45 protein-coding genes, 1 tRNA gene and 1 riboswitch are annotated in these 52,332 nt (G+C 45.6%); of the genes, 21 read left to right on the top strand and 25 right to left on the bottom strand.

From position 1 onward, the window contains the following. The first annotated feature begins 369 nt into the window (after positions 1–369). Complete coding sequence (locus F7D47_RS07325; protein WP_153084856.1) at positions 370–1,230, top strand: tRNA threonylcarbamoyladenosine dehydratase; 861 nt, start codon at positions 370–372, stop codon at positions 1,228–1,230. 319 nt (positions 1,231–1,549) lie between these two features. After that, entirely contained in the window at positions 1,550–3,541 is a 1,992-nt protein-coding gene (locus tag F7D47_RS07320; protein WP_153084855.1) for a KUP/HAK/KT family potassium transporter, read from the top strand. Between the two features lie 142 nt (positions 3,542–3,683). Here F7D47_RS07320 and F7D47_RS07315 read toward each other — a convergent pair whose 3' ends face one another. Beyond that, on the bottom strand, positions 3,684–5,165 hold the full coding sequence (locus tag F7D47_RS07315; protein ID WP_022121862.1) for a tagaturonate reductase: 1,482 nt from the start codon (positions 5,163–5,165) through the stop codon (positions 3,684–3,686). Between the two features lie 319 nt (positions 5,166–5,484). Here F7D47_RS07315 and F7D47_RS07310 point away from each other — a divergent pair, with 319 nt between their 5' ends. After that, on the top strand, positions 5,485–6,480 hold the full coding sequence (locus tag F7D47_RS07310; protein WP_153084854.1) for a hypothetical protein: 996 nt from the start codon (positions 5,485–5,487) through the stop codon (positions 6,478–6,480). Positions 6,481–6,648: 168 nt separating this feature from the next. On the opposite strand, the gene rsxA is transcribed toward F7D47_RS07310, so the two are convergent. The 7 genes from rsxA to F7D47_RS07275 form a co-directional block, all read right to left on the bottom strand. Then, positions 6,649–7,251 carry an electron transport complex subunit RsxA gene (rsxA, locus tag F7D47_RS07305; RefSeq protein WP_006848658.1) on the bottom strand — a complete coding sequence of 201 codons (603 nt, stop codon included), beginning with the start codon at positions 7,249–7,251 and terminating at the stop codon, positions 6,649–6,651. Between the two features lie 41 nt (positions 7,252–7,292). After that, entirely contained in the window at positions 7,293–7,877 is a 585-nt protein-coding gene (gene rsxE / locus F7D47_RS07300; protein WP_022121864.1) for an electron transport complex subunit RsxE, read from the bottom strand. A 6-nt stretch (positions 7,878–7,883) separates the two neighbouring features. Further along, positions 7,884–8,588, bottom strand: coding sequence for an RnfABCDGE type electron transport complex subunit G (locus tag F7D47_RS07295; RefSeq protein ID WP_153084853.1), 705 nt, complete (start codon positions 8,586–8,588; stop codon positions 7,884–7,886). Between the two features lie 13 nt (positions 8,589–8,601). Continuing rightward, positions 8,602–9,603 carry an RnfABCDGE type electron transport complex subunit D gene (locus F7D47_RS07290; protein WP_153084852.1) on the bottom strand — a complete coding sequence of 334 codons (1,002 nt, stop codon included), beginning with the start codon at positions 9,601–9,603 and terminating at the stop codon, positions 8,602–8,604. 50 nt (positions 9,604–9,653) lie between these two features. Further along, entirely contained in the window at positions 9,654–11,006 is a 1,353-nt protein-coding gene (gene rsxC, locus F7D47_RS07285) for an electron transport complex subunit RsxC (RefSeq protein ID WP_153084851.1), read from the bottom strand. A gap of 2 nt (positions 11,007–11,008) precedes the next feature. Next, positions 11,009–11,851, bottom strand: a complete 843-nt coding sequence (locus F7D47_RS07280; protein ID WP_117692396.1) for a Fe-S cluster domain-containing protein — start codon at positions 11,849–11,851, stop codon at positions 11,009–11,011. A gap of 84 nt (positions 11,852–11,935) precedes the next feature. Beyond that, positions 11,936–12,349: a SoxR reducing system RseC family protein gene (locus F7D47_RS07275; protein WP_118064879.1), complete on the bottom strand. Its 414-nt coding sequence runs from the start codon at positions 12,347–12,349 to the stop codon at positions 11,936–11,938. A 230-nt stretch (positions 12,350–12,579) separates the two neighbouring features. On the opposite strand from F7D47_RS07275, the gene F7D47_RS07270 reads away from it, so the two are divergent. Beyond that, the gene (locus F7D47_RS07270; RefSeq protein WP_022121870.1) at positions 12,580–13,029 is read left to right on the top strand and encodes a hypothetical protein; all 450 of its coding nucleotides are present in this window, start codon (positions 12,580–12,582) and stop codon (positions 13,027–13,029) included. Between the two features lie 130 nt (positions 13,030–13,159). On the opposite strand, the gene F7D47_RS07265 is transcribed toward F7D47_RS07270, so the two are convergent. From F7D47_RS07265 to F7D47_RS07255, 3 genes are read right to left on the bottom strand one after another with little or no spacing between them, the layout of a single operon-like run. Then, positions 13,160–14,668 carry a glycoside hydrolase family 10 protein gene (locus F7D47_RS07265; RefSeq protein ID WP_117585987.1) on the bottom strand — a complete coding sequence of 503 codons (1,509 nt, stop codon included), beginning with the start codon at positions 14,666–14,668 and terminating at the stop codon, positions 13,160–13,162. A gap of 37 nt (positions 14,669–14,705) precedes the next feature. Beyond that, positions 14,706–15,353: a trimeric intracellular cation channel family protein gene (locus tag F7D47_RS07260; protein WP_117585997.1), complete on the bottom strand. Its 648-nt coding sequence runs from the start codon at positions 15,351–15,353 to the stop codon at positions 14,706–14,708. 59 nt (positions 15,354–15,412) lie between these two features. Beyond that, positions 15,413–16,687, bottom strand: a complete 1,275-nt coding sequence (locus F7D47_RS07255; RefSeq protein ID WP_006848668.1) for a replication-associated recombination protein A — start codon at positions 16,685–16,687, stop codon at positions 15,413–15,415. 130 nt (positions 16,688–16,817) lie between these two features. Between F7D47_RS07255 and F7D47_RS07250 the strand changes: the two genes are divergently transcribed. The 3 genes from F7D47_RS07250 (at position 16,818) to F7D47_RS07240 (ending at position 18,372) form a co-directional block, all read left to right on the top strand. Then, positions 16,818–17,630 carry a hypothetical protein gene (locus tag F7D47_RS07250; RefSeq protein WP_006848669.1) on the top strand — a complete coding sequence of 271 codons (813 nt, stop codon included), beginning with the start codon at positions 16,818–16,820 and terminating at the stop codon, positions 17,628–17,630. Positions 17,631–17,663: 33 nt separating this feature from the next. Beyond that, on the top strand, positions 17,664–17,885 hold the full coding sequence (locus tag F7D47_RS07245) for a hypothetical protein (protein ID WP_022121874.1): 222 nt from the start codon (positions 17,664–17,666) through the stop codon (positions 17,883–17,885). Between the two features lie 416 nt (positions 17,886–18,301). Next, positions 18,302–18,372: transfer RNA gene (locus tag F7D47_RS07240), tRNA-Cys, on the top strand. Positions 18,373–18,817: 445 nt separating this feature from the next. Here the strand turns inward: F7D47_RS07240 and F7D47_RS07235 are convergent. The 7 genes from F7D47_RS07235 to F7D47_RS07205 all read right to left on the bottom strand — a co-directional run bounded on the left by F7D47_RS07235 (position 18,818) and on the right by F7D47_RS07205 (position 25,307). Then, positions 18,818–19,810 carry a rhamnogalacturonan acetylesterase gene (locus F7D47_RS07235; RefSeq protein ID WP_153080183.1) on the bottom strand — a complete coding sequence of 331 codons (993 nt, stop codon included), beginning with the start codon at positions 19,808–19,810 and terminating at the stop codon, positions 18,818–18,820. Positions 19,811–19,934: 124 nt separating this feature from the next. Further along, the gene (gene hisS, locus F7D47_RS07230; RefSeq protein WP_022121877.1) at positions 19,935–21,299 is read right to left on the bottom strand and encodes a histidine--tRNA ligase; all 1,365 of its coding nucleotides are present in this window, start codon (positions 21,297–21,299) and stop codon (positions 19,935–19,937) included. Positions 21,300–21,397: 98 nt separating this feature from the next. Continuing rightward, positions 21,398–22,672: an adenylosuccinate synthase gene (locus F7D47_RS07225; protein ID WP_153084850.1), complete on the bottom strand. Its 1,275-nt coding sequence runs from the start codon at positions 22,670–22,672 to the stop codon at positions 21,398–21,400. A gap of 23 nt (positions 22,673–22,695) precedes the next feature. Then, on the bottom strand, positions 22,696–23,160 hold the full coding sequence (locus F7D47_RS07220) for a Fur family transcriptional regulator (RefSeq protein WP_022121879.1): 465 nt from the start codon (positions 23,158–23,160) through the stop codon (positions 22,696–22,698). A gap of 76 nt (positions 23,161–23,236) precedes the next feature. Beyond that, positions 23,237–23,866 (bottom strand): Maf-like protein, encoded by a 630-nt coding sequence (locus F7D47_RS07215; RefSeq protein WP_153084849.1) that lies wholly within the window; start codon positions 23,864–23,866, stop codon positions 23,237–23,239. Positions 23,867–23,959: 93 nt separating this feature from the next. Further along, complete coding sequence (locus tag F7D47_RS07210) at positions 23,960–24,478, bottom strand: KdsC family phosphatase (RefSeq protein WP_022121881.1); 519 nt, start codon at positions 24,476–24,478, stop codon at positions 23,960–23,962. A 58-nt stretch (positions 24,479–24,536) separates the two neighbouring features. Next, positions 24,537–25,307 carry a Rossmann-like and DUF2520 domain-containing protein gene (locus tag F7D47_RS07205; RefSeq protein ID WP_153084848.1) on the bottom strand — a complete coding sequence of 257 codons (771 nt, stop codon included), beginning with the start codon at positions 25,305–25,307 and terminating at the stop codon, positions 24,537–24,539. A gap of 233 nt (positions 25,308–25,540) precedes the next feature. On the opposite strand from F7D47_RS07205, the gene F7D47_RS07200 reads away from it, so the two are divergent. Further along, on the top strand, positions 25,541–26,389 hold the full coding sequence (locus F7D47_RS07200; RefSeq protein ID WP_228113324.1) for a GNAT family N-acetyltransferase: 849 nt from the start codon (positions 25,541–25,543) through the stop codon (positions 26,387–26,389). 113 nt (positions 26,390–26,502) lie between these two features. On the opposite strand, the gene F7D47_RS07195 is transcribed toward F7D47_RS07200, so the two are convergent. Further along, positions 26,503–27,120 (bottom strand): TetR/AcrR family transcriptional regulator, encoded by a 618-nt coding sequence (locus tag F7D47_RS07195; RefSeq protein WP_117692418.1) that lies wholly within the window; start codon positions 27,118–27,120, stop codon positions 26,503–26,505. 159 nt (positions 27,121–27,279) lie between these two features. Between F7D47_RS07195 and F7D47_RS07190 the strand changes: the two genes are divergently transcribed. The 5 genes from F7D47_RS07190 (at position 27,280) to F7D47_RS07170 (ending at position 35,288) form a co-directional block, all read left to right on the top strand. Next, positions 27,280–29,568 carry an NADP-dependent malic enzyme gene (locus tag F7D47_RS07190; RefSeq protein ID WP_153084846.1) on the top strand — a complete coding sequence of 763 codons (2,289 nt, stop codon included), beginning with the start codon at positions 27,280–27,282 and terminating at the stop codon, positions 29,566–29,568. 987 nt (positions 29,569–30,555) lie between these two features. After that, a complete protein-coding gene (gene rplU / locus F7D47_RS07185) occupies positions 30,556–30,873 on the top strand; it encodes a 50S ribosomal protein L21 (protein ID WP_006848683.1) in 318 nt (105 codons plus the stop codon). A gap of 19 nt (positions 30,874–30,892) precedes the next feature. Then, positions 30,893–31,183, top strand: coding sequence for a 50S ribosomal protein L27 (gene rpmA / locus F7D47_RS07180; protein ID WP_006848684.1), 291 nt, complete (start codon positions 30,893–30,895; stop codon positions 31,181–31,183). A 263-nt stretch (positions 31,184–31,446) separates the two neighbouring features. Beyond that, complete coding sequence (serS, locus tag F7D47_RS07175; protein WP_006848685.1) at positions 31,447–32,739, top strand: serine--tRNA ligase; 1,293 nt, start codon at positions 31,447–31,449, stop codon at positions 32,737–32,739. 203 nt (positions 32,740–32,942) lie between these two features. Further along, positions 32,943–35,288, top strand: a complete 2,346-nt coding sequence (locus tag F7D47_RS07170; protein ID WP_153084845.1) for a bifunctional dihydroorotate dehydrogenase B NAD binding subunit/NADPH-dependent glutamate synthase — start codon at positions 32,943–32,945, stop codon at positions 35,286–35,288. Between the two features lie 125 nt (positions 35,289–35,413). On the opposite strand, the gene F7D47_RS07165 is transcribed toward F7D47_RS07170, so the two are convergent. From F7D47_RS07165 to mazG, 5 genes are all read right to left on the bottom strand, one after another. After that, a complete protein-coding gene (locus tag F7D47_RS07165; RefSeq protein ID WP_194252562.1) occupies positions 35,414–36,772 on the bottom strand; it encodes a hypothetical protein in 1,359 nt (452 codons plus the stop codon). Then, positions 36,765–37,358, bottom strand: a complete 594-nt coding sequence (locus tag F7D47_RS07160) for an RNA polymerase sigma factor (protein WP_194252563.1) — start codon at positions 37,356–37,358, stop codon at positions 36,765–36,767. The genes F7D47_RS07165 and F7D47_RS07160 overlap by 8 nt, the downstream gene beginning before the upstream one ends. Before the next feature lie 93 nt (positions 37,359–37,451). Beyond that, entirely contained in the window at positions 37,452–38,369 is a 918-nt protein-coding gene (locus F7D47_RS07155; protein ID WP_153084843.1) for a ribonuclease Z, read from the bottom strand. Between the two features lie 36 nt (positions 38,370–38,405). Then, entirely contained in the window at positions 38,406–38,966 is a 561-nt protein-coding gene (locus tag F7D47_RS07150) for a hypothetical protein (protein ID WP_022121891.1), read from the bottom strand. Between the two features lie 56 nt (positions 38,967–39,022). After that, the gene (mazG, locus tag F7D47_RS07145; RefSeq protein ID WP_153084842.1) at positions 39,023–39,979 is read right to left on the bottom strand and encodes a nucleoside triphosphate pyrophosphohydrolase; all 957 of its coding nucleotides are present in this window, start codon (positions 39,977–39,979) and stop codon (positions 39,023–39,025) included. A 120-nt stretch (positions 39,980–40,099) separates the two neighbouring features. Between mazG and F7D47_RS07140 the strand changes: the two genes are divergently transcribed. The 8 genes from F7D47_RS07140 (at position 40,100) to thiH (ending at position 50,679) form a co-directional block, all read left to right on the top strand. Beyond that, entirely contained in the window at positions 40,100–42,781 is a 2,682-nt protein-coding gene (locus tag F7D47_RS07140; RefSeq protein WP_153084841.1) for a valine--tRNA ligase, read from the top strand. Positions 42,782–42,893: 112 nt separating this feature from the next. Then, on the top strand, positions 42,894–44,180 hold the full coding sequence (locus F7D47_RS07135; protein WP_153084840.1) for a clostripain-related cysteine peptidase: 1,287 nt from the start codon (positions 42,894–42,896) through the stop codon (positions 44,178–44,180). 65 nt (positions 44,181–44,245) lie between these two features. Next, positions 44,246–45,256 (top strand): GYF domain-containing protein, encoded by a 1,011-nt coding sequence (locus F7D47_RS07130; RefSeq protein WP_153084839.1) that lies wholly within the window; start codon positions 44,246–44,248, stop codon positions 45,254–45,256. A 700-nt stretch (positions 45,257–45,956) separates the two neighbouring features. Next, complete coding sequence (locus tag F7D47_RS07125) at positions 45,957–46,382, top strand: Fur family transcriptional regulator (protein ID WP_153084838.1); 426 nt, start codon at positions 45,957–45,959, stop codon at positions 46,380–46,382. A gap of 82 nt (positions 46,383–46,464) precedes the next feature. After that, positions 46,465–46,559, top strand: a riboswitch (TPP riboswitch). Positions 46,560–46,682: 123 nt separating this feature from the next. Beyond that, positions 46,683–46,880: a sulfur carrier protein ThiS gene (gene thiS / locus F7D47_RS07120; RefSeq protein ID WP_153084837.1), complete on the top strand. Its 198-nt coding sequence runs from the start codon at positions 46,683–46,685 to the stop codon at positions 46,878–46,880. A gap of 87 nt (positions 46,881–46,967) precedes the next feature. Further along, entirely contained in the window at positions 46,968–47,741 is a 774-nt protein-coding gene (locus F7D47_RS07115; RefSeq protein WP_153084836.1) for a thiazole synthase, read from the top strand. Positions 47,742–47,840: 99 nt separating this feature from the next. Beyond that, complete coding sequence (gene thiC, locus F7D47_RS07110) at positions 47,841–49,535, top strand: phosphomethylpyrimidine synthase ThiC (protein WP_022121899.1); 1,695 nt, start codon at positions 47,841–47,843, stop codon at positions 49,533–49,535. A 4-nt stretch (positions 49,536–49,539) separates the two neighbouring features. Beyond that, complete coding sequence (thiH, locus tag F7D47_RS07105; RefSeq protein ID WP_153084835.1) at positions 49,540–50,679, top strand: 2-iminoacetate synthase ThiH; 1,140 nt, start codon at positions 49,540–49,542, stop codon at positions 50,677–50,679. A gap of 97 nt (positions 50,680–50,776) precedes the next feature. Here thiH and F7D47_RS07100 read toward each other — a convergent pair. Beyond that, a partial coding sequence (locus tag F7D47_RS07100; protein ID WP_194253065.1) for a helicase-related protein occupies positions 50,777–52,332 on the bottom strand: 1,556 nt, incomplete at its 5' end.

The raw sequence follows: 52,332 nt of genomic DNA, 5'->3' as shown, positions 1-52,332 counted from the left end.
ATTTGCCGAACGTTCACAAAGACTGTCCGTCGTTTGATGTCAAGCGATGGCTGAAACTGGTAGATTTCCACATCTAGCCGAATTTCGGAAAGGAGTTCATCATATTTATTTTTTAAGTTGATTCAAGCCCGACAGGAAGCAGCAACGCTCTCCTATCGGGCTTTAATTATTGTGTAAAGAAGAGAAATTCAAAAAAAATATGGAAAAGGATTTCATCATATTTATTTTTTAAAGTTGATTCAAGTTTCGCAAGTTCAGAAGTTAAATGAGTTAAAGAATTATAAACATTTATTCATATCAGCCGACATCGGATTTTATTCACTAACTTTGCATCAGATATATACATTAGAATTCTTTACAAACAATAAAATGGAGAATAAAATAACGAAAATGGAGCGGGGAATGCAGCGACGCACCGAACTGCTCCTGGGAAAGGATAATCTTGAGAAAATTCAGAAGGCAAGAGTGCTCATCTTCGGTATCGGAGGAGTAGGATCATGGTGCGCAGAAGGACTCCTGAGAAGCGGCGTGAGAAACATCACTATCGTAGACAGCGACAGGGTATGCGTAACCAACTGCAACCGCCAGCTGATGGCTACAAGCCGAACCTTAGGCGAAGTGAAGGTAGAGGCGCTGCGCAACCGACTGCTCGAAATCAACCCCGATGCCAACATCACAGCCTATCAGAAAATATATCAGGCAGAAACTGCCGATGAATTCCACATGGAGCAATACGACTTCATCATCGATGCCATCGACTCGCTCAAGGATAAGGCTGACCTCATTCTGCGTGCCACTGCCCTGCCTAAGGAAATCACCTTTATATCTTCTATGGGAGCTGCCCTGCGCACCGACCCATTCATGGTAAGAAAATCTGAATTCTGGAAGGTGGATGGAGACCCGCTGGCAAGAGCACTGCGAAAGAAATTCAAGAAGAACAAAACCTTCCCACGACGAAAATTCCAGTGCGTATACAGTGAAGAAAAACCGATGCAGAACCAGGGGGTAAACAAAGCCTGCGGCACGGGCGGATGCCTATGCCCGAAAGCCAAACTCATTAGCGGAGAGAGGGGTACCGATACTGCCGTATATGATGCTCCGGGCGACCAGCAACTGGTAGAACACGAATGGTGCTCTACTAAGGCACAGATCAATGGTTCGCTCTGCCACATCACCGCAACCTTCGGAATGGCTATCGCAGGAATGGTCATCAACCACATCATTGAATAACTGTTTTTCTTTACAACAGTCACTTGAAAAGGAACTTACAAAACATACGCAAAAGGCGAGGCGCTTTCACAAGCTCCCCGCCTTTATTAATTATTCAAGTTTCACAAGGTTCAGAAGTTTCTCGGGAGTAGTCTTATCGGCATTCGCCTCTATTCGGCTCTTCATATCTTCAAAAGAATAAAGGTTAAATCCGATAAATCTTGTTAAACAAATTCTATCTTACCTCTTATGTTTATACCTTTGCACGCAAATTTATAATCACAAAGGACATTTTCGTGTCCCAAAAAGGATAATATTTAATTTAAATAAGAGAAGAAAAATGAAAGAAAAAGCAGAAAGTTCAGTAGCCTGCAATCATCACAAAGTAGGCTTCCTGGGATTGCTCGTTACATTAGGCATTGTATTCGGAGACATCGGAACATCACCTCTCTATGTGATGAAGGCTATCCTGCATACAGGCGAAAGCATCAGCGAGAGCACCATCCTGGGCGCACTGTCATGCATCATCTGGACACTCACCCTCCAGACCACCATCAAATATGTATGCGTGGCGCTGCGTGCCGACAACAATGGCGAGGGAGGCATCCTCGCCCTCTATGCCTTGCTGCGCCGACTCAAGTACAAGTGGATTTACCTACTGGCCATCATTGGCGCAAGCACCCTGCTGGCAGACGGAATCATCACCCCTGCCATCACCGTGACCACAGCCATCGAAGGACTCGAAAGCATCAGTCCCAACCTGCCAGTTATCCCCATCACCCTTGCCATCATTACCATTATCTTCTTCGTGCAGCGGTTTGGCACAGAGAGTATTGGCAAATCGTTTGGCGTATTTATGCTGCTATGGTTCCTGCTGCTGGGCGTGGTGGGAGCTTTCAGCATCACGTCTTACCCATTGATACTGAAGGCTTTCAACCCCTATTATGCAGCCATGCTGCTGGCAAAATCGCCTGAATGGTTTCTGATTCTGGGTGCCGTATTTCTCTGTACTACCGGTGCAGAGGCTCTCTATTCCGACCTGGGACATTGCGGCAGAAAGAACATCGCCATCAGCTGGGGCTTCGTAAAGACCATGCTCATTCTCAACTATCTGGGACAGGGAGCATGGGTGCTGAATCATGCAGATACGGCACTGGCAGCGAATCCGTTCTTTGCCATCATGCCGCAGAGCATGCTGTTCTTCGCCATCATCATGGCCACGGGTGCAGCAATCGTTGCGAGCCAGGCACTCATCAGCGGAACCTTCTCCATATTGAGCGAAGCCATGAACCTGCACTTCTGGCCGCGCATGCGAATCAAGCATCCTACCCATGTTAAGGGGCAGCTCTATATCCCGATGATCAACCTCGCCATGTACATCGGCGTGGTTCTCATCATCCTGCTCTTCCGCGACTCCTCGCACATGGAGGCAGCCTACGGACTCGCCATCACCATCACCATGCTGATGACTACCCTGCTGCTCGGTTTCTACCTGCACAGCAAGGGAGTGGCACGGATTTTCACGATGCTGTTTATGGGCGCATACTGCATCATCGAAGCCATCTTCCTGACTGCCAATCTGTCAAAGTTTCTTGCAGGTGGATGGTGTACGATGCTCATTGGAGGAATCCTGTTCCTGATGATGTACGTGTGGGTGAAAGCCATGAAGATACGCCGCCATTATATCAGCACCAAACCGCTGGATGATTATTATCAGATTATCTCCGACATCAAGGCCGACGAGAGCATCCCTAAGTACGCTTCCAACCTGGTTTATGTGAACCACGCCGACAAGGAAGGTGCCGTAGATGACAAGTTGCTCTACTCCATCATCAACAAGCAGCCGAAACGTGCTGACCATTACTGGCTTATCAACATGGAGTTTGTTGACACTCCTGACACGCTGGAGTACAACTGCGAGACCCTGATTCCCGACACCCTCTACAGCGTAACCATGCACATTGGTTTCCGCATAGAGCCTAGGGTGAGTCTCTATCTGCGACAAGTAGTGGAAGATCTGGTAGCAGACGGAAAGGTAGATTTGCAAAGCACCTATCCTTCGCTGCGCAAATACGGAATTCCGGGCGATTTCCGATTCATCATCATTCACCGCGTATATTACCCGGAGAGTTCAGATAATCGCCAACAGAACCTGCTGATGAGTATCTACGCTCTTATCAGCAAGATAGGTATTGACGAGCCTAAGGCATTGGGCCTCGACACTTCCATGGTAGTGGTAGAAAGAGTGCCGCTCATCATCAACCATCCGGTCATTAAGGACAAGGTCATTAAGGTCATTAAGGATTCTGAAACATCACAAAGCAGACAATAAACAAAAAGGCGAGGCGCTTTCTCAAGCTCCCCGCCTTTAACCTATTAGCTAGAAGATTTTAGCTAACAACTAACACAAAACCTTATAACTGTTTTTCAAATCTTAATCGTTATTTGAACCTATGAACGAACATTTTTTTTAATTAGAGGATAGTCTTAACAGCCTCCAGCATGCCCTTCTCCTGAATAAGGTCAAGATCCTTCTTAACCAACTCGGTAAGACCAGGAACTGTCTTGTTCAAATCCTCGTGCCAGATATAGTCGAAGCCCAATACGCCCTCAGCTACCTTCTGGGTATCGCCGGTAGCCCAAAGCTCGGTGAGCTTGTCCATAATCTTCTGGTCATCGTTTGGCTGGATAGGAGCACCATCCTCGCGAACACCACCCTTATAGTAAGTGATGATAGCAGCGAGACCGAATACCAAACCCTGTGGCAACTCGCCCTTACGCTCAAGATAAATCTTGACACCAGGCAGGTCGCGAGTTTCAAACTTAGGGAATGAGTTGAGCATGATGCTGGTTACCTGATGATCTACGAATGGATTCTCGAAACGCTCCAATACGTCAGAAGCAAACTTCTGCAACTCATCCATTGGGAGGTTCAGCGTCTGCATCAACTCCTCAAACTGTACCTTGTGGATGTACTTGCCCAATACCGGGTGCTCGCAGGCATCGCGAACAATGTTTACACCGCTGAGGTATGTAACAGGGCTCAATACGGTGTGAGGACCATTCAGCAGGGTAACCTTACGCTCGTGGTATGGCTTCTCATTATCCGTGATAAGCACGTGGAGACCTGCCTTATGAGCTGGGAACTCCTCCTGCATCTGCTCTACTGTCATATTTTCTGCCTTCTCGATAACCCAGAGGTGGAAGCTTTCTGCCTTAACTACGAGGTTGTCCTTGTAGCAAATCTTCTGCTGAATCTCCTTGATGGTATCGCGTGGGAAACCAGGAACGATGCGGTCTACCAATGTAGCGCAAACGTAGCAGTGGTTTGTGAACCACTCCTTGAAGCCCTCGTAATCAGCACCCATATCGCCCTTCCAGAGCTCGATATACTGATAGATACACTCCTTGAGGTGGTGACCGTTCAGGAAGATCAGCTCACATGGCATCAGGATCATACCCTTGGTTGGGTCGCCCTCGAAGAACTTGTAGCGGTGGAACAAGAGCTGAACCAACTTGCCTGGATAAGAAGCTGCAGGAGCATCTGTAAACTTGCAAGAGTCATCGAATGCGATACCAGCCTCTGTAGTGTTAGAGATGATGAAACGCATCTCTGGCTGCTCAGCCAAAGCCATGAAAGCCTGGTTCTGAGAATATGGATTCAGTGCACGGCTGATAACGTCGATACGCTCCAATGTGTTGATAGCCTGGCCGTTCTCCTTACCCTGAAGGTTTACGTGATAGAGGCAGTCCTGACCGTTCAGCCAGTCAACCATACCACCAGCCAATGGCTGAACTACAACGACAGAACCGTTGAAGTCGGTCTTCTTGTTCATATTCCATACAATCCAATCTACGAATGCACGGAGGAAGTTACCTTCACCAAACTGAATGATTTTCTCTGGAGCGACGCTCTTAGGAGCAGTGCGCTTGTTTAATGCTTTTAGCTCTTTCATGATTTGTTTATTTTGTCTTTATTATTTTTACTTTCCGTTTTAAATTCCAATCTATTCATCAGATTGTTTTTTTCTGAGTGCAAAGGTAGTAAATATTTCGTTTGATTGTTCCAAAAACAGCGAAAAACTTCACGCAAACCTTTACGCTCCACTCCGGTTCTATACCTTATTATATATAGAACTGCGCAGGCACAAAATAAAGAAGTAGGGATTTTCCCCCACCCCTTTAGGGGAAATCCCGACCGTGGAAGCAAAAAACATCGTATCTTTGCACCAGAAAAAAGAAACATGAAGTATAACAATTTAAAGATATACGATTATGAAACGAATGATAATAGCTCTGGTAGCCATGTTCATGATGACATTCACTACCGCTTCAGCAATGAGTTATGAGCAGGCAAGACAGCAGGCTCTCTTCCTGACAGACAAGATGGCTTACGAGCTCAATCTTACGGAAGACCAGTATGAGGCAGCTTACGAGGTGAACCTCGACTACCTGATGAGTGTAGATACATACGATGACCTGTATGGTGCTTACTGGCGCCAGCGCAATATGGATTTGAGCTATATCCTGCTCGACTGGCAGTATAGAACATATCTCAATGCCACCTATTTCTACCGTCCGCTCTACTGGAATGCGGGCTACTGGCACTTCGGCATCTACGCCCGCTATCCGCGCCGCGACTATTTCTACTTCGGTCGCCCTCACTTCTACGTATCTTACCGTGGAGGTCATAGCTGGCGAGTAAACGGAAACAGAAGCTGGTATCACGGAAGAAGATTTGGCGGCCCTCACCCAGGTGGATATCCTAGAGTAGGTATGAGAGACGGATTCAACCGTGGTGATTACGGCAGAGGAAGATCTTTCGGGAATCTGAACCGCGAGAACAGACCTCAGATGAACCCAAACCGTGGTTTCGGTAATGCAAGCCGCCCTAACAACAACGTTGGCTTCGGAAACAGCAGCCGACCACAAAACGGAGGATTCGGAAATAACAACGGAGGCTTCGGCAACAGCAGCAACCGGGGTTTCGGCAATAGCAACAGTCGCCCTAACCGCGGGTTCGGCAGCAGCAACAGCAGCACCAGCAACAACCGTGGTTTCGGAAACAACAGCCGTGGTTTCGGAAACAGCAGCCGTGGTTTCGGAAACAGCAGCTTCGGAAGCGGAAGAAGTAATATCTTCGGGGGCAACCGCAGCAGCATGAGCCGTTCATTCAGCAGCGGGTCTGGCAACCGTGGCGGCGGATTCACCCCTCGCTCTTCTACACCAAGCAAGAACAATGGCGGTGGAAGCTTCGGACACAGAAGATAAGAAAAGAGAAAGAGTTAAAATTTCAAGTTTATAAAGACAGAGAGTTAAGAAAAATCAAGACCTCAAGTAAGAGAGAAAGAAAAATCAAGTACAAAAAATGGGAATTTGCATCGGTTCATACCATTCGCAAATTCCCATTATTATTTTATCAACTTTTCAGTAAAAGTTTTACTCCAATCCGAAGAGCGATTTCAAACCGCCATCTACGCCCGAGAATCCCATGAAGGCGAGGCTGAGGAGCGCTGCAGTTACCATGACGATAGCTACGCCCTGCATGCCCTTAGGAATACGGACCAAAGCCTGCTGCTCACGAATGCCGGCAAAGACAATGAGAGCCAGGGCAAAGCCGAGAGCTGTAGAGAAGGCGTAAACCACGCTCTCAAGCAGATTGTAATCCTTCTGGATAACCAGGATGGCTACACCCAGCACGGCACAGTTGGTAGTAATCAGAGGCAGGAAGATACCGAGTGCCTGATATAGTGCAGGAGAAACCTTCTTCAGGATAATCTCTACCATCTGAACCAAGGCTGCAATCACGAGGATGAACGCCAGGGTCTGGAGATATTGCAATCCGAACGGATCGAGTACATACTTCTGAACACACCAGGTAATGATGGTTGCCAGGGTCAAGACAAAAGCGATGGCACCACCCATACCGATGGCTGTATCAACTTTCTTCGATACGCCCAGGAATGGACAGATACCGAGAAACTGCGACAAGACGATGTTGTTGACGAATATCGCAGAGATAAATATCAATAAATATTCCATAATTTCTATTTTATTTCATTGATTTGAAGCGATGCCTACGCTTACTTCTTTACCTTATTAAATATAGCAATGATGTAACCCAAGGTGAGGAAAGCTCCAGGAGGCAGGATGAACATCAGAATGTTGGTAGTCTCCGGCAACAGAGTGATACCGAATACACTACCAGCACCGAGAATCTCGCGAGCACTACCCAGGATGGTCAAACCGAGGGTGAAACCCAAACCGCAACCAATGCCATCGAAGAGGCTGGCAATAGGCGAATTCTTGGCAGCAAAGCTCTCTGCTCTACCCAGGATGATACAGTTTACTACAATCAGCGGAATATAAATACCCAGCGCCTGATTGATGCTGTCGGGAGCATAAGCGCTCATCAACATCTGAAGGATGGTTACGAAGGCTGCAATCACTACGATGAAAACAGGGATGCGAACCATATCCGGGGTAATCTTCTTGATACAGGAAATAACAAAGTTGGTACAGATCAGCACCGCCATGGTAGCCAATCCCATAGAGAGACCGTTGATGGCGCTGGTTGTTGTAGCCAAAGTAGGACACATACCGAGAAGCAACACGAAGGTTGGATTCTCCTTGATGAGTCCGTTCATCAAAATCTTAACATTACTCATATCGGTTTATCCTTTCTTTTCGTTATGTTCAACTTTAGATGCACCACTCTCTGCATCTGCTTTCTGAGATGCACCACTCTCTGCATCTGCTTTTTGAGATGCACCACTCTCGCCGTCAACATCCTTCTTGGCATAAACGGCATAAGCCTGGTTGATAGCCTTGAGGAAGGCGCGGCTGGTAATGGTAGAAGCGGTGATGGCATCTACGGCATTGCCACTCTTATCGTCCTTAGATACGTGGAGGTCGCCATCCTTTGGAGTCTTACCGATGATGCTACCCTTTCCGTCCTTCTGGAACCAGGTAGCAGCCTTGGCGCCCAGACCCGGAGTCTCTGAAGCCTGAAGCACGGTATAACCCATAATCTTGCCCTCAGTATCGAAACCTACGAGCACCTTCAGATCGCCACCGAAACCACCGGTAGTACTCTCTACGGCAGCACCCAGCTGCTTGCCGCTCTTGTCTGAGCACTTGTGGATGGTGAAAGAGAATTCCTTACCGCCAAACTCCTGCTTCACCTCTTCAGGCTCAGCTACCTGGAGTTCTTCTGTACCCATCACACTCTTTATACCGGTAGCCAGACTCTGTGCAGCCTTCCCGGCGATAGGACCAGATGTAAGATGATTGATATATGCAAGCACGGCACCTACGATGAGCGCTACGCCCACCAGCACAAGCACCATGTTCTTTAATGATGATTCTAATTTCTGCATGTCTCTGTCCTCCTTATTTCTTAACAGGCTTCTCACCGAAGCGCTTTGGTTTAACGTATGTGTTAATAAGAGGTGTGAACGCATTCATGATAAGAATGGCGAACGACATACCTTCTGGATAGCTACCCCAGTTACGGATGATGACGGTCAGCAGACCGATGCATACACCGTAGATAAGCATGCCCTTGTGGGTCATCGGAGAGGTTACATAATCAGTAGCCATGAAGATGGCACCGAGCATCAGACCACCGCTAAAGATGACAGCCAGAGGATTGGCATAAACAGGATTAGCCAAATGCATCAAACCGCTGAAAACGAATACGGTAGCGATGATGCTGACTGGAATATGCCAGGTAATGACCTTCTTCCAGAGCATGTAAGCCAAACCGAGCAAGAGGGCGAATGCACAAACCTCACCGGTAGTACCGGCACCGAAGGTATCGCCAGTGGCACCGAAGAGCAGGCTCATCGCATCAGGCAACTGGTTGAGAACAGAAGCATCACCCGTCTTGATGGCTGTCTTCATGATAGCCAGCGGAGTAGCACCGGTTGTTGCATCTGTATAGCTGAGCATCTGTCCGGCTATAGGCCATGAAGTCATCTGGGCAGGGAAGCTGACGAGCAGGAAGCAACGGCCTACCAAAGCGGGATTGAAAGGATTGTTACCCAAACCGCCGAAGCTCATCTTACCTACACCGATGGCGAACAGGGCACCGATGATGATGATCCAGAGAGGAAGGTTACTAGGCAAGTTCATGCCGAGCAAGAGACCGGTGATGATGGCAGAACCATCGAGCAAGCTGGTCTCCTCCTTCAGGAGATATTTTGTAATTGCCCACTCAAAGAAGACGCAGGCTGCCACAGAGGTAAGCAGTACGACTGCTGAACCCAAGCCGAAGAAATAGAAAGATGCGAGGATGGCAGGCACTAGAGCGATAATCACTCCGTACATGTTCTTCTCTACGCTCTCATTTCCATGAGCGTGTGGCGATAATGAAACGATTAATTTTCCCATTTTATCTTTTAAATTCTTTCTTAAATGAAATTCATTCTTGACGTGAAAGCTTACTTCTTGGCATTGCGAGCTCTGATGATGCCCATTACTGCTGCCTTACCGTTGATGATATTATCGAGGATAGGACGATGTGAAGGACAGGTGAACTGGCATGAACCGCAGGCAATGCAGGATGTTACCTCCTCTGCCTCCAGACGCTCATAATCCTTCACTACGCTCAAGGTAGCGAGCAAGTATGGCTCCAGGCCCATTGGGCAGGCATCCACACACTTGGCACAGCGGATACATGGCTGAGCCTTCTTGCGATGAGCATCAGCATCGGTCAATACGGTGATGGAGTTGGTACCCTTGGTTACCGGTACATCGAGGCTGATTACAGCCTTACCCATCATCGGACCACCAGCCAGCACCTTGTTGTCGCCCTCAGGCAAACCTCCACAATTCTCAATCATCTGAGAGAATGGAGTACCCATACGTACGAGGAAGTTGCCTGGATTCTTCACCTGCTTACCGGTTACGGTAGTATAGCGCTCGAAGAGAGGTTTATTCTTCATAACTGCCTGATAAACAGCGAAGGCAGTACCTACATTCTGAACAATTGCTCCAACGTTGACAGGGATAGCTGGAGGAGCAGGAACCTGGCGGCGGATAACCGCATCAACCAACTGTTTTTCACCACCCTGAGGATACTTCTTGGCAAGAGGCACAATCTCGATACGAGAATCATTGGCTGTCTTCTCCTCGAAGAGTTTGATAGCAGCAGGTTTGTTATCCTCGATACCGATGTAGCCCTTCTCTACCTTGGCAGCCTTCATCAGGAGGTTCAAGCCAACGAGAATCTCATCAGCATGCTCCATCATCAGACGATAATCGGCTGTGATATAAGGCTCGCACTCTACACCATTGATAATCACGCACTCTGCCTTGGCTCCAGGAGGAGGACAAAGTTTGATGAAAGTTGGGAAACCTGCACCACCCATACCAGTGACACCTGCTACCTTGATGCGATTTACGATTTCCTCTGGAGTAAGCTCAGTATGAGCCTCGAGCGTTTCAAGCTTCTCAGAGCGGTCGATGCTCTCCTCCCACTCATCGCCTTCTACATTAATAATGATGCAAGGCTTGCGATAACCGGTAGCATCAATAGATGTATCTACCTTGAACACAGTTCCTGATACGGAACTGTAAATAGGAGCACTCACAAAGCCACCAGCCTCAGCAATGAGTGTACCCACCTTCACCTTGTCGCCCTTGGCAACCACAGGCTTGGCAGGAGCACCGATGTGCTGACCAAGTGGGAAAATCGCCTGCTTAGGGAGAGGAGCTACCTGAGTAGCCATCTCGGCAGTAATCTTATTCTCTTCTGGGTGAACTCCACCAATTCTAAAAGTTCTCAAATTCATGATTATTCCTCCTTTTTCTTAACTGGGAAATTTACTTTTACTAGAGCACCTGTTGGGCATTCGTCAACACACTTGGTACACATGCGGCACTTATTGAAGTCAACATAAGCCACATTGTTCTCAATGGTGATAGCATCAAACTTACAGACTTTCTGACACTTACCGCATCCGATGCAAGCAACACTACAAGCCTTCTTGGCAACAGCGCCCTTGTCGTGGTTTACGCACTGAACGTAAACTCTACGGCCCTTAGGACCCTTCTTGCGGAGCTCGATGATATGACGTGGACAAGCGTTGGCGCAAGCACCACAACCCGTACACTTCTCTTCATCAACCTCAGGAATGCCAGTTTCAGGATTGATAGAGATTGCGCCAAACTGGCAGGCAGCCACGCAATCGCCACAACCCAGACAGCCGAATCCGCAACCTGTTTCGCCAGCGCCACATGAATTCATAGCTGCACAAGTGTGCAAACCATCATACTCGGCAATGCGAGGACGATTCTCGCAAGTACCATTACAACGAACCACAGCCACCTTTGGCTCGGTATTGGCTACTGCCATACCTAAAAGGTCGGCTACCTTGCCCATCACGTCAGCACCACCTACCGGACACATCAGTCCATCGATAGAACCGGCATCAGCACCCTTCACCAGAGCTGCAGCCATACCGGAACATCCGGCAAAACCGCAACCTCCACAGTTGGCACCTGGCAAAATCTCTCCTACCTGGCCCAAGCGAGGGTCTTCTTCGACGGCAAACTTCTTAGATACTCCGAAGAGAACCAGCGCTGCAATCAGCGCGATTGCTCCGAGAACCAAGACAGCAATCAAAATAAAATTCATAATTTTTTGTGTTTTGTTTTGTTATTTTTTCTTTGTTTTAAAATAAAGGCTCATCGCAGAAACCACAGGAGCACATCACGCACCCTATGTTTCTATAGAGAAGCTCAGTTTGTTTTTAAGTTTGTTTCTGAATAAGTAGAGCACCACGTAGTATGGAATGAGAATGCCCAATGCCGAGAGCGCTGCGGCTCCCTCTGAGTGAGTAGCTTTCAGTACACCCACCAAAGCGATCACCATCAGTATCAGCGGCAAGAGATAGCCATAGAAACTGGCTCTGAAGCCTACAGCCGAATCAGCAGTCACCACCACGCTATCGCCTTTGTGGTAGAGAGATGCCTCTGAGGTAGAAACCTCAATCATCTTCTCTTTCGATTCAGATGCAGTACAATGAGCAGCCACCTTGCAAGCGCTGCAGGCTGACGACTGTACAATGCGAATGCACACACAACCTTCTTCTACGCTCTCTACGATGCCAGAATGTTTTATTTTGTTATTCATTTGTAATGTTGAGATTGCATTTTTGCAATTCAAGTGCAAAGATACTACATTATTTAGAAATGACAAACAAAATCGAAAAGAAAATATGAAAAAGGAGCGTAAACGTTATCTATGCCCTAAAAATCGGGGTATTTGAAAACAAATTAAAAGCAAAAATGCTTTTTTTTAGCAACTTCTTTTGGTGATATCAATTTTTTATGTATCTTTGCATTGATTATTAAAGAATTGATATGGAAACATTAGAGCAAACAATCATGCAAGTAGAGCGCTTTATCAGAAAAGTGGCTCAAAAGTTCCCAGCGCCAGAATCTGACGACGAGACTTCTCAAATGACCGACATCCACGTTAGGGTTTCGCAAGACAGTGGCGAACTCCTGGCCTTTGACGACGATGACAACGAGATTACCCGCTGCGTTGTTGAGCAATGGATAGAAAACAAGGATGAAGACTTCTACGACGAGGTAGCAAAGCTGCTTCGCGATGTATTGCGCAAACAGGCTGATACCATAGATCATCTCGGCATTCTCAAGCCATACAGCTTTGTGCTCGAAGATGAGGATAAAGAGCATATTGGCGAGCTCTATCTTGCTGACGATGATACAATCATCGTAGGTGGTGACTTGATGGAGAATCTGGACAACGACCTGGATAACTTCCTGAACGACCTGCTGAAAGAATAAAAAAATACAGGATGAAAGGACTACCCGCTCCCCCCATCCCAACAAAATAAAAAACCGTTGCACTCTTTCCTATCGAGTACAACGGTTTTTCTGTTTTTAACGGTCTTTCCGTTTATATCATCTAACCAATCTAAAAAGAAATTTTCTTTTTCTTACCTTTACTTTCGTTTCCTACACGGTCGAGAGCAGTTACTACATACACATATTTCTTGCCACTCACATAAGGTATACGATAGAAATTATCATAAGTTACTGCCTGGAGTGCAGAAACATCATTGAGATTTACCTTAGCACCTTTCTCAAAACGGTAGATAGCAAAACGGTTCACCTGATCGCCCCACTTTTTCTTGCTAGCCTTAGGAGCCTTCCATACCAGCAGCGGACCTTTCTCGGTCCACATCAGCTTGACACCCTTTACCCCCTTTGGCGCCTTATTATCAAGGAAAGGCATAGAAGGTGGCAATGCTGGATACTTCCAATAATTATTGCGGAGTGTATGTCCGATATTACCTACATTATCGGCAGCAGTCTGCGCATACCAGAGCACAGTGCCCTTCACATTATTCATCTGCTGATGCAAACGGTGCTTGGCAGGCAACTGATGACTGCGCGGATTGACTGGGTCAGCAAACTTGGCTGTACGCTCTATATCTTCACCTATATATAATGGGCGGTTGCCAGCATGCTTATTCCACCAGGTTATGAGCGTCTTGTAATCGGCAGCACGATTGCCTATCTCCCAATAAATCTGAGGCACACAATAGTCTATCCAACCATTATTCACCCAAAGCAATACATCTGCATAAAGATCATCATAATTCTGGAGGCCGAAAGTTTCAGAGCCATTAGGATCGGTACGCTTGTTGCGGTAGATGCCGAATGGAGAAACACCAAACTTGACCCAAGGCTTAACGGCATGAATGGATTCGCTGAGCTGCTTTACAAACCGGCTCACGTTATCACGGCGCCAATCACCTATGTTTCGCATGCCGCGCGACTGCTGGCGGAAGAGCTGCTGATCAGGAATCTGACGTCCGGCCTCTGGATATGGATAGAAATAATCATCAATATGGAATCCATCAACATCATATCGGCTTACTATATCTACAGCCACCTCGCAAATATAGTCGGCTGCAGCCTGCAACCCAGGGTTCAACAGCGTCAGCTTGCCATACTGAAAACAGAGATCAGGACGCCTCTTCACGATATTCTTCGGCGAAACCTGCTCATAGGAAGTTACGCTATGCTTGGCACGATAAGGATTAATCCAGGCATGAAGCTCCATGCCACGATTATGACACTGCTCTATCATCCACTGCAACGGATCCCAATAAGGAGAAGGAGCCTTTCCCTGCACCCCCGTAAGAAACTTGCTCCAAGGCTCTAAATCACTCTTATACAGAGCATCACACTCGGCTCGAACCTGAAAGATAATTGCATTCACGCCATCCTTCTGCAGTTCATCAAGCTGTCTGGTAAGCATCGCCTGGATCTGCTGCGTACTCTTACCCAGATACTGTCCGTTAACGCACTGTATCCAGGCTCCACGAAACTCTCGTTTGTTCTGAGCCTTCATTGTTGCCGACGACATCAGCATCATTGCAACAACGAGCATCAAAATCGCTTTCAGTCTTTTCATCTGTTATCTGTTATTTATCAATTTCTTTTTTTCCTTTTCATTCTACAGTTTGTTCTTCATCCCTCAGCTTCGGGAGTGAAATATGGTATCTTACAGCCAGCAATCGGATGGCACAGACCACACTGAAAGCTACAATCACCGTAATATAGAGGCTCACACCCAGATAGCTCAATCCCCAATAAGCCAAACCACCGGCGACACAAGCCATCGCATAAATCTCCTTTCGGAAGATGACCGGCTCTTCATTAAGAAGTACATCGCGGATAACACCGCCTGCAGCACCCGTAATACAGCCCATGATGATGGCTACCCAAAAAGAGAAACCACATTCGAGCGACTTCTGGATGCCCGCAATATTGAAAAGCGCCAAGCCCAAGGTATCAAACAGAAACCAGGTATTGTCAAGACGCTTGAGATAGCGGTGGCAAGCAATCACTACCAACTGCGCAAACAGCGTACAAATCAGGTAGATAGGGCTCAACATCCAAAACGGACGCACACCAAGCATCACATCTCGTATGGTTCCACCACCTATGGCTACAGCCACACCACAAACAAAACCGCCCAGCCAATCATAGTGCTTACTTGCTGCCAGACGAATGCCCGAAAGGGCAAAAGCAAATGTTCCGATGAATTCTATCACGCTATGAAGCGTGAGCACGAATTCAGGATCGCCATGTATCATCATTTTCTCGTATCAGTTAGTTGCTCTAAATATCAATTTCTAATTATTCTTTCTAATCACTAATTCTTGAATCTTTCTCCCCAACAGGTAACCATCCAGTTGTAGAGGCGCTCCTCGGAAGGCGAATGCTGCGCATGCCAGAAGCGGGCATCCTTCAGTTCGTCTGGCAGATACTGCTGCTCAGTGAAATGTCCAGGATAATCGTGAGGATACTTATATCCGTCATGATAGCCCAAATCTTTCATCAGTTTGGTAGGAGCATTGCGGATGTGCAGCGGAACAGGCAGATTACCCGTTTGCCGTACAGTAGCCAGCGCATCATTAATGCCCAGATAAGCACTGTTGCTCTTCGGACTCGTGGCAAGATACACCACAGCCTCAGCAAGGGCGATACGCGCTTCGGGCCACCCTATCTTCATCACCGTATCGAAGGCAGCATTGGCAAGCAGGAGGGCATTCGGATTAGCAAGTCCCACATCCTCAGAGGCACTAATCACAACCCTACGGGCTATAAACTGCGGGTCTTCTCCTCCTTCTATCATCCTCGCCATCCAATAGAGCGCAGCATCGGGATCGCTTCCACGAATACTCTTGATAAAGGCTGAGATAATATCATAATGCATCTCACCCTGTTTATCGTAAGCCAGCGGATTCTGCTGCAACTGCTCTTCTACCATCTTGTCGGTAATCACAATCTCTGAAGATCCGGCAGATTCTACCACCAGTTCCAGAATATTGAGTAGTTTTCGGGCATCTCCACCACTATATCGCAGCAGCGCGCCCGTCTCTTCCAACTTAATATTCTTTTCTCTGAGTTCTACATCCTGCGTAATGGCACGATGCAGAAGCCCTTCAAGATCAGCCTTTTCGAGCGGTTTGAGCACATAGAGCTGACATCTGGACAACAGCGGCCGAATCACCTCGAATGAAGGATTCTCGGTGGTAGCACCTATCAGCGTAACAATACCCTTCTCTACCGCACCCAAAAGCGAATCCTGCTGACTCTTGGAGAAACGGTGAATTTCATCAATAAACAATATAGGAGAAGCCGAATTAAAGAATCTACCACTTTTTGCTCTTTCTATCACCTCGCGGACATCCTTTACGCCACTGGTCACCGCAGAGAGGGTGAAGAACGGCACCTTGATGGTTTGTGCCACGATTTGAGCAAGGGTAGTCTTGCCCACTCCAGGGGGTCCCCAGAGGATAAAAGAGGATATGCGCCCTGCATCAATCATCTTGCGCAGCACGGCCCCCTCACCTACCAAATGCTGCTGTCCTACATAGTCAGCAAGCGTGTGAGGTCTCATTCTTTCAGCTAATGGTTCACTCATAGTACGTGCAAAGGTAATGAAAAAAATCGAATTCCAAATAAAAAAGTGACCAAAAACACAAAAAAACAGCAAGAAAATTTGGATATATAAAAAGAAGTACTTACTTTTGCACACACAAACACAATTGAAGATGAATAAAGATAAAATATTAACACTGAAGAATGTTACTAAAAGTAGCATTTGGGAATTGCAGGAGAACGATGTGTTCCGTCTTTGGGAAGCAGCAGAAAAGGATGCTGACCTCAAGGATTACCAGAACAAGTATATCGCAGTGATCCGCAGCGCATTCGAAATGGAACCAGTGACGGTAGACCGTCCTGAAGTGATTGACAAACTGATGGCACGCGGCTTTAAGATTGGCACTTTCCGTATCAACGACAAGAAGGAGAAGTATGCCATCAAAAAGCGCCCTATCATGCGTGTTACTGATCTTACTTACGAAAATGTAAGTCACATCACCGCCAATAAGCTCATCGAACTCTTGGAGCGCAACTTTGGTGGTGGCTGGGAGAGTCTGCCTCAGAGCATCCAGGACATCATCGAAAGTAATTTCGACATCAGCACAACTACTCTTCCTGCTGACCGCCTGAAAAAGCCAGGAGGTCTGTACGAGAAAAAGCTCGCTGATGACTACGAAGTGCTCGTTGTACCAAAAGGTTCTTGGGTAGAAGCTATCTTTGCCAAGGAGAAGCCAAAGGTAGAAAAGGTTCGCATGAGATTCGAAGATGAGAATGATTTGAAACGCAATGACGACCTGCTCGACCCAGACGAGGATGAAGACGAGGATGCACCAGAAATCGAGGATCACTACAACGATCCAGATGAGGATGACGATGCATTCGATGACGACAAGCTTACTGAGGAAAGCTACCGTACTACCTTCGAAGACCCGGAGAACCTCGGTCTTGATGATGCAGAAGACGTAGCCGACGATGATTATTAATTCAGTTTATACATTATTATAATATAAAGAGAAATGAACGCATTAATTGGATTTGTTGCATTAATCGCTGTGGGCCTCGTAGGTTGGGCGATTGCAGAATTTAAGTACAAGGCTTTCACTTTCACCCGTTCAGAAAAGGACATCGAGGAAGAGAAAGAGCTTGAAGAGCAGAAACGCGCAGAGGGTTTCAAGGAGATGAACATCCGCGACATCATGCGCAAAAACTCAACCAATGGTTATAACGCCGTAGGTTAGTATTATGTTAATTTACCTATGCTTATGATACAGTATATCATCATAGCAATCATATTGGCGGCATGCATCACGTATGCCGCCATTTGTATCTACCGCTCCATCAAACAAGCAAGAGAGTGTAAAAACTATCAATGTTCAGGTTGCCCGTTCGTTGAGAAATGCCAAAAGAATAAAAAGAAAGAGGCTACTCAGCGGAAAGAACAAGAGTAGCTCTCATAAAAGAGCTGCTAAAACTACTTTTACTGTCATGCAGCGAGGAAACCAGACAAAAATTAAAGCATTTCAGAACCCGTTCATTATGAGCAAGATACAAAGAAAGTGATTGTTTTAATTAAAAAAGTTGCATAAAAATTTGGTAGAACCAATAAAAAGTAGTACCTTTGCACTCGCAAATCAGAAATGATTGTTCTACACAAGGTGTCTTAACCGAGCGGTTAGGTAACGGTCTGCAAAACCGTGTAGAGCGGTTCGACTCCGCTAGACACCTCATAAAAAAGGAAGTTCTTCAATAAGGACTTCCTTTTTTCATATCTACTCTCCCCCATTTTCATTCCTCATTTCTAGGTATTCATCAAAACCCCCATTTTTAGGTATTGCACAATTATAAAAATCTTCGTACCTTTGCAACCGTAAATGATAAACATCAGAACTGAGGTTATCCTACGAGTAGGAATTGCCCCTTGCCAAAAGTAATTCTGGTGAACGTTTGAAACTTTTAGATAATTGAGACAAAGATAGAAATTAAAATCTTGTTCGCTAATAGAAATAATTCATAATGTTTTTGTATAATATGAAAAGGAGTGCTTGTGAAAGTACTCCTTTTATGTATTGGTTTACTACATGGCGATGCATTTTGTTCTATGTCACGACGCACAGACTTTTACATCGCCATGTAATTTCAAAGATATCGGGAGTTTTAAAAAAGCCTGTTACTATTTGATTTTAGCACCAAATGACTTTACAAACTTAATCTTCTTGCCTTTTGCGATGATTGGCTTCTTCCATTCACCACCCAAAATACGGATAACAGCCTTCTTGCCTACAGGAACCGCATCTACAGCCTTCTGCAAATCCATGAAATTGCCTCGACCTTCTGCAGAGACTACATAATCATAATGGCAGACATGAGACTTCAGCGCTGGCACCTGCTCAGCTACAGCATCAGCAAGCGCACCGGCAACCACACGTGCACCATATACATTATAATGAGTATTATCTTTCTTACCCTTAGGAACCTGCGGATTCTCGCCAGGCATAAACCACATATGTAATTTGCGGCTGCCTTCAATACCCATGCCCGTTTCTATATCGTGGGTAATCTTGGTAGCATCAACAAACGGAACATTCAGCTGCTTTGCTACATTGCGGGGAGCTATCACATAAGCCCCGTGGGTGTCGATAAGCGTATCACTATTAATCTGTTCCTTTCCATCATATACTTTATTGCGAAGCTTCTCGTCATCATCATTCTTTAATTCTGCAGAATAATAGCAGCGACGAACCACCGCATTAAATAATACAGGAATACCACCCTTGGCACGGGTCTCATTTACATATCTGGCAAGGTTTGCATCAAAAGTAGATCCCGGATCAGTATGACGGTCAGGCATAGACTTCTCATCGTTATGCCCAAACTGGATAAACACATAATCACCTGGCTTTATTCTATCCAAAACCTTTTTCCATCTTCCTTCATTGATAAAGCTCAAAGAAGAACGACCATTAACAGCATGATTGTCAACAATCACCTTGTCATCAAAAAAGCCTTGCAATACCATCCCCCATCCTCGCTCTGGATTATTTCTAAAACCACCTTTCTCGGCAGCAGTAGAATCACCTATTACAAAAATCGTTGTTGTCTTTGTGCTGGATGTCATCAGCAACGCCAGTATGAATACACATAAAATAGCTTTTATTTTTTTCATTTGTCTGTAGTTTTTAGAAGTTACTAAAATTATAGTTAGGCATACACGCTAACACATAAAAAGCTCTCGCCCTGCCGCACCGCATATTCACATATACGAGCACGAGAGGACGAGAAAGAGAGTATTATTTATTTACTTTGGCTATCAATTCCTCGGCAGTAACCAAGGTTTGTTCGCCAGTTTCCATATTCTTAAGCGTAACCTTGCCCTGAGCCATCTCATTCTCACCTGCAAGCACCACAAACGGAATATTCTTGGCATTGGCATAGCTCATCTGCTTCTTCATCTTCGCCTTATCAGGGAAGATTTCGGTACGGATACCGGCTGCACGAGCTGCACTTACTATAGGCAGGCAGTAAGCTGTCTCCTTTTCACCGAAGTTGATAAACAGTACCTGAGTAGCATTTACTGCCTCCTTCGGATAAAGGTCGAGCGCACCTAACACATCATAAATACGGTCAGCACCAAAACTGATACCTACACCGCTCAAACCTGGCAAACCGAAAATGCCGGTGAGGTTGTCGTAACGACCACCACCTGTAATACTTCCCATTGGAGTATCAAGCGCCTTCACCTCGAAGATTGCACCTGTGTAATAGTTCAAGCCACGAGCCAGGGTGAGATCCAGTTCTATCTCGTTGTTCAAGCCAAGAGTTTTCAAAGTATCGAGGATAAACTTGGTTTCCTCTACACCCTTCAAACCAACTTCTGAACCTTCGAGAACCTTCGCTATCACTTCAAGTTTCTCATCATTAGTTCCTGACAATGAGATGATTGGCTGCAACTTTTCAATGGCATCTTCAGAAATGCCGTCATTGCGCAACTCTTCGTTTACATTGTCAAGTCCGATTTTATCAAGCTTATCGATGGCTACTGTGATATCTACAATCTTCTCAGCCTCGCCGATAACCTCTGCAATACCGGTAAGAATCTTGCGGTTATTAATCTTAATGCATACACGAACACCAAACTTGGTGAACACGGTATCAACAATCTGCATCAACTCGACCTCATTCAGGAGAGAATCAGAGCCAACCACATCAGCATCACACTGATAGAACTCACGGTAACGTCCCTTCTGAGGGCGGTCTGCACGCCATACTGGCTGAATCTGATAACGCTTGAAAGGCATCTGCAACTCCTCGCGGTGCTGCACTACGTAACGTGCGAAAGGAACAGTCAGGTCATAACGAAGACCCTTCTCACAAAGTTTCGCTGCTAATTTGAGTGAACCGAGAGAATGAATATCCTCATCGCTCACCTTATTCATATAGTCGCCTGAATTCAATATCTTAAAAAGCAGTTTATCACCCTCTTCACCATACTTGCCCATCAAAGTCTGAAGGGTTTCCATGGCAGGGGTTTCAATCTGCTGGAATCCATAAAGAGCATACACTTCCTTGATGGTGTTGAAGATGTAGTTGCGTTTCGCCATCTCAACAGGACCAAAATCTCTCGTGCCCTTTGGTATACTTGGTTTCTGAGCCATTTATTAATGTTTAATATGAATGTTAAATGTTTAATGTCTAGCGCCATGTAAACCCCTCAAAGTAAACATTAAACACTAAACATTAAACACTATATAATTTACTTGCGTACAATAGTCTGAGCACGGTCTGGACCGATAGAAATGATACCGATCTTTGTCTCAAGGAACTCTTCTATGAAAGCAATATAATCCTTGAACTCCTGTGGGAACTGATCTTCTGATGTGAACTTTGTCATATCTGTCTTCCAGCCCTTAAACTCCTTGTAAACTGGTTCAACATCATCGATTTCGTATGGGAAATCTGTTGTAACAGAACCATCCTTCAACTTATATGCCACGCAAGCCTTAACGGTATCGAAACCATCGAGCACATCACTCTTCATCATGATAAGCTCGGTAACACCGTCCACCATGACAGAATACTTGAGCTGTACGAGGTCGCACCAGCCACAACGACGCTCACGACCGGTAACAGCACCATACTCATGACCGAGGTCACGGATCTTGGCACCTGTCTCATCGAAGAGCTCTGTAGGGAATGGACCTGCACCAACACGTGTACAGTAAGCCTTCATGATACCATAAACATTGCCGATGCGGTTAGGACCGACACCTAAACCGGTGCAAGCACCTGCACAGATGGTATTAGAAGAAGTAACGAATGGATAAGAACCGAAATCAACATCGAGCATAGTACCCTGAGCACCCTCGCAGAGGATATCCTTGCCAGAACGGAGCACCTTATTGATTTCTACCTCGCTATCAATAAGTTTAAACTGCTTCAAGTATTCGATGCCCTCCATCCAGGTCTTCTCAACCTCTGTAATATCGAAGTCGGTATAACCGAGACTTGCGATGGTTTTGAGATGAGCAGCCTTGTGAGCAGCATACTTCTCCTCGAAATTGTCAAGGATATCGCCTACGCGAAGACCGGTACGGCTAACCTTGTCAGTATAAGTAGGACCGATACCCTTACCAGTAGTACCTACCTTGTTCTTTCCCTTAGAAGCCTCGATAGCTGCATCGAGTACACGGTGAGTAGGCATGATGAGATGTGCCTTCTTAGAGATGTAGAGACGGCTCTTCAAATCATGACCGCTCTTCTCAAGATCCTTAGCCTCACCCATAAAGAGGTCTGGAGCCAAAACCACACCATTGCCGATGATGTTCACCTTACCACCCTGGAAAATACCAGAAGGGATAGAGCGAAGCACATACTTCTCGCCCTCAAACTCCAATGTATGTCCAGCATTAGGACCACCCTGGAAACGAGCAATGACATCATACTTAGGGGTCAACACGTCAACCACCTTACCTTTACCTTCATCGCCCCACTGCAAACCCAGCAGGACATCTACTTTACCTGTGTTCATTTTTTATCTTTTTATCTTGATACTTATTCTTTTTTTCGTTTGCGAGTCATCTTGCTTTGACAGCCGCTGCATACGCCATAAATGTAAAGAGCATAAGCATCTTTACGAAAGCGCTGCATCCTGATATCCTTCACTGCAGCCGTAACCTGCGGTGCTACAATTTCGGTTACCTTGCCACAAATCGTGCAAACCTGATGCACATGATTGTCCTCGCTATAACTGGCCTCATACTTGGTGCCGTCTGCCAGACTGTGCTTTACCACAAGCCTCAGTTCCAGGAACAGATGCAATGTGTTATAAAGCGTAGCCCTGCTAACGCGAAAATTCTTTTTCAGTAGCTCTCTGCCCAAATCTTCTATCGAGAAATGCTCTCCCATAGAATAAATGGTGTCGAGGATAGTGGAACGCTCCGGAGTGCGCCGGTGATGATTGCTCTCCATATAATTGTCCAAAACCTCATGAGCTTTTGCTAAAATTTCTTCACTCATAATCCTTGTTAGTTACATAAAACGCACAAAGATACTCATTATCTACGACATAGAACAATATTTAATTTTAAAAAATCTAAATTTGCCTCAATTCCTCATAGATACGCTGAACCGGAAGCCCCATCACATTAAAATAACTCCCCTTCAACCCCGTACAACCTATGTAGCCAATCCATTCCTGAATACCATAGGCGCCAGCTTTGTCAAACGGCTGATAATGATTTATATAATAACTGATTTCATCATCAGAAAGCGGTTTGAACGTCACTTCTGTTGTTACTGAAAAGGAACGCTGCTTATGCTGGGTAGTAAGACAAACACCTGTAACTACATGATGCGTCTTTCCGCTCAACATCTTCAGCATTCGTCTGGCATCTTCAGCATCACGAGGTTTCCCGAGAATGACTCCCTTTCCTTCCTGGTCATTCTGTTCGCCAGCTGTTGGCGCAATCACAACCGTATCTGCTGTAAGAATCAAAGTTTCTGACTCGTCCAACTCTCCGACACTATTATTTCCGTTCAAAAGCGGACGGTAAGCCTCAGCCTTTTTCTTGCAGATGAATTCTGCAACCTGATAAGCATCGAGGTCAGCAGGATAACTTTCATCAATACCACTAATCACCTTCACCTCAAAAGGAATGTCCAAACCTGCCAGAAGTTCCTTGCGACGAGGCGAATTACTCGCCAAAATGATCTTATAATTCATCTATTTTAAACCTTATTACTTTGAACTTTATGATTAAAATTCAGTTGCAAACTTTCTACTATAAACTATCAGCTTTCAACTATTAACTAAATTCTACCAGCCAAACGCCTTAGCATCTGAAAGCCATAAACCCTTGGCTCTCAGTACCTGTTCTACGACATCACGTCCCACACCATCACCTCCGTTACAAGCCGAGATATAAGTAGAAATTTCTTTAATATCGGAGCATGCATCTGCTGGGCAACATGGACATCCGCAACGACGCATAATCTCATAATCAGGAATATCATCACCTACATATATTATTTCCTCATCTGTAATTGAATATTTCTGCTTGAACTCCTCATAAGTCTTTATCTTTACAGAACACCCCATGAAGATATCCTCTACACCAAGATTTTCATAGCGTACCTGTATGGCATGAGAATTACCGCCTGTCAGAATTACGATACGAACACCTTTCTTCTGAGCCAGCTGAATGGCATAGCCATCTTTAATATTAACAGTACGCAAAGGTTCGCCAGCACTGGAAAGCGTGATGGTCTGTCTTGACAGTACTCCATCAACATCAAAGATGATTGCTTTTATCTTATTTAAATCGTAATTTATCATATTTATTTCTGTTTCTAGAACTTAAATTCCTAACTGCAAACTTAAACCGACAACCGTTTTATCTCTTGAAGTAGAATATGCTTTTGCTCATCATTTCATAAATCTGCTGTAGTTCTGGCTGTTTTTCAAGGAGTTGCATTTGTTTCTCCATTACGTTCCGATCATCACGAATAGCCGGTCCAGTCTGCACTTCAGCTGCCGAATGCGAAGAAGTCTTGTCCATAGTTTCCATAACCAGAGGACGGAGAACGCTGCCAGGAATGTGATGATTTTCGAGAATCTGCTGACCTATAGCTACGCAATGATTCGCAAAATTACAAGCAAAAACAGCTGACAGGTGCAGATACTTACGATTATCAGAATCCAATTCATAGACACTACGAGAAATCTGTTCTGCCAACCTCTTCAGGAAAGAAGTTTCGAAAGCACCACATCCCTCAATGAAAATAGGAATATTTTCGAATGCAACCTTTTTATCTTTCGTAAATGTCTGCATCGGATAAAATACGCCATAATGACGGGCATAATCTTTGAAAACATCCATCGGCATGGAACCAGCTGTATGAACAAACATCTTATCTTCTCTTCCTTTGCACAGTTCAGGAATAAGCATTTCAAGCGCATCATCCTTTACTGAAACTATGTACAAATCTGCATCACAGACCACCTTACTCATCTCATTGACAGGCTCACAATTCACCTTCTCGGCCAATAGAGAGGCCGACTCCCTAGTTCTACTGAAAACTTGCACAATCTGATGTTCTGATTGCGATATTTCGAGCGCAAGATTGGTAGCAAGATTACCTGCCCCAATAAACACTATTTTCATACGTAATTTTGTTTAAAGTTCTACTTTTTATGCAAAAATACTAAAAAATAACGATAGAGGAGCCCTTTTTCTTGCTTTTTTATGATAAATTTATTATTTTTGCCTTCGTGAGAAAATATGAAGTAGAAATATATGGTAAACTGGAAGAAATGCCGCATTTATTGGAAGGCGACTTTTTTCATAGCTTGGAGCTTTTTCAGATTCTTGAAAAAACACCCGGCATAACCCCCTTTATGGCTGTCGCCACACAGGAGAACAAGGTGGTAGGACAAATGCTCGTCATCCTCTATCACCGCAAATCTTTATTTCCACCTTATTTATATACGCACGCGCACGCGTATGGAGAGGGACTTTATGCACCCGATGCTGAACAGAATGCTATTTTCCCATTGTTACTCCGCAGCCTAACTATCCACTTACACAAACGACTCTGCTTTTACATCGAGTTCTCCCGAATGAGCAAAAAGATGCTGGGTTACCGGGAATTCAGAAAATTGGGCTATGTACCTATTGCCTGGCAAGAGATACATAACTCCCTACACAGCAAACTTCCCCAAGAGCGACTCTCAGACAAACAAATTGCTATGATTGAAAAAATGAAGAAAAAGGGAATAAGTTGTAGAGAGGCAACTTCACCCGAAGACATCCATCGTTATCACCAGTTGCTCAAAAATTATTATCGGCTGAAACTTCGCCGTTTTGTTCCTGACGAAACATTCTTTCAGAAACTGAGTACAAGTAGTAATGCCCGAAACGTCATCATCACCTATAAGGACAAAGTGATTGGCGGCTATACCTGCATCTACAACCAAGGCAATGCCTTTCTTTGGTTTTCTGCATTCAAGAGAAAGACTTACATCCATCTGCATCCGGACACAATGACCATCTGGCAAGCACTCTCTGATGCACAGGAGCAGGATGCCCAACACCTCCACTTTATGGACGCAGGACTTCCGCTTAAGAGTAATCTCTACCGTGAATTCATTCTCGGTTTCGGAGGCAAACCTGTTACCAAGTTTCGCTGGTTCCGCTTCTATCCAAAAGTTATAAACCTGCTCCTCCACTGGCTATACAAGGATTAAGGAAAAGAGGTTCCGTGAGCCTATATAAAGCATCTCCGAAACCTCTTTCTCTTTTTTAAGCGTAATTACACATACGCTCAAAAAGTACATTTTGTATATTAAAGCCAACACCTCTACTCTTTCAGAGCACGGTCTAGCTGCTCCAAACCGCGCTCTGTACAGAATCCACGAATCAGGCACAAAATATAATTGTCGTATATCTCCTGCATCGAATGAACACGATAGAGCTGATGATGCATGATTTCCTCCATCATCACATGTCCTATGTCCATAACAACATTGAAGTCTACATCCTTACGGAAAAGCCCCTCCTTGACACCAGCCTCAAAGAAACGCACACTCTCCTCCCGTTCATGAGCATGATTTTCCTGGAAGAATTTCACTACACGAGGCATCTTATGAACCTCCTCATAAAAAAGAACGCCCACCATCCCATTGCGCTCCATCTGCAATTTATAGACATAGCTGATAATATCTATCACATTCTTCGCTTGGGTCTTGGCGAAATTCTCTAACTTCGAACGATTTTCTTCTAGCTGACGCATCATACCAGCAAGCAACAATTCCTCTTTGTCACCAAAAATCTCGTACACAGTTCTCTTAGATACATGAAGTCCCTGTGAGATTTCATCCATCTTGACAGCTTTTACCCCACGCTTATAGAATTCAGGCATCGCATAAGAGATGATTCTGTCTTTCAGTTCTTGTCTATATTGATTGATTTCTGCCATTTTACTTGTTTGAAGACTATTTTTGTGCAAAGATACAAAAAAAATCAAAAAACCATTCTTTTTTACTAAGTTTTTTTGTACCTTTGCACAAACTTTTAAATTTCGTACGTAAAATCCACGAATATGAAAGAAAAATAAACTTTAAACCAATATATTGTTATGGTAAAAATTACAAAAGAGGCGGCTTTAAGTTATCACGAGACTGGCCGTCCTGGCAAGATTGAGGTTAAGCCAACAAAACCTTATCACACACAAACGGATCTGAGCCTTGCTTATTCTCCTGGCGTGGCATTCCCATGTCTTGAGATCCAGCAGAACCCAGACGATGCATACAAGTATACTGACAAGGGTAACCTGGTTGCTGTTATCAGTAATGGTACAGCAGTGCTCGGACTTGGCGATATCGGTGCCATGAGCGGAAAGCCAGTGATGGAAGGTAAGGGATTGCTTTTCAAGATTTACGGTGGTGTGGATGTCTTCGATATTGAAATCGATGAAAAAGACCCAGAAAAGTTCTGTGAAACCGTAGAGAAAATCGCTCCTACATTTGGTGGAATCAACTTGGAGGACATCAAGGCTCCTCAGTGTTTTTACATCGAGGAACGCCTGAAAAGAACTCTCGATATCCCTGTAATGCACGATGACCAGCATGGTACTGCTATCATCTCTGCAGCAGGCTTGAAGAACGCTCTTGAGGTAGCTGGCAAGAACATTGCCGATGTGAAGATTGTCGTAAATGGTGCTGGTGCAGCTGCTATCAGCTGTACAAAACTCTACGTAGCACTCGGTGCACAGGTAAAGAACATCATTATGCTCGACTCTAAGGGTGTCATTACCAGCGACCGCGAAAATCTGACAGAGCAGAAAAAGCTCTTTGCAACAGACCGCCGCGATGTCCATACACTCGAAGAGGCTGTGAAAGGCGCCGATGTATTCGTTGGACTCAGCAAGGGTAACGTGCTCTCCAAGGATATGATTCGCTCTATGGCAGACAACCCTATCGTTTTCGCTCTTGCCAATCCAGTACCTGAGATCAGCTACGAGGACGCTATGGACAGCCGCCCTGACGTATTGATGTCAACTGGCCGTTCAGATTATCCTAACCAGATTAACAATGTAATCGGTTTCCCATACATCTTCCGTGGTGCACTCGATGTTCACGCCCGTGCTATCAACGAAGAAATGAAGATGGCTGCTGTTCATGCAATTGCCGATTTGGCTAAGCAGCCGGTTCCTGATGTTGTAAACGATGTTTACCACGTTAACGACCTTACATTCGGTCCTAAATACTTCATTCCGAAACCTGTAGATCCACGTTTGATTACAGAAGTTTCTGCTGCCGTAGCTAAGGCTGCAATGGAAAGTGGTGTGGCTCGCACCCCTATCACAGACTGGGAGAAGTACAAGCAGGATTTGCGCCAGCTGCTTGGTCAGGAGACCAAACTGACCCGCAAGCTCCACGATACAGCGCGCCTTCACCCACAGCGTGTAGTATTCGCTGAAGGTGGCAACCCAACTATGCTGAAGGCTGCAGTCCAGGCAAAGCAAGAGGGCATCTGCCAGCCAATTCTGTTGGGCAACCCTGACCGTCTGAACCGTGTTGCTAGCCGTTTGAAACTTGACCTTTCAGATATTGAGATTGTAGATATGCGTGCCGATAACGAACAGGGCCGCCGTGCTAAGTTTGCCAAGCATCTGGCAGAGAAGCGTGCTCGCGAGGGCTACAGCTTCGAGGAAGCTTATGATAAAATGTACGAGCGCAACTACTTCGGTATGTCAATGGTAGAACAGGGTGATGCTGACGCATTCATCACTGGTCTTTACACAAAGTACAGCAATACTATTAAGGTGGCAAAAGATGTAATCGGAATCCGTGAGCCATACAAGACTTTCGGTACCATGCATATCCTTAACACCCAGAAGGGTATTTATTATATCGCAGATACGCTCATCAACCGCCACCCAGACGAAGATGTGCTGATTGATGTTGCCAAGCTGTCTGCAGGTACAGTGAAGTTCTTCAACGAAGAGCCGGTTATGGCCATGTTAAGCTACTCGAACTTCGGTACAGACAATATTGGCTCACCTGTTAAGGTAAAGAAAGCCGTTGCTGAGATGCAGAAGGAGTTCCCTGAACTCGCTATCGATGGTGAGATGCAGGTAAACTATGCACTCAACAAGGATCTGCGCGACGAGAAGTACCCATTCTCCCGCCTCAAGGGCAAAGACGTCAACACTTTGGTGTTCCCTAACTTGAGTAGCGCCAATGGTGCATACAAACTTCTCCAGGGGTTGAATCCTGAAGCAGAGATTATCGGCCCTATCCAGATGGGATTGAATAAGCCTATCCACTTCACTGACTCAGAAAGTAGTGTACAGGATATCGTAAACATCACAGCAGTAGCTGTCATTGATGCTTACGTAGAGAAAATCAAGAAGCAGAAGTAATCACTTCTTTTTCCTGATTCGAACAAACAGAATAAGATAATAGTATTTTCCATAAACAGGTTGGCACTTCTGCGCCAACCTGTTTTTATTTTCTCTACTTCACTACTCGTCTCGAAAGTTCGTCTCTTTATACTTTTGAAGATATCTAAACAAAAACAAAAAAAACAACAGAATTGCAATCGATTACGCAGCCTTTCTTACTAAAATAAGTTAATTTATACCATTGTGTGCCCACACAACTGAATGACAATAAAAATAATCAAATAAATATTTGGTGATTTGAAAAATATCGTGTATCTTTGCAACCAGTTATCCTGAAAACAATCTTTTTACCTTAATGGAAACTAATACCTATTGAAGATTTGGAGCGGTAGCCTGTGAAGGTCATCGCTTTTTTCTTTTTATACACCTCCTCCATCAAATAGCATATAGCATATATTGTTCCCAAGAAGAAAGAATACAATTAAAAGGTAATATCACTTGAGTCGGAAGACTTGCTGACTGCAGTCAGCAGACCTGCCGACTATAGTGAGCAGACCTGCTGACTAGGCTCAGCAGAGCTGCTGACACTAGTCATAACTTTAGCGAAGGTATCTTCTTGAACCAGAGAAGTCGTATCCTTAAACCTAAGGAGACATCTCCTTGAACCAGAGGAGACATATCATTGAGCCAAAGGAGCCATATCATTGAACCTAAGGAAGTATATTATTGAACCCAATAAAGAACATTATACTATTCACGAGCCCCTTATCTGGTAGCAAATAATCGGTATTCTTATAAAAAACAGACTTTTCTGTTAAATCTTTCTAAAAAGCTATCTTTATTTCCCCAACATTTTGTTCATATCAAAGATAATTTGTAATTTTGCACCCCGAATGCTCATGGATTGGGCAAATGTTACAGAAAAGTTTAGTTCGAAGGGGCTCAAAGAAGATCCGGCACAATGCAGGACGCCTCCCGAAGAAACCCGTTTATATAATTAATTTAATGTACGCAATTGTAGAAATTAACGGTCAGCAGTTCAAGGCTGAGGAGGGCAAGAAGCTCTTCGTACATCACATCAAGGATGTTGAGGCAGGTCAGACTGTTGAGTTCGACAAGGTTTTGCTCGTTGACAAAGACGGCTCAATCACTGTCGGTGCACCAGCTGTAGAGGGTGCAAAAGTAGTAGTAGAAGTAGTGAACCCACTCGTAAAGGGTGACAAGGTAATCGTCTTCAAGATGAAGCGCCGCAAGGACTATCGCAAGAAGAACGGTCATCGTGCTCAGTTCACTGAAGTATCAATCAAATCTGTAATCGCTTAAAATTAGGAGGAATTAGAAAATGGCACATAAGAAAGGTGTTGGTAGTTCTAAGAACGGCCGTGAATCAGCTTCACAAAGATTAGGCGTTAAGATCTGGGGTGGTCAGAGCATCATCGCAGGTAACATCATCGTTCGCCAGCGTGGTAACAAGCACTTCCCAGGTGAGAATGTAGCTCAGGGTAAGGATGATACATTGTATGCTTTGGCAGATGGTATCGTTTACTTCCACAAGGGCCGCAAGGACAAGAGTACAGTTTCTGTTCTCTCTCCAGAGGTTTACGCTGAGAAGACCAAAAAAGCTGACGCTTAATTTTTAAAGTTTTAGAAAAAACTATTCCAAACAAACAACATAGAAGCCTGCTCATACCTAGAGCAGGCTTTCTTCGTTTATATAAGTTTTTAGGCAAGGATTACACCACACCCCCTTTCTCTAAGCTCCTTAACCCTGTAAAACCACAAAAAAACTTTAATTCTACCCTTCCCTGTAAAAAAGTCAGCAATTTTTTACGCTATCACAAATATTTTTTGTACTTTTGCCTACAAATAGTAAATTATTTAATTAAAAGACATTTTATGCTTACACTTAAACTTATCAGTGAGGAAACTGAACGTGTAGTTAAGGGTCTCGAAAAGAAGCATTTTCCAAATGCTCGTGAGGCCGTAGAGAAAGTTTTGGAGTACGACAAGATTCGTCGTGAAGCTCAGCAGAAGTTGGATAACAACAAGCAGCAGGCTAACCAGTTTGCTAAGCAGATTGGTGCCCTTATGAAGGAAGGTAAGAAAGAGGAAGCTGAGAGCGCAAAGGCTCAGGTAGCTATGCTCAAGGCTGATGCCAAGGCTCTTGAAGAGATCATGGAGAAGGCGCAGAACGATATGACCAACCAGTTGCTCGAAATTCCTAACATCCCTTGCGAGCAGGTTCCTGAAGGTAAGGACGCAGCCGACAACGTTGTTGTGAAAGAAGGCGGCGAAAAGCCAAATCTCGGCGAGGATGCTCTCTGCCATTGGGATCTCTTGAAGAAATACAATCTTGTTGACTTCGACCTCGGCGTTAAGATTACTGGCGCAGGTTTCCCTGTATATATCGGCAAGATGGCTCGTTTCCAGCGTGCGCTTGAGGCATTCTTCCTCGATGAGGCTCGTAAGAGCGGATATCTGGAGATTCAGCCTCCTTACGTAGTAAACGAGGACTCTGGTCGTGGTACCGGTCAGTTGCCAGACAAGGAAGGTCAGATGTATCATGCTAATCTGGATAATCTCTTCCTCATCCCTACTGCTGAGGTTCCTGTAACCAACATCTTCCGCGATGTTATTCTCGATGAGAAAGATCTCCCTATCAAGCGTTGTGCTTACTCAGCTTGTTTCCGTCGTGAAGCAGGTAGCTATGGTAAGGACGTTCGCGGTTTGAACCGCCTGCACCAGTTCGACAAGGTAGAGATTGTTCGCATCGATAAGCCAGGTCACTCTTACGAGAGCTTGAACGAGATGCTCGACCATGTTGAAGGTCTTTTGAAGAAGTTGGAATTGCCATACCATATCCTCCGTCTCTGCGGTGGTGATATGAGCTTCACCTCTTCTATCTGCTACGACTTCGAGACATGGAGTGCTGCACAGGGCCGCTGGTTGGAAGTTTCATCAGTATCTAACTTCGAGAGCTATCAGGCTAACCGTCTCCACTGCCGCTATCGCCATACAGATGACAAGAAGATTGAACTTTGCCACACATTGAATGGTTCAGCACTTGCCTTGCCACGCATCGTAGCAACCATCTTGGAGAACAATCAGACCCCAGAAGGAATCCGCGTACCTAAGGTATTGGTTCCATACTGCGGTTTCGAGATGCTTGATGACAAAAATTTCGATTAATTTGAAGTATCGGTAAGACTTTCAGTTTTTCTCGATTATACAAAACATTCGAAAAACAAAAATAACATATATTGTACGAGGATAACTTCGACTGCCACAAAGGTAGCCGATGTTATCCTTTTGCATTTTTATGTACCATGAAGCAAACTCTAAACAGCTAACCAGAAATATTAATATATCAGCATTAAGAAATTTAATAGCCCATGAACAAGATTATCAAGAAAGTACAATACTCAGAGAAAGTATTCCGCTTCGATGTAGAAGCACCACTTATAGCCAAGAGCCGAAAGGCAGGTAACTTTGTTATCATCCGTGTAGACGACAACAGCGAGCGTATGCCGCTGACCATCGCTGATGCTGACATTGAGAAAGGAACCATCACACTGGTTGTGCAGAAGGTAGGTCTTTCATCTACCAAACTCTGCGCCCTAAATGAAGGTGATGAGATTCACGATGTGGTGGGACCACTTGGAAATTCTACACATATCGAGAACTTCGGAACAGTCATTTGTGCCGGAGGTGGTGTAGGCGTAGCTCCTATGCTCCCTATCATCAAGGCACTGAAAGCCGCAGGAAACAGAGTCCTTTCCGTAATTGCGGGTAGGAACAAAGACCTCGTGATTATGGAAGATGAAGTGCGTGCATCTAGCGATGAACTCATCATCATGACCGATGACGGAAGTTACGGCGAGAAGGGTGTTGTAACCGTAGGAATCGAGAAGTTTATCAATCAGGAGCATATCGATAAGGTTTTCGCCATCGGTCCTCCTATCATGATGAAGTTCTGCTGCCTCTTAACCCAGAAATATAATCTTTCCACAGACGTTTCGCTCAATACCATCATGGTGGATGGAACCGGTATGTGCGGTGCCTGCCGCCTGACCATCGGTGGCAAGACCAAGTTTGTCTGCATCGACGGTCCTGAGTTTGACGGCGCCCAGGTAGATTGGGACGAGATGTTCAAGCGCATGGGCACTTTCAAGGATGTTGAACGCGAAGAGATGGAACACTTCGAAGAGCACCTTGCAACTGTAGACGCAGGAAAGAAGAAAGAAACTACGGATGTAATCATGGACGTAGAACCTACAGATGCAAGCATCGAAGAGTTGACCGACCGTAACGCTGAGTGGCGCAAGGAGTTACGCGTTTCGATGAAAGCAAAAGAACGTACAGCTATAGAGCGCGTAAAGATGCCAGAACTTGACCCTCTTTATCGTGCCACAACCCGTACAGAAGAGGTAAATATCGGTTTAACCAAGGAAATGGCTTTGACCGAAGCCAAGCGCTGTCTCGACTGTCCTAAGCCTACCTGTATGGAAGGTTGTCCGGTAAGCATCAACATTCCTTCCTTCATCAAGAATATTGAGCGAGGCCAGTTCCTTGCCGCAGCCAAGGTTTTAAAGAACACCTCTGCCCTACCTGCCGTTTGCGGACGAGTTTGTCCACAGGAAAAGCAATGTGAAAGCAAGTGTGTACATCTCAAGATGAACGAGCCTGCTGTAGCTATCGGATACCTGGAGCGTTTTGCTGCCGATTACGAACGCCAGAGTGGAAACATCTCTGTACCAAAGTGCGATGAACCTAATGGCATCAAGATAGCCGTAGTTGGTTCAGGACCTTCCGGATTGAGTTTTGCAGGCGATATGGCAAAGAAGGGATTCGACGTTACCGTCTTTGAAGCATTACACGAGATTGGCGGTGTATTGAAATATGGTATTCCGGAATTCCGTTTACCTAATGCTATCGTAGATGTAGAGATTGAGAATCTTCAGAAAATGGGCGTAAAGTTCATTACAGACTGCATCATTGGCAAGACCATTTCCGTAAAAGATCTGGAAGAACAAGGATTCAAGAGAATCTTCGTTGGCTCAGGTGCAGGTCTGCCAAACTTCATGAATATTCCTGGAGAGAATGCCTTGAACATCATGTCTTCTAACGAATATCTTACCCGTGTAAACCTGATGGATGCAGCCAATCCTCATAGCGACACCCCTATCAACTTGGGTAAGAAGGTGGTTGTTGTAGGCGGCGGAAACACAGCTATGGACAGTTGCCGTACTGCAAAACGACTCGGAGCAGACGTAACCTTGGTATATCGCCGTTCGGAGGCAGAAATGCCTGCCCGACTCGAAGAGGTGAAGCATGCCAAGGAAGAAGGAATCAATTTCTTTACATTACACAATCCTAAAGAATATGAGGCAGACGATAAGGGCGCAGTAAAGGCTGTAGTCCTCGATGTGATGAAGCTTGGCGAACCTGATGCCAGCGGCCGTCGTCGTCCAGAAGCTACAGGCGAGACCATCACGCTGGAGTGCGACCAGGTAATTGTTGCCGTAGGAGTAAGTCCTAATCCACTCGTTCCACAGAGTATCGAAGGCTTGGAACTCGGCCGGAAGAACACCATTGCCGTAAACGACCAGATGCAGAGTTCCATCGAAGAAATCTACGCTGGCGGCGATATCGTACGAGGAGGAGCCACAGTAATCCTTGCCATGGGAGACGGCAGAAAGGCCGCTCTCAATATGAGCGAAAAATTATTGAATAAATAAGAAATACGGGAAAAAATAAAAGGGCAGCCATGCATCACGCAGACTGCCCTTTCCTTTTCTCGTATGTAATGTTATAAAATGAAATGTAGTTCGTACATATATTTATTAATAATTGGACTCAAACACTATTTCAGATTAATACGGAGTCCGAACTGGAGATTAAAATTCCACTTCTTATCTTTAAACGTATTTTCTATTTCGCTGCCATTATCAAAATAATATTTTGCACCTGGCTCAATATAGAAGCCCACTTGTGGTGTAACATCATACTGTGCACCAAGCGAAGCCTTACCCGAGAACTGAACGCCATCACGTTTCACGTCCTCTTTATGACCAGAAACCTTTGTATCATTCTTTACGTTGAAATCGGCTTCTCCACCCGCCATTACGTACGCATGAAAGCCTCCCGTGCTCCAAACCTCATAGTTTAAACCAAGTGGAACACCCACATAATGCAAAACCTGATGTGTATCAAATTCTGAAACACCATAAGATTTGAAATCAGAAGCAACACGCGTATATACGACACCGGTACTCAAAGACAAACGAGGCGCAAGTCCGATACCAACCTGAGCACCTATAGCCAAAGGAGCATGATGTTTCGCTTCAACATATTTCGGTATTGCATATCTTAAAGGAGAAGCAGCAGCCAGGAAAACGCCATGATCAGCAAAGCCGCCACCAGCAAGAGGATCTGAAGACGCATACATGCCGTTTGACATACCATCACTGCCAGAGCCCAGACTTACATTCTCTGCATACAGGTTCATGGTCCAGTTCTGTTCATACTTGTCCTTATAACTGCGTTCAAAATGACCATCCTGCGCCCTGCCTGCATAAAGCTTCTGCCCACCATCTGCTTCCAACGGCTTGGTTGCATGATTAGAAGAAATGGCCATCTGTCTTTCTGAATCCTCATTTTGCTTTTGCAAAACAGATAATTCCCGACCATTTACCTCTGCATTAACAGACTGTTCTGGCATTTCTACCTCTGCTGCAAGCATTACTTCATTATCAGCAGCAACAGTCCGCTCCTGGAAAGAGACAGAAGATTTACTATGGTTCAATTGACGCCCCGATGAATGACGATTCACCTGATGTGCAGATGCATTGTTTTCTGCAAGCAAGATAGCATTTTCACTTCCTGCCGATTGTGCTTCTGCACGGACAGCAGAAGAAATCCTGCTTGAACCTGATGCTGTAGAGAAAGAACTCTGAACAGCTAAGTTAGCCTGTCCCGGTTCGTCATCATGCAGATAAACATAACTGCCTCCTACTCCCAATAAAGCAATAGCTGCAGCTACTGACCATCTTTTCAAGACAACATAACGAGCCTGTGGGGTCTTTTTTACATCAGTTTCCTCATCACCAACCTTTTTAGACTGAGCAAGCGATTGTTCTATCTCAGCCCACAAGTCGTGGCTGACAGGCTCTTGGTAGTCTGCCAACTGATCTCGAAGTTTATTTGTCCAATCGTTACTCATTACTTTTCTCATTTATATGATTCAACTCTTTATTATCACTACTATCTGTCTGGCTCAGATAATCTTTCACCTTTTTGCCCAACAGCTTTTTCGCCCGCAAATATTGTGAAGCAGAACTGCTTTCTTTGATGCCTAACAGCTGTGCAATTTCTTTATGGCTTTTCTGTTCAAAAACAAACATGTTAAGAACCAGTCTGTACCCATCAGGCAATTCTCCTATCATTCTAGTCAGTTCTGCAGGCGGAACTCTTTCTACTTCAGGCTCTTCATCCTCAATATCATCGGGAACTTCGTCCACGATAGTGAAGCGCTTTTGCTGCCTTACAAAGTTGACAGCTTCATTTGTCACTATCCGCAAGAGCCAAGCCTGAAGAGCGCCCTCACCCCGATATTCAAACTTTGAAATGCCGGAAAAGACTTTTATAAAACTATCTTGCACTACATCCTCAGCATCATCGCGCATAGGGACATACCTCAGCGCTACGGCCATGGCATACCCTACATAGCGTTCGTACAATCTGTGCATGGCTGCCCGACTGCCGCTATTGATGTCGTCTAAGAGTTTCTTTTCCGATTCCAATTTCAAATCCTTTTTAAAGATTAAACGATATAAAGAGAAAACCTTGCATCAAAAATGAACTTTTTTTTGATGCAAGGCACTTTTTTTTATATTTCTACATTATTCTATAGAGAACACTTTACCTTCCTGAGTAAGATAACTTTCCGTAAACACCTCTTTAGCTTCATTCAACAATACCTCTTCATTATTATATCTTGCACTATAATGTCCCAGAAGAAGTTTGCCTACACCCGCATTTCTGGCTATAGTTGCTGCCTGTCGAGCCGTACTGTGATAATAGAGTTTAGCCCTGTCCTCATTCTCCGAAGTATAGGTGCTCTCATGATAAAGCACCGTAACCCCCTTTACCTTTTCTGCCAACCCCGGAACAAACCGGGTATCACTGCAATAAGCATAACTGCGGGGAGTAGCGGCAGGCATTACCAATCTGGCATTAGGTATTACATCCCCCTCCTTCGTTGTCCAGTCAGCTCCATTCTTGATGTTATTAATCTGGCTTACAGGAATCTCGTAATAATCTATCATATCACGACGGATATGAGGCAATGTCGGTTTCTCTCTGAAAATGTAACCACAACAAGGCACACGATGCTGCAGAGGAACGGTTTCTATGGTTACAGAATGATCTTCATATACAACTTGCGACTTCTCGGTATCTACAGGAACAAATTCGATTTGATATTCCATTCCCTGCATGAAGAAATCAATCTGACGCTTAAATAAATCTCCGTAACTTTCTGGCGCATACACCTTTAACTTAGCCGTCCTGCCCAGCATGCCTAAGGTAGAAAGAAGTCCCAGCAAGCCAAAGCAATGATCACCATGAAGATGCGAAATAAAGATAGCATTTATCTTAGCAAAGTGAACATGAGTGCGACGGAACTGCATCTGGGCACCCTCTCCACAATCCATCATAAAGCATTTGCCACGCATCTCAATAATCTGGGCCGAGGCACTATGCTGAAGGGTGGGCAAAGCACTGCCACACCCCAATATATGTACTTTAAATGGTTCCAAAACTAAATCATAATTTACAGGTTCAACATGATGACCTTACTCTTGGCGCTTGAAAACAAAGATACCCTGAGTATTCTCCAACATAAGACTGTCAGAACCTAATTTGTCAATGGCAAAAGTATCCTTATTCAGCAAAAGTTTACCATTGAGTATCTTCCAGCTAGTCCAAGGATTAGTTTCAGCCTTCACATTGTTCTTCACCTCTCCACCTTCCAAGATATCAAAATTCTTATCCAGAGAAGTCCATTTACCCAAGAGGGATGTCAGGTTGATAATCTTCTGGGCCATCATCTCTCCATCCTCAGCCTTATAACCGATAAGAGCAATACGGTCGCCAGCCAGCAATCCTCCCTGAACAACATCAGGATTCTCATCGTCAATAAACACCGAAAGGGTGTCACCATCATCAGAAATCAGCTCCAGGCTATGCATAGAGGTTCCCTCACCGCATACACCATAGATGGTAGAATCGTTCATTGCATCCTCTACCTCTACCGAATCTGCTGCACTGATAACAGGAACATTATTTTTGTTCTTACAACTATTGGCAGCGAAAAGCGCCACCAAAGCTATTGTTACATAAACTAATTTCTTCATAACACTTTAGTTTTTATTATTATATTGATGAGTCGATAAGATTATCTGATTCACCGTTATTTATCATCCTTTTTCTCCTGAAGTTTTGCTTCATCCCATAGTTTATCCATTTCTTCTAAGCTCATATCTTTCAAGTTTTTACCTTGCTTTAAGCTATGATCTTCTACGTAGTTGAAACGGCGGATAAACTTCTGGTTGGTTTTCTCCAGCGCATTATCCGGATTGAGTTTATAGAGACGTGCTGCATTGATTACAGAGAAGAGGAAATCGCCCAATTCCAGAGTAGAATTTTCCTTATCGCCTTTAGCCAGTTCCACCTTGAGTTCTTCCAGTTCCTCCTGTACCTTTTCCCACACATCTTCTTTTTCTTTCCAGTCAAAGCCTACATTTCTAGCCTTATCCTGAATGCGATAAGCCTTGATAAGAGACGGAAGAGAATTTGGGACACCGCTCAACACCCGCTCATTACCATCCTTCTCCTGCTGCTTGATCTGTTCCCAGGTTTTCTCAACAGAAGTAGCAGTTTTCGGCTTGCTGGCGCCAAGAGCCAAGGTTTCTTCCGAACTAGCAGTTCCAGCCTTCCCGGTTTCTGCTTCTTCAGACTCTCTATATACCACCTGTCCCTCATCGTTGATATACATATCAGGATTCGAAACCGTCCAATTTCCTTCCTCCTTCCAGTTGATGAAAGGATGGCGGAACATCAATTTATCTGCCTCCTGATTGCAAACATCACAGATATCGAACTCGCCGTCTTCTCTGCCGATGATGCTATAGAACATCACGTGCTCCAACACATCGCCCAACTCCTTCTTGATATCTTTGTAATCGCGCTTCATCAAGGCGTCACAAAGCTCGAAAGTCTCCTCGATCGTATTCGGACGAAGACTCTCGAATGTCTGCTTTTTATCCCATGGACACTGCAGGCGCAAACGGTCCTGCACATCCAGCAAGCGGCTGAACGCCGCCAGTTTTTCTTCTTTCGTATGTCCTTTTCCTGTATTACTAACCATCGTTTTGTGCAAAAATTAATAATTTTGATGCAAAGATAGTATTTTTCGCCCAAAAATTAGTATCTTTGCACCGTTTTTTAAAGAAAAAGAAAGAAAAAGAATAAAAATTAGATATAAACAATGGAATTAGCAAGTAAATACGATCCACAAGCAGTGGAAAGTAAATGGTATCAGTACTGGCTCGACAACAAACTTTTCAGCTCTAAGCCAGATGGTCGTGAACCTTATACAGTGGTTATCCCTCCACCAAACGTAACGGGTGTGCTCCACATGGGACACATGCTCAACAATACTATCCAGGATATTCTCGTTCGCCGTGCTCGCATGGAGGGCAAGAACGCATGTTGGGTACCAGGTACCGACCATGCCAGTATCGCTACCGAGGCAAAGGTTGTAAACCGCCTCGCTCAGCAGGGCATCAAGAAGACCGACCTTACCCGCGAGGAGTTCCTCAAGCACGCTTGGGACTGGACTCACGAGCATGGTGGCATCATCCTCAAGCAGCTCCGCAAACTCGGTGCCAGCTGCGATTGGGACCGCACAGCATTCACCATGGACGAGACCCGCTCTCGTGCGGTCATCCACGTATTCTGCGACCTTTACAAGAAGGGACTCATCTATCGTGGCGTGCGCATGGTTAACTGGGATCCTAAGGCTCAGACTGCGCTCTCTGACGAGGAGGTTATCTACAAGGACGAGCACTCTAAGCTCTACCACTTGAAGTATTATGTAGTAGAGCAGGACTGCCAGCAGGTGGATGAGGAGAACGTGATACACAAGGATGAGAAGGGATACTATGCAGTCGTAGCAACCACCCGTCCTGAGACCATCATGGGTGACTCTGCCATGTGTATCAACCCAGAGGATAAGAAGAATACCTGGCTGAAGGGTAAGCACGTGATCGTGCCTCTCGTAAACCGCGAGATTCCTGTCATTGAGGATACATACGTAGATATCGAGTTCGGTACTGGTTGCTTGAAGGTAACTCCAGCTCACGATATCAACGACCACGCCCTCGGTTTGAAGCACGGTTTGGAGACCATCGATATCTTCAACGACAACGGTACCATCAGCGAGGCAGCAGGTCTCTATGTAGGTATGGACCGCATGGACGTGCGCAAGCAGATTTCCATCGACCTTCAGAACGCCGGTCTGATGGAGAAGATTGAGGACTATAATAATAAGGTGGGCTTCTCTGAGCGTACCAATGTGCCTATCGAGCCAAAGCTCTCTACACAGTGGTTTCTCAAGATGCAGCACTTTGCCGACATCGCCCTTCCTCCAGTAATGGACGATGATATCGAGTTCTATCCTAAGAAGTACAAGAACACCTATCGCCACTGGTTGGAGAACATCAAGGACTGGTGTATCAGCCGTCAGCTCTGGTGGGGTCACCGCATCCCAGCCTACTACTTCGACAATGCCGGCAAGAAGGATTTCGTGGTAGCTGAGACTGCAGAGGAGGCTCTGAAACTCGCTCAGGAGAAGAATGCCAACATCAAGGCTGAGGATCTTGAGCAGGAGAGCGACTGCCTCGACACCTGGTTCTCTTCATGGTTGTGGCCTATCTCTCTGTTTGATGGTATCGAGCATCCTGACAATGAGGAGATCAACTACTACTACCCTACTTCCGACCTCGTAACTGGTCCGGATATCATCTTCTTCTGGGTAGCACGTATGATCATGGCTGGCTACGAGTATCGTGGCAAGATGCCATTCAAGCACGTATATTTCACAGGTATCGTTCGCGATAAGCTCGGCCGCAAGATGAGCAAGAGTCTCGGTAACTCACCAGACCCACTGGTTCTGATTGACAAGTTTGGTGCCGATGGTGTTCGTATGGGTATGATGCTCAGCGCTCCTGCCGGCAACGACATCCTCTTCGACGAGAGCCTCTGCGAGCAGGGACGTAACTTCAACAATAAGATCTGGAATGCCTTCCGCCTCGTGAAGGGTTGGGAGACTGCAGATATCGAGCAGCCTAAGAGTGCAGAAATCGCCGTGAAGTGGTTTGATGCCAAGCTCAAGGAGGTGAACGAGGAGATGCAGAAGCAGTTTAAGGACTACCGTATCTCTGAGGCATTGATGACTGTATATAAGCTGTTCTGGGATGAGTTCTCATCTTGGTACCTGGAGATGGTGAAGCCAGCTTACGGTCAGCCTATCGACCAGAAGAGCTACGATGCTACCCTCCGTTTCTTCGATGCCCTCCTGAAGATGTTGCATCCATTCATGCCATTCATCACCGAGGAGTTGTGGCAGCACATCTACGACCGCAAGGATGGCGAGAGCATCATGCGCGAGAAGCTGGAGATTCCTGCACCTACAGCTGAGGAGCAGAAGTTGGCAGCCGACATTGAGGCAGTAAAGCAGATCATCGCCGGTGTTCGTACCGTTCGCAACCAGAAGAACATTGCCCAGAAGGAGCAGTTGTCTCTCCAGGTAGTAGGCAAGAACGATTTCGAGGCTTACAACGACGTAACGCTGAAGATGGCGAACCTTGATAAGATTGAGGTCATCGCTGAGAAGAGTGCCGATGCATCAAGCTTCATGGTAGGTACCGACGAGTTTGCCGTACCATTGGGCGACCTCATCGACGTAGCTGCCGAGATTGAGAAGGCAGAGGCTCAGCTCAAGCACTTGGAAGGCTTCCTGATGGGCGTACGCAAGAAGCTCAGCAACGAGAACTTCGTAGCTCACGCACCTGAGAAGGTAGTAGCCCTGGAGCGCAAGAAGGAAAGCGACTCTGTTGAGAAGATTGCTGCCCTCAAGGCAACCATCGAGGAACTCAAGAAGAAATAATAGTATTATATTTAATGTTGAATGTTGAGTGTAGAATGTTGAATTAGTCAAGCTGATTCGTTAGCAAGATTGCAACTCAACATTCAACATTCAACATTCAACATTTTTAATTATGATCAAGAAGCTTTTCACCTTATTTATATGTACGCTATCTCTAGCAGCAACTTTCACCAGTTGTGGCGATGAAGCTATTGATGTAGAAAGCGTCAATAAGCAGACTATCTTCGTCTTCTATCCTTGGACGGGTGGAACCAACACTTCCGGTCTCACAAGTTTTTTGGAAAACAACGTTGACAGTATCTGCGAAGGTATCGTTGCCAAGAAAGGCTTGAATAATTCGCGTGTAATGGTCTTCATGAGCCAGAATTACAGGAAGAGCTATCTCATTGATCTTCAGTATGACGGCAACAAGAAAGCCGTCATCCGCGACACGTTGAAGACATACGATGAAGCTACATATACTACAGCAGAAGGATTTGCAGAGATTCTGAATGAGGTGAAACGCCGTGCTGAAGCCCTGAATTATTCGCTCATCATCGGAGCTCATGGCTGCGGATGGACCTATAGCAGCGATTGGGTTAACTATCCTTATATGGCTAGACCAAATACCGGTTTTGCCCAAAAAGGAAACACCAGCGACCCTACCGCTACCGGCAATTTCTGCGGAATACAGTATGGTCCCGATCCCAACAAACCTGTCACTCGTTTCTTCGGAAGCGTAAGTTTAGAAGAGAACGCTCTCGACGTTCCTACCCTAGCCGAAGGAATCAAACTCAGCGGCACCAAGATGCAATACATCCTATTCGATGCATGCTACATGGGCAATGTAGAGACTGCATACGAACTGAAAGACGTCACTAATTTCATGATCAGTTCAAGTAGCGAAATAATGGGAGCCGGCGTTCCATACAAAACCATATGGAGTTACCTCAACAGTTCAGCACCTAATTATTCAGGATTTGTCAATGGAGTTGTCAATTTCTACAAGAATAGTAGCAATCCATACTGCAACATGGCGACCATTGATTGCAGACAGATGGACAATCTAGCCCAAGTGATGAAGGAAATCAATAGCAAATATACCCTCTCTTCATCCGTTCCGCTAGATTCCATACAGTCTCTGGATGGTTTCTCTCCCAACCTCTTCTACGACATGAGTGTATACGTAGACAGTCTTGTACCGAGCGGCTCTCTGAAAGACAAATTTAATTCACAGATGAAACTCACAATCAAAGCAGCAGCTCATACCGAACAGGCTTGTGAAATGATAAGTAACCCTTACAGTGGTTCTATCTTTCAAGTAAAGAACTATTGCGGTCTTTCTATCTCCGACCCTAGCCAGCACAGCGTAGCTATCAAGGGCAGAGAGAAAACAGCATGGTGGAAGGCTACACACTAATAAGCAATTGAGAGTGAAAGAAACTCCTTATTGGCTTTTAAGAAAAATATTATATAAAAGAATACATGATGGAATATTTTATCATTGAGAATAACGGACAGCAAGCGGGTCCATTCAGCCAGGAACAACTCGTCCAGAAGGCTATCACACCCGAAACCCTTGTTTGGGCACAAGGTATGAAAGACTGGACACCTGCTTGGAAAATAGCAGAACTGAAGACTGTTCTTGAAACTGTAGAAGCAATCAAGGCTAATACAGCCAACAAAGAAAATGCAGAAGGAACATCAGCAGATGCAGCCGGCAACAACGGGACAGAAGCAGCAAACTTTCAGGCTGCAAACCAGCAGGGTTTCCAGCAGGCACAGCAGGAAGCTTACCAGCAAGGCTTTCAGCACGGCGCAGCAATGAACCAGGGCTACAGACAGGAACCGGAAAAGAAAAAATCGAGCAAGGCCCTCTGGAAAATCATCTTAGGGCTTATCGTACTTCTCTTCCTGGTTTTCGCAATAACCAATCCAGGACCTGATGCCCACAAAGAAAAGGTAAAGACTGAGGCAGCCAAGGCTATCGACAAGGCTACAGAAACCAGTGATAACAACTTCTTCACCCAAAGCATCCGTTCCATTGCCAAAATGATGGCAGGAAGCGCTATCGATGAAGTGATGAACCAGCTCTTCGAATACCACAACTATATCGTATGCTCTAAGGGAACCGTTGAGTTTAATGGCAAGCAGCACACCGTAAGCTTCGGAATCCTTGGCAGCGTTTACACGATGAATGCTGATGATATGGTGAAGGCGCTAGAAGGTGCCGACAATCTGCAGATAGAAGAAACCACCAGCTCATCAACCGAAGAATCCCCTTCGGTAAGCGATAATAACAGCGATGGTTCAGAAGAAGACGGACTGGGCGCTTCCGTTCAGAAGAAACTGGAAGACAAGGCAAACCAGGCCATGGATAAGGCTGCCGACAAGGTAAGCAAGAAAATAGAAGAAAAGATAAACCAAAAGTTAGATGAGGCTACCGATTCTTCTACCGTAGAAAAGATTCTCGACAAGATTCTGGAACTGATTTAGCATCAGAAATCCAAGGAAACATAAGAAATATGACACATTTCTCAATATGACAGCATGGCGGCTTGACGTATATCAAGCCGCCATTGCTGTTTAGTTGACGTGTATCAAAAAAAGCCCCTTTTTCATCATTTTGTCATGTCTTTGTGACAGATATTCAAGAAAAAGGCATTACCTTTGCACCAGAAAACAGTGAGATTGTAATAAGGATAATGTAAAACAGGAGACCTCACATGGAGGCTCCACAAAGAAAGAAAGGAAACAAATTATGATGATGACAGTAATGATTCTAGCAGTTGTGGCAGTTATGATTGCCAAGGCTGTAACTGTAAACAACAACATGGAGATGGGCAAGTAAAATTGACCATTATTCATGAACAAAAGGAAATGGCAGAAATGCCGAGTATTAATTTTTTAAAAAGGATAACGATTATGAAAACAATGTATGCAAACATCAAGAAGGTCTTGAAGGCTATTCTTGCAGATTACATGACCGCAATGGAAATGTATGGTGAGGCTTTGAACAGAAGCCGTGGTTGTGCTTGCGCATAAGGGTTCCAATCCCTTCATGCTGCGGCATTGACTAGATTGAAAGCAAAAAGTAATTACGTTTAAATAAAGAAAAAGCGTGTAAGTTACCATACTTACACGCTTTTTTTGTATCTTTGCAACCGATTAGTACTAATTTTAAAAAGAAGCAAAGATGAATTCACAAGATATTATTAGCAGACTGGAATCGAAAGGCATCCGACCAACCGCCAACCGTATACTCGTAATGAAGACCCTGATGGGCGAACAGAACCCGCAGAGTCTGAGCAATCTGGAACGAAAGATGGTTTCGATGGACAAGTCGAGCATCTTCCGTACCCTTACCCTCTTCCTGGAACATGATGTGGTGCATGCCTTCGAAGATGGGCGAGGCGTACTCTGCTACGAACTCTGCGAAGAAAAAGGAGCTTGCGATCATCACGACGGGCACATCCATTTCTACTGCGAATCTTGCCAGCGCTCCTTCTGTATGGAGGATATCCATATTCCAAGTTTCGAGTTGCCCGAAGGCTTTTACCCCCATTCCATTTCCTTCGTCATCAAAGGCGAATGCCCGGAATGCAGAAAGAAACACCAGTAAAGCGACAGATGCTTCAGCGTTAATATAGCATAAATATTTTTGAAATTCTATTGTTTTTCCGATATTATCATTACTTTTGCAAGCGATTATCACGGGGTGCTGAAAGATTCGGCTGAGATAATACCCATTGAACCTGATGCAGGTAATGCTGTCGCAGGGATATTTGATAGCGCTTTATTTTTCTCTTAAGGCTTTCATCTGGAAGTTCACCGTGTTGGTTACATATTATGATATCATCGCTCTACGGCGATAGAAACAGCGTAAACAAACGGATTATTCATCATATAAAACGAACAGAATATGAAAGTAACTATCAACAACAAAGAGACCGAGACACAGGCTAAAACCATCAGGGAGTTAGCTCAGGAACTCGATTTGCCAGCTACAGGAGTTGCAGTAGCTATCAGTAACGAAATGGTGCCTCGTGATGAATGGGAAAACACACTCATCGCAGAGGGAGCTGACATCGTTATCGTAAAAGCATTCTGTGGAGGATAACAGTCCCAGAATACTGCGGAAAAGAATCATCCAAAAGTACTTTTCCTACAGAAATGAAAACAAAAATAACAACTCTATAATAAAACAATGGAAAAATTAGTAATCGCAGGCAGAGAGTTTAACTCACGCCTCTTCTTGGGCACAGGAAAGTTTAACAACAATGCCCTCATGGCTGAAGCCATCAAAGCATCAGAAACAGAAATGGTTACTGTTGCTATGAAACGTATCGAACTCGAAGACAAGCAGGACGACCTGCTTACTCATATCGTACAGAGTCCTAGCATCCAGCTCCTCCCTAATACCAGTGGAGTGCGCAACGCTGAGGAGGCTGTCTTTGCTGCACAGATGGCTCGCGAGGCTTTCGGAACCAACTGGCTCAAGCTCGAAATCCACCCAGACCCTCGCTATCTTCTTCCAGACTCTATCGAGACGCTGAAGGCTACCGAGAAACTGGTAAAGCTCGGTTTCGTGGTATTGCCATATTGCCAGGCAGACCCTACCCTCTGCAAGCACCTCGAAGAGGCTGGTGCTGCTACCGTAATGCCACTTGCTGCACCTATCGGTACCAACAAGGGATTGAGAATGAAGGACTTCCTGCAGATTATCATCGAGCAGGCTACCGTTCCTGTTGTAGTAGATGCAGGTATCGGTGCACCTAGCCATGCTGCCGAAGCTATGGAGATGGGTGCCAGCGCTTGCTTGGTTAACACAGCTATCGCCGTTGCCGGTGACCCTGTAGAGATGGCTAAGGCATTCAAGGAAGCTGTAGTATGCGGTCGCCGTGCTTACGAGGCAGGTCTCGGAGCCATCAGCGATTGTGCTGAGGCAAGTTCTCCTCTCACCGCATTCCTCAACGACTAATTATAATATAGATAATACAAAGGCATGAAGGATGAAGGCAAAGAAGCAGAATGTTCTTTTTACCTTTTTACCCTTTTACCTTTTTACCTTTAAAAAAATATGCCAAACGATAAGAAAGCTTACGCCCAGAGAGAAAAGGCGTATATGCAGGGAAAACTCTTCCCACAGATCAAGGTTGGAATGACCAAGGTAAACCTCACTCCTACTGTTGTGAAGGATGAACGCGGCATTCCTCATACTGAGCCAAACGCTCCGGTTTACATCTACGATACCAGCGGTCCTTACAGCGACCCTAACTATCAGGTAGATTTGAAGAAAGGCTTGCCAAGAATGCGCGAGCAGTGGATTCTCGACCGCAACGATACCGAGCAGCTCAAGGAGGTTACCAGCGAGTATGGCAAGCAGCGCCTTGCTGACCATAGCCTCGACCACCTCCGCTTCGAGCACATCCAGTTGCCTCGCCGTGCACAGGCTGGCAAGCACATCACCCAGATGGCATACGCCAAGGCGGGCATCATCACTCCAGAGATGGAGTATGTGGCTATCCGCGAGAACATGAACTGCCAGGAGTTGGGCATCGATACCCATATCACCCCTGAGTATGTGCGTGATGAGATTGCACGCGGACGTGCCGTTCTTCCTGCCAACATCAACCACCCGGAGAGCGAACCGATGATCATCGGCCGCAACTTCCTCGTGAAGATCAATACCAACATCGGTAACTCTGCCACTACTTCTAGCATCGAGGAAGAGGTAGATAAGGCTGTATGGTCTTGCAAGTGGGGAGGCGATACTTTGATGGACCTCTCTACCGGCGACAACATCCACGAAACCCGTGAATGGATTGTGCGCAACTGTCCTGTACCAGTAGGAACCGTGCCTATCTACCAGGCTTTGGAGAAGGTAAACGGCAAGGTAGAGGATCTGAACTGGGAGGTATTCCGTGATACCCTCATCGAGCAGTGCGAGCAGGGTGTTGACTACTTCACCATCCATGCCGGCATCCGTCGCCACAACGTGCATCTCGCCGATAGCCGTCTCTGCGGTATCGTGAGCCGTGGCGGTAGTATCATGAGCAAGTGGTGTCTCTACCACGACCAGGAGAGTTTCCTCTATGAGCACTTCGACGATATCTGCGACATCGTGGCACAGTATGACGTAGCCCTCTCTTTGGGCGATGGTCTGCGCCCAGGCTGTATTGCCGATGCCAACGATGCAGCCCAGTTTGCCGAGTTGGATACCATGGGCGAGCTTGTTACCCGTGCCTGGGACAAGAACGTGCAGGCATTCATCGAGGGTCCTGGTCATGTGCCATTGCAGAAGATCAAGGAGAACATGGAGCGCCAGCTCGACCACTGTCACGAGGCACCATTCTACACCCTCGGCCCATTGGTTACCGATATCGCTCCAGGTTACGACCACATCACATCAGCCATCGGTGGCGCCCAGATAGCATGGCTCGGCACTGCCATGCTCTGCTATGTAACACCAAAGGAGCACCTCGCCTTGCCTAACAAGGAAGATGTGCGCACAGGTGTGGTAACCTATAAGATTGCCGCTCATGCAGCCGATTTGGCTAAGGGTCATCCAGGTGCAACCATCCGCGACAACGCCCTCTCCAAGGCCCGTTTCGAGTTCCGCTGGAGAGACCAGTTCCACCTCTCACTCGACCCAGAGCTCGCCTTGAAGTATTTCGAGGAGGCTGGTCATACAGATGGTGAGTACTGCACCATGTGTGGTCCAAACTTCTGCGCAGCCAAGTTGACACACGATTTGAGAAAGTTTAAAAAGTAAGAAAATGTTTTCAGACGAATTAAAGAATATCAGTTGGGAAGAGACCACGGAGCGCATTGCTCGAATGACCGATAACGATGTGCGCCGTGCCCTCGCCAAGGACCATTGCGATGTGAACGACTTCATGGCGCTGATTTCACCGGCAGCCGAGCCATACCTGGAGGTAATGGCACGCCTTTCCCGCAAATATACCGAGGAGCGCTTCGGCAAGACCATGTCGATGTTCATTCCTCTCTACATCACCAATTCATGCTCTAACTCCTGCGTGTATTGCGGTTTCCATCGTGAGAATCCGATGGCTCGTACCATCCTCACCCCAGAGCAGATTGAGAACGAGTACAAGGCTATCAAGCAGCTGGCTCCATTCGAGAACATCCTTCTCGTTACGGGCGAGAACCCAGCCAAGGCTGGCACTCCATATCTTGCCAAGGCAATCGATATCGCCAAGAAGTATTTCTCTAACGTGAAGATAGAGGTGATGCCGCTCTCTACAGAGGATTACAAGACCCTCGCCGACCACGGTATGAACGGCGTCATCTGTTTCCAGGAGACCTACAACCGCGAACATTACAATCTCTATCATCCACGTGGCATGAAGAGCAAGTTTGAGTGGCGCTGCGATGGTTTTGACCGCATGGGTATGGCAGGTGTCCATTCCATCGGTATGGGTGTGCTCATCGGCTTGGAGAAGGAATGGCGCACGGATGTTGTGATGATGGCTCATCACCTGCGCTACCTGCAGAAGCACTACTGGAAGACCAAGTACAGCGTGAACTTCCCTCGTATGCGCCCTGCACAGAACGAAGGTTTCCAGCCAAACTGCTTCATGACCGACAAGCAGTTGGCACAGGCTACTTTCGCCATGCGTATCTTCGACCACGATGTAGATATCTCCTACTCTACCCGTGAGCCAGCCTACATCCGTGACAACATGGCAACACTGGGTGTCACCACCATGTCGGCAGAATCAAAGGTAAATCCTGGTGGTTACCATACTTATCCTCAGGCGCTGGAGCAGTTCACCGTAAGCGATGAGCGTACCGCCAAGGTAATCAATGCGAGATTGAAGGAATTGGGCAGAGAGCCTGTCTGGAAGGATTGGGATGCCTCATTCGATTTCTTCGGAAATATCGCAAACGGATAAAGAAGATGTAATTAAACAGAATAAAAAAAGAGTGTATCATAAATTCATGACACACTCTTTTTTGTTAATATTCTCAGACTGACGCCCCAATAATAGATCATTTCAGATGGATGGTCTGTGTTTTCCCCGTGATATCAGTTACCACGGCGATCCCTCCATCACGAATCTCGACCTTCTCATATTTGGCATCAACTATCACCTTGCCTTTTAAGGTCATAATACCCCAATGTCTCGGAATCTGCTCAAAGGCGCAATAGGCACCAACAGGTTGCGCTATGCTGCGATAAAGGGGTGGCACGACAACTCTGCCATCCACTTTAATGCCCCATTTCTTTCCAGCCTGATATAATTCCACATGTCCTGCTACAGACTTTTCATGCAAAAGAATCATCTCGCTTGCTTCCTTTTTCTTCTCCTGTAACATCATCTCATCATAGTATTTCTTGCCAAGGCGAGGCATCACAAAATTCAAATCTTCATTTTCATTCTTTGGATTATTGCATCCTATATAAGTCTTCTTCAAATTTGAATCCACCAGGTAGTAGTCCTGCTTGCTGTCCATAACCACGATACAACCACAACGAAGAGTGGCACACTTCCAATACACATGTTCATAATCACCACGCAAGAAACATACTCGATTACTATCTATAGTAGCCTTCATCATCAAGCCATTGCCTCCTTCATAATAGTACCATTCCTGGCAACCGCTATCTACTAAATAATTATAACGATATATCAGGTAATCCCCAAAATTGAACAGGTCATATTTGGAAGGGCAATATGGCCAAGAGAAATGTTCGTAGGTGCGAGACATATAAACATCTCCATATTTGATGAACTCCCAACCTTCTAGCGTAACCACCTTTGGAACATCGTAAACATTGGGACCATCGTCAATAATAGCTCCAGACAACAGGTCATAATAGCAGACCTCCTTTCTGCGATGTCGGTAGAACAGGATGTTGCCATCCAACAGCTTCATGTCACGGTAATCGCCTGGCTCCAAGACTTGTTCTCCCTGCCGGTTCACGACCGTCATCTTTCCATCAGGCAGTTTGATGATGGCAAACTCCCCTCTACTGTCCACAAACTCACGATACTGTATCGTTTGGAGCAATTCTTCATGGCTCATCACCATCATCATTTCCGAGTCTGGATGAATCTGAATATCGTCTTGCTTCTCGTTCATCAGGAAAAACTCTCTATCCTTCGGAGTCTCCTTCTTCTTGCCAACTTTCAGTTTTCCCTCGAACATAGCATTCCAGTTCCATACTTGCGAAGGCAACCCGAACACCCGATATAGTCCCACATTATCTATAATTACGCAGTTCTTCTTTCCCTTAGCCACTCGCAATCCACGTCCCACCATTTGCAGATACTTGGCAAGTGACAATGTAGGTCGAGCCAACTGAACAAACTCCACATCCGGGCAGTCAAATCCCTCCGAGAATATATCCACATTCACCAATACTTGTATAGGAGCAGCCCCATCAGCAGCCCGCAAGCAAGTAGCCCCCAGTCCATCACCAGTTCGCAAGCAAGTATCAGCAAGTCTATCGCCAACTCCATCAGCAGCCCGCAAACAAGTAGCACCCAGGCGGTCCCATCCCGCACAATCTGGCGAGACCTTTGATGGTCCGCCAACCTTAG

Source organism: Segatella copri (assembly GCF_009494835.1).
Classification (GTDB): Bacteria; Bacteroidota; Bacteroidia; order Bacteroidales; family Bacteroidaceae; genus Prevotella; species Prevotella copri_F.
The sequence above is the reverse complement of the archived record's forward strand: the minus strand, read 5'-3'. Positions and strand labels throughout refer to the sequence as shown.

Excerpts from the sequence above, each read along its gene's own strand:
- F7D47_RS07325 (WP_153084856.1), top strand. The coding sequence starts at position 370 with ATGGAGAATAAAATAACGAAAATGGAGCGGGGAATGCAGCGACGCACC.
- F7D47_RS07320 (WP_153084855.1), top strand. The coding sequence starts at position 1,550 with ATGAAAGAAAAAGCAGAAAGTTCAGTAGCCTGCAATCATCACAAAGTA.
- F7D47_RS07315 (WP_022121862.1), bottom strand. The coding sequence starts at position 5,165 with ATGAAAGAGCTAAAAGCATTAAACAAGCGCACTGCTCCTAAGAGCGTC.
- F7D47_RS07310 (WP_153084854.1), top strand. The coding sequence starts at position 5,485 with ATGAAACGAATGATAATAGCTCTGGTAGCCATGTTCATGATGACATTC.
- rsxA (WP_006848658.1), bottom strand. The coding sequence starts at position 7,251 with ATGGAATATTTATTGATATTTATCTCTGCGATATTCGTCAACAACATC.
- rsxE (WP_022121864.1), bottom strand. The coding sequence starts at position 7,877 with ATGAGTAATGTTAAGATTTTGATGAACGGACTCATCAAGGAGAATCCA.
- F7D47_RS07295 (WP_153084853.1), bottom strand. The coding sequence starts at position 8,588 with ATGCAGAAATTAGAATCATCATTAAAGAACATGGTGCTTGTGCTGGTG.
- F7D47_RS07290 (WP_153084852.1), bottom strand. The coding sequence starts at position 9,603 with ATGGGAAAATTAATCGTTTCATTATCGCCACACGCTCATGGAAATGAG.
- rsxC (WP_153084851.1), bottom strand. The coding sequence starts at position 11,006 with ATGAATTTGAGAACTTTTAGAATTGGTGGAGTTCACCCAGAAGAGAAT.
- F7D47_RS07280 (WP_117692396.1), bottom strand. The coding sequence starts at position 11,851 with ATGAATTTTATTTTGATTGCTGTCTTGGTTCTCGGAGCAATCGCGCTG.
- F7D47_RS07275 (WP_118064879.1), bottom strand. The coding sequence starts at position 12,349 with ATGAATAACAAAATAAAACATTCTGGCATCGTAGAGAGCGTAGAAGAA.
- F7D47_RS07270 (WP_022121870.1), top strand. The coding sequence starts at position 12,580 with ATGGAAACATTAGAGCAAACAATCATGCAAGTAGAGCGCTTTATCAGA.
- F7D47_RS07265 (WP_117585987.1), bottom strand. The coding sequence starts at position 14,668 with ATGAAAAGACTGAAAGCGATTTTGATGCTCGTTGTTGCAATGATGCTG.
- F7D47_RS07260 (WP_117585997.1), bottom strand. The coding sequence starts at position 15,353 with ATGATACATGGCGATCCTGAATTCGTGCTCACGCTTCATAGCGTGATA.
- F7D47_RS07255 (WP_006848668.1), bottom strand. The coding sequence starts at position 16,687 with ATGAGTGAACCATTAGCTGAAAGAATGAGACCTCACACGCTTGCTGAC.
- F7D47_RS07250 (WP_006848669.1), top strand. The coding sequence starts at position 16,818 with ATGAATAAAGATAAAATATTAACACTGAAGAATGTTACTAAAAGTAGC.
- F7D47_RS07245 (WP_022121874.1), top strand. The coding sequence starts at position 17,664 with ATGAACGCATTAATTGGATTTGTTGCATTAATCGCTGTGGGCCTCGTA.
- F7D47_RS07235 (WP_153080183.1), bottom strand. The coding sequence starts at position 19,810 with ATGAAAAAAATAAAAGCTATTTTATGTGTATTCATACTGGCGTTGCTG.
- hisS (WP_022121877.1), bottom strand. The coding sequence starts at position 21,299 with ATGGCTCAGAAACCAAGTATACCAAAGGGCACGAGAGATTTTGGTCCT.
- F7D47_RS07225 (WP_153084850.1), bottom strand. The coding sequence starts at position 22,672 with ATGAACACAGGTAAAGTAGATGTCCTGCTGGGTTTGCAGTGGGGCGAT.
- F7D47_RS07220 (WP_022121879.1), bottom strand. The coding sequence starts at position 23,160 with ATGAGTGAAGAAATTTTAGCAAAAGCTCATGAGGTTTTGGACAATTAT.
- F7D47_RS07215 (WP_153084849.1), bottom strand. The coding sequence starts at position 23,866 with ATGAATTATAAGATCATTTTGGCGAGTAATTCGCCTCGTCGCAAGGAA.
- F7D47_RS07210 (WP_022121881.1), bottom strand. The coding sequence starts at position 24,478 with ATGATAAATTACGATTTAAATAAGATAAAAGCAATCATCTTTGATGTT.
- F7D47_RS07205 (WP_153084848.1), bottom strand. The coding sequence starts at position 25,307 with ATGAAAATAGTGTTTATTGGGGCAGGTAATCTTGCTACCAATCTTGCG.
- F7D47_RS07200 (WP_228113324.1), top strand. The coding sequence starts at position 25,541 with ATGGCTGTCGCCACACAGGAGAACAAGGTGGTAGGACAAATGCTCGTC.
- F7D47_RS07195 (WP_117692418.1), bottom strand. The coding sequence starts at position 27,120 with ATGGCAGAAATCAATCAATATAGACAAGAACTGAAAGACAGAATCATC.
- F7D47_RS07190 (WP_153084846.1), top strand. The coding sequence starts at position 27,280 with ATGGTAAAAATTACAAAAGAGGCGGCTTTAAGTTATCACGAGACTGGC.
- rplU (WP_006848683.1), top strand. The coding sequence starts at position 30,556 with ATGTACGCAATTGTAGAAATTAACGGTCAGCAGTTCAAGGCTGAGGAG.
- rpmA (WP_006848684.1), top strand. The coding sequence starts at position 30,893 with ATGGCACATAAGAAAGGTGTTGGTAGTTCTAAGAACGGCCGTGAATCA.
- serS (WP_006848685.1), top strand. The coding sequence starts at position 31,447 with ATGCTTACACTTAAACTTATCAGTGAGGAAACTGAACGTGTAGTTAAG.
- F7D47_RS07170 (WP_153084845.1), top strand. The coding sequence starts at position 32,943 with ATGAACAAGATTATCAAGAAAGTACAATACTCAGAGAAAGTATTCCGC.
- F7D47_RS07165 (WP_194252562.1), bottom strand. The coding sequence starts at position 36,772 with ATGAGTAACGATTGGACAAATAAACTTCGAGATCAGTTGGCAGACTAC.
- F7D47_RS07150 (WP_022121891.1), bottom strand. The coding sequence starts at position 38,966 with ATGAAGAAATTAGTTTATGTAACAATAGCTTTGGTGGCGCTTTTCGCT.
- mazG (WP_153084842.1), bottom strand. The coding sequence starts at position 39,979 with ATGGTTAGTAATACAGGAAAAGGACATACGAAAGAAGAAAAACTGGCG.
- F7D47_RS07140 (WP_153084841.1), top strand. The coding sequence starts at position 40,100 with ATGGAATTAGCAAGTAAATACGATCCACAAGCAGTGGAAAGTAAATGG.
- F7D47_RS07135 (WP_153084840.1), top strand. The coding sequence starts at position 42,894 with ATGATCAAGAAGCTTTTCACCTTATTTATATGTACGCTATCTCTAGCA.
- F7D47_RS07130 (WP_153084839.1), top strand. The coding sequence starts at position 44,246 with ATGATGGAATATTTTATCATTGAGAATAACGGACAGCAAGCGGGTCCA.
- F7D47_RS07125 (WP_153084838.1), top strand. The coding sequence starts at position 45,957 with ATGAATTCACAAGATATTATTAGCAGACTGGAATCGAAAGGCATCCGA.
- thiS (WP_153084837.1), top strand. The coding sequence starts at position 46,683 with ATGAAAGTAACTATCAACAACAAAGAGACCGAGACACAGGCTAAAACC.
- F7D47_RS07115 (WP_153084836.1), top strand. The coding sequence starts at position 46,968 with ATGGAAAAATTAGTAATCGCAGGCAGAGAGTTTAACTCACGCCTCTTC.
- thiC (WP_022121899.1), top strand. The coding sequence starts at position 47,841 with ATGCCAAACGATAAGAAAGCTTACGCCCAGAGAGAAAAGGCGTATATG.
- thiH (WP_153084835.1), top strand. The coding sequence starts at position 49,540 with ATGTTTTCAGACGAATTAAAGAATATCAGTTGGGAAGAGACCACGGAG.